We start from the raw sequence: 57,671 nt of genomic DNA, 5'->3' as shown, positions 1-57,671 counted from the left end.
AATCTTTTAATATCTTCAATCTCAAACTTATATCCATACTTAATATTATCTACTCCCCTACCACTAAAAGCAGATTTAGATCTGTCTCCTGCAATAATTATTGGAGAAATAAATTCATAAATCCTATCTACAAGATTTTCTTTTAAGAAACTATAATTTATAGTAGAACCTCCCTCTACCAAAATTGATCCTAAATTCATCGCATATAATTTATTAACAAGATCGTTTAAATCTATCCTATTATTTTTTGATTCACACCTAATAATATTTAAATTCTTATTTGTAGAATATTTACAAGTTGCTATAAATGTTTTTTTATCACTTTCTAAATCAAATATTTTAAAATCTTTGATTTTTTTTTCAATACTTAAATTAGAATCAAGAATAACTCTTACAGGATCAATTCCTCCGTCAATTCTTGAATTAAGCGAAGGATTATCTTTTAAAATAGTTTCCTTACCTACAATAATTGCATCATAATCATTTCTAAGTTTGTGGACATATTCTCTTGAAAACTTATTGCTAATCCATTTAGAATCTCCTGTGTTTGATGAGATCTTTCCATCAAGAGTTTGAGCATATTTTAAAGCTATAAGAGGTCTATTATATTTAATATTAAAGAAAAACTTTTCATTTAATTTAAGACCCTCATCTTCTAAAATTCCAGTTACAACATCTATACCATTATCTAGAAGTTCTTTTATTCCTGAAACCTTAGGATTTGTATCAAGGTTTGAAATAACAACTTTTTTTATACCTCTTTTTATAATCTCTTTTGTACATGGTCCTTGCTTTCCATAGTGAGAACATGGTTCAAGATTTACATAAAGACTTGCACCTTTAGGATCTTCTTTTAAATTGTTAAAACAATCTATCTCAGCATGTATCATACCGTAGCCATGATGGTAGCCTTCTGATATGATTTTTCCATCTTTAATTAAAACCGCTCCTACTAATGGATTTCTCAATACTCTTCCTTTTGCTTTTAAAGCTAAATCAAAACATTTTTTCATATAATATTTATCATTCATTTTGCCTCCTCCACAATTCTAGGCAATAAAAAAGATCCCTTTTCAGGGACCTTAAAATTAGATTTCAAAATAAAAACATATTGTAATCTTCTACCATCCAGACTATAACTGTCGGTATAGGAATTTCACCTATTCAGCAAAAAGCTCGCGGACTTTACCGCCGGTGGGGACTTACACCCCGCCCTGAAGAATTGTGTTATTTTATTTACACCTCTATTATAATACATTTTTATAACTTGTCAACGTTATCATAAAAACTATAAAGTTTTGATTCTGAGCATATATATGATATAGTATATTTTTTCATATCCATAGAACAAAATTGAAATTTAATTGAACATTTGATATGATATTAAAGAATATAATTAATCGGAGGACTTATGAAGCTCGATTTAAACAATGATAAACAAGTAAAAAAATATAAAAAATTTCTATATAAACATCCTAGAACCAGCATCTTCCAAGACTTTGCTTGGGCTGATGTTAAAGATTCTTGGGATAGTAATTGTTTCTATATAGAAAAAAACGGTGAAATCAAAGCTGCAGCTCAAGTATTATCTATTTATAATAATAAAGCAAATAAGAAATTGTTTTACTGTCCTAGAGGTCCTGTTTGTGACCTAAATGATATTAATACAACAAAAGAAATTATTGATGAAATAAGAGATTTTGCAAGTAATAATGATGGTTTTTTAGTAAAGTTTGATCCTAACTATGAATTTAGTAAGGAACTTGTCGAAAAATATGAAGACAATGGAATAAAATTTTCTTATGAAATGTATACTTATATACAATTTCCTTATTCTATGATGCTTGATATAGATGGAAGAAACTTTGAAGATGTTATTCAATCTTATTCAAAAAACGGAAGAAAACAGGTTAGAAAATCTTATAGACAAGGTTTTGAACTTTATATTGGAAATAGAGAAGATATAGAAATATTTTATAATATTACAAAGGAAATGAGTGAAAGAAAGGGAATAAATCATAGACCAAAAGATTATTATTATAAGCTCTATGATGCATTTAAAGATAATTCTAGAATAAGTTTCGTAAAATATAAAGGTGAATTCTTATCATGTTCTTTCCTTATTACTTTTAGAAATTATTCGATAGCACTATATGGAGCTGATAATTTAAAAGAAGATCTTGGTCAATCATATTTTCTAGATGCTGAAGAAATTAGATACTGCTGTGAAAATAATATAAGATATTATGATTTAGGTGGAGTAAAATCTCTAGATATAAGTGATGGTTTATATAACTTCAAAAGAAAACTAACTAACAATAATATAGTAAAATGGATTGGCAATATTGACTGTATTATAGACAAGAATTGTTATAACAAATTTATAGAAGGCAAAGAAAAAACTAATTTCGATCCAAGACTTAATAACTAAAAATATGGGGCTATTGCAGAATGAATTAATCGTTCCAAAATCATTACAAGCTCATCCTCAACAATTTAGCCTCCCTGAAAGGCAGGCTATTCTCAAATTGTCTATGAATTACTTGTAATGATTCAACGTTAGAAATTCATAATTTTCTGTAATAGCTCCATTTTTTATATTTCTTAATTAATAATAAAAAAAGACCCATATGGGCCTTAAATTACTATTTTTTTCTTTTTTTTCTTTTTGCAGCCTCAGATTTCTTTTTTCTCTTGAGGCTTGGCTTTTCGTAGTGTTCTCTTTTTCTATATTCTGTAAGAACACCGGATCTTGCGCATTGTCTTTTGAATCTTTTAATTGCACTGTCAATTGATTCATTTTCTCCAACTCTGATCTCTGTCATCTCTATCCCCCCTCTCGTAGAACACATTTTAATTATCAACCTGGTGGCCATTGTAGGGATCTTTGAGCTAGTACATGAAAATGCATGTGTTTAACTGTTTGTCCCCCATCAACTCCTGTGTTATTGACTATTCTATAGCCATCTTCTGCTAAGTTTAAATCTTCAGTTATTTTTTTTATAACCATGAAGATATATGATATCAAATCTTTATCTTCGTATTCAAGCTTAGCCAAACTTTCAATGTGTTTTTTTGGTATAACAAGAAAATGGATAGGTGCCTGTGGATCTTGATCATTAAATGCAATTACTTTTTCATCCTCGTAGATTATATCTGATGGAATTTGACCATCAGCAATCTTACAAAATACACAGTCCATACTTCACCCCCATTAATAAATATAATATCATATTTTTATTAAAAGGTAAAATTTTTTTATAATTTCTACATATTATTACTTCTAATATTTTCTCTATTTAATCTTAGTAAAATAATTCCTACAATAAATCCAATAATAGCAGGTACTAGCCAACCAAATCCTATACTAAATCCAGGTAAGATTCCATAAATAAAAGATAAAATGTTTATAACTATATTTGAACCTGATATTGGCTTTGGAAGAGCCTTTAAAAAGTCAAATATAGAAAAAACAGCTGTAAAAAGTATTGTAGTTTTAAATATTTTTTTATTTTTACCTATGATTGGAGTCATCAACGATAATACAATAAGTACTATAGCCAAAGGATATAGGTACATTAAAACTGGTATGGATAAACTAATTATATTTGCAAGTCCTAAATTTGCTATTAAAAATGATACTACTGTAAATAATATTGCATAAGTTTTATAAGACAGAGAATTTGGATACATTTCTACAAACATCTCAGAACATGATATTATTAAACCTATAGCAGTTTTTATACAAGCTATAATTACCATGGCTGCTAGCAGATACTTTCCAAGATCTCCTAAATAATGTTTTGAAATTTTCGATAAAATTCTTCCACCATTATTTCCTAAATCCATTATGCCAACTGATGAAGATGCCATAAATGAAAGTGATACATAGACCAAGCTCATGGCTATCAAGCAAATCACACCACTTTTAAGAGTTTCAATAGCAATTCTATTAGGATTATTAACTCCCAATTTTCTAATGCTAGATATAATTATTATGGCAAAAGCTAATGATGCTAATGCATCCATTGTATTATATCCATCTAATATTCCTTTTAATAAAGGATTATCTTGATATGTATCAATTGGCTTGTTTGTTCCTAATTCACCCATAGGCTTAACTATAGCAAATATAACCAATATAGAAAGTAATACCAAAAAAGCTGGTGTTAATATTTTTCCTATATTATCCATAACCTTTCCAGGTTTTAAAGAAAAAATAAGTACTATTGTAAAAAATATTAATGAAAATATGAGTAAATACATTCTTATTTTTTCTTTAGCTACAGATGATGCTATACCAACTTCAAAAGCTACTGTTGAAGTTCTAGGAATTGCAAAAAATGGACCTATAGTTAAATAAAGAGCTGATGTAAAAACATAGGCAAATTTATTACCCGCAGTTTGCCCCATTTCAAATAAAGAATCACTTTTTGATATGGCGCTAGCAACAACTCCTAACAAAGGAATTCCAACACCGCTTATTATAAATCCAAGTGTAACTAAATATAAGTTAGAACCCGAATTTTGTCCTATCTCGATAGGAAATATAAGATTTCCTGCTCCAAAATATAGACCAAAAAGTAAAGATCCAATCAAGAGAGTTTGGCTAAAATTTAATTTCTTTTTCATTATACTCCTCTAAATATTTATATTTATATAATTGTTATGAAAATTATACATATATATTCAATATTAAAATTATAACATATTATAAAGTTTTATTAAAGGTGATTTTAGTAAATAGCTTTTATAAGAACTTATAATTATTTTGCATATTTTTATAGATATAAAAAGGTAGTTTAACTATCAATAAATTTTAATTTTACTTAATAAAAGACAAACTTAAAGATTATTGTTGATTTAAACTTAAATTTTGATATATCATTATATGTCATTCAAATAGAAAAGATGCCTAATAATTTCAACTAAGCATCTTTCTTTTTATTATTATATCTAATAGTGATTCATATATAGGTTCATTTTTTGTAAGTTCTGAAACTATATATGCCATAAGGGTAACTATAACTATAGGTAATAGAAAATCTATCTTACCACCCGTCATCTCCAATATGAGAAAGATTCCTGTTAAAGGTGCCCTAACAATAGAGCCAAAGTGTGCAGCCATAGAGAGCATTGAAAATATAATTATTTCATTTTCTCCTACAAACCCCATTTTAAAAAGTATAGAACCATAAATATTTCCAACTAAAGCTCCCAATGCTAAGAGTGGAAAAAAAATCCCTCCTGGTATACCAGAACAAAAAGCTACAAATAATAATAAAAGCTTACCTACATAAAAATATATCAGTACTTTTATATCTTCATTTCCATTTTGAGCAAGTCCAATAAAATTTTCTCCTGAGCCTAGCATTCTCTTATCTAAAAGTAAGACTATAGATGTAATAAAAAAAGGAATTATATATTTTATTTTTTGACTAATGGCTAATTTATTATATAGATATTTTCCATATAATATTCCCTTATTAAATATCAAAGATGATAAGCCTACAAGAATAGCTAAAAATAAAAGATATGACCAATACTTACTTGATAAATCCAATGAATTATTTATTTTTATTACTGGACTATTGCCAATAAGAAAACTAGTAACAAGACTTGCTGAAATCACAGTCAAAGTAATATATATAAAGCCTATTCTTTTACTTTTTTTCATAAGTTCTTCTATGGAAAAAGCAATGGCTGATATGGGTGCAGTAAATGCAGATGTAATTCCTGAAGACGATGATGCTACAATCATTATATCCTTATCATTTTGAGAAAGTTTAAATATATCGGAAATTATTTCACCGATAGAACCTGCTATTTGAACAGATGGACCTTCTCTTCCAAGACTTAAACCTGAACCAATTGATAATGTTCCACCAATTAATTTATATATTAAACAAGTTAGGGGATTATAAGATAATTTCTTATTAAGCTTTCCAGATATTTGTGGAATACCAGAGCCTCCTATCATAGGTTCCTTATCAACACATATTGCCACTATATAGCCAATTAACAAAAACATAGCTATAAAGATTAAAGATTCTAATAAACCTTTTTGTCCAAATTCTATAAGTATGGCAATCAAATAAATTAGTTTTGGGATAACTATTCTAAATAAAGACACTACTAGACCTGAAATAAACCCTATAATAATTGATATAAATATTAATTTGTACGATATTTTTTCTTCCATCATTTCTCCTAATATAATAACCATATATTTGCAATTTCATCTTTTAACTGATTAAAAGTCCAAGTTTTTTCAGAATTTTTTATGGAATTTGGATCATTTACTATAAACTTACCATTTTTATAAGAATCAATGACTAATATATGACCACTTAAAGTAAAATAACCCTTATTTACTGATATTAAAAGTGGATATTGCTTTAATATTTCAATCATCTTATCTTCATCAAGATCTATAGTTTTTATATTAAAACCATATTTATTAGCGGCAAAAGTAAAAAATGACCAGTCTATACCATTATCTGTCATATAATTTTCTGCATCTGAAGATAATATGGCTGGATTTAAATCTAAATTCGGATTTAGCCTATTCAAAATCATGGATATAGATGTTGGACCACAACCAGCATAACCTATTACACTAGAACCTAGCCTATTATATGCCCATCTATTGTCCCACTGTATATAATATGGGGTTAACCTATTAAATGATACAGATTCACCATCATGATTTTCAAAATCATATATTCCGTTGTTATAATTATACACAAATTCACTTAAGTCCAAGTCATTCCCAACTAGATTTATATCTGTTTCACTAAGATTATCAAAGTTATTATAAATCCAGTTTATTTTATCATTCTTATCTTTGTTTTTCTCTATATTTTTATATAAGATATCTCTATCATCAGTCTTCTTTTTCCTAAAGATAGATTCCATATCTTCAAAAAAATAAGTAACTTTTTCAAAGATGCTTATATTTGAATCATCACTTTTAAATGAACAGGATGAAAAGATAAATAAAAATATTATTATCAATAAATTAAATTTTGTTTTCATATAATCACCAAAACTATTATATCATAGAAAAAAGATATAAAAAGGGTTGTTGCAAAATGAATTAATTGTTCCAAAATCATTACAAGTTCCTCCACAACAATTTGGCTTCCATAAGTCAGCAGGATATTCTCAAATTATCTATGAGTAACTTGTAATGATAAAACATTAGAAATTCATAATTTTGCAACAACCCCTTTAAAACATTAAAAATCTTTTAACTCTTCTATTGAATCTATATCAATATAAGCTGGTACTACAAAACCAATCCTAGCATTCACTAAATTTGATCCTAAATCATCTATCAAATCTCCATACTTATCCATATAATTTTTATGTGTTTGTGGAAGCCAAGCTGAAGGTGTAACATCTGCAGACCCATAAGCAATCGCCGCAAATAAAGGTCCTATCTCAACAGCCATCATTCTTACCTCAAAACCATAATCTTCAAGTATATACTTTAATACATTTGCAGACGCAAGTTCACTATCCCATGTTGCATGAGCAAGATTTATAAGCTCTCCATTAGATACCTTTACTCCTTCATACATCTTTTGGACCCTATCATGGTTATTATTTACCCATTTTCTAGATGCCTCTTTTATATCCATGCCATCATTTAAATCTATTAAAACTTCTTGCATATCATCTACAGTCCATTCAAAATTATCAAGAAGTTTATAGGCATTTGGCTTATCTTTTTTTAAATCTTTTCTTGCAAGTGTATGAATTTCTTCTGGCTTGCCAAATGATTCCTTTGGATCATTAAGAAATTTTAGGTCATATTTTGCAAATTTCCAGTGAGGAGTCCATCCGGTAACTACAATAGGAGCTTTTTTTCTTATGGCATCTCCTAACATTTGAGTCATTACAGCAGATGAACCCGTAGTAAGTGTTTGATGGAGTCCATAATCATCCATGGCTCTTTTTGCTGCTTGCATAGTACCTGAACCAGGTTCTATGCCGATAATATATTCATTAGGTGCATAATCAAAATTTACTTTTTCACCATCTTTATTAGTATCACTGCATCCTGTAAGAATAATTATAATAGCTAAGGTTGAAAATATTTTTTTAATGTGCATATTATAACCTACTTTAACCTATTATTCTTTTTACTAAAAGCTTGAGTAAGTCTATCAAGTATTACAGCAAGTATTACTACAGCTATACCTGATGCGAAACCTACACCAACATCATTTCTTGAAACCGAAGTATAAATTACATTTCCAAGTCCTGGTGCGCCTATCATTGATGCAACTACTACCATAGATAAGGTTAGCATAAGTGTTTGATTAATTCCAGCCATAATTGATGGCTTTGCCATTGGTAATTCTAACTCAAATAATTTTTGCCTAGGAGTTGATCCAAAAGAATCAGCTGCCTCTACCAAATCATTTGGCACTTCTCTAATACCTAAATTAGTCATCCTAACAGCTGGAGGCATAGCAAAAATTACTGAAGATATAACTCCAGGAGCCATGCCTATACCAAAAAATGATACAGCTGGTATAAGGTATACAAAAGCTGGCATTGTCTGCATAAAATCAAGAAGTGGCATAATAATTTTTTCTGCAACTTTTGACTTTGATACAAGAATACCTAAAGGTATACCTATTATTATTGCAATTAAGGCTGATGTTATTACAATAGATAATGTAATTATCATATCTTCCCAATATCCCAAATTCCATATTAGGGTAAGTGAAATAGGTGCAAAGATAGTAACTCCTTTAACCTTCTTAGTTAAAAAAAAGGCTAATACAATAATTAATAAAATAAATACTAGTGGTGGAAATATGTTAAATACCCTAATAAAAAGTTCGACAATAAAATTTATAAAATCTCTAATTGGATTGAAAACAAAAGAAACATTAATTCTTAACCAATTAACAAGATTATCTATCCAATCAACTAAGGGTAATGTTGGTATATTATTCATCATTTCCCACCTCATCTTTTGATAAAGCCGCAAGTACTGTCCCTTTAATTATAATTCCTTTAAGAACTTTCCCATCTATAACAGATATTGGTATCTTAGCATCTTGGATATCTGCTACTATATCTTCTAATGGGTAATCCATGTCAATAGTCATCATGTCTTTTTTTATTATACAATCAAGACTTTTTTGACCATTTGCATAAGCATTTGATGCATCTTCTGCAAGTACATAACCTAGAAGTTCTCTTTTATTATTTACAACAAAAATACTTGAATTTCCACTTCTTAGCATTTTTGAAAGAGCTGCTTTTGGCCCATGTCTGTTAATATTAATAGTATCTGGTCTAATCATAATATTTGATGCAGTAAGAACTTTTGTTCTATCAACATCTTGAACAAACTCTCTAATAAAATCATTTTTAGGATTTGATAGAAGTTGTTCAGGACTATCGATTTGAAGTATTGAACCATCCTTCATTACAGCAATTTTATCGCCTATTTTTAAAGCCTCATTTAAGTCATGAGTTATAAATAAGACTGTTTTTTTCATCTCACTTTGTAGATAAACAAGTTCATCTTGCATTTCTTTTCTTATAAGAGGGTCAAGTGCTGAGAAAGCTTCATCCATAATAAGAATATCTGTATCTGTTGCTAGTGCCCTTGCAAGTCCAACTCTTTGTTGCATACCCCCTGATAATTGGTCAGGATATTGGTTTTCATATCCTTCAAGACCAACAAGCTTTAACGCTTCCTTGGCCTTTTTATTAACATTCTTGTTTTTTCCATTTTTTATAGAAAGACCATATGCTGCATTTTCTAAGATTGTATAGTGAGGAAATAGGGCAAAGTTTTGAAAAACCATGCTCATTTTTTCACGCCTTGCTTTTCTTAAGCCAACTTCATCAAGTTCTGATATATTTTCATTATCTATAAATATATCACCATAAGTAGGTTCAATCATTCTATTTATCAGTCTAATAAGTGTTGACTTTCCAGAACCTGAAAGACCCATTATTACAAATAGTTCCCCATCTTCTACATCAAAAGAACACCTATTTACACCTACAGTAAGTCCTGTCTTATCTAACATTTCTTTTTTAGACAAACCATCTTTTAGCAAAGGAATTGCTTTTTTGGGATTTTGTCCAAAAATTTTTGTTAATTCTCTAACTCTTATTTTTTCTGACAAATTACCTCCTAACATTTTTAATTTGCTCAAATTTAAAGTACAAAATTTGTTATACTTGATATAATTAAATATTTCAAGATATATATCTTATATTAATATTATTGAATACTTGTATTTGGCAGATATATTTCTATATGTTTTTCTAAAATTTCAATATCACATGGAAGTTTACCATTTATATCTCCATCCATATCAAGTTCAACTTCTTTGCCGTCAAGTTCTTTAATTGATAATTTTTTACAAGTAAAAGATTCTATATTATCATTTTCATCTAACTTTCCAAATAACATATCCTTTGCAGCATCAATTTTTGATAATAATCCTTCTTCAGTCATTATAAAAACTATAAGAAGTCCATCGTTTATGTCACTGTTTTCTTTAGAAAATTCTAAGTTTCCAATTTTATTAATTGTCATAACATAAAGTAAAGATGCCTTTGTTTTAAAAGTTTTAAAATCTGATTTTATTTCAATATTTACACTTTCATCATTTGGTATGGTTTTTAATACATTTTTAACGTAAGCAAAACTTCCTAATTTTTCTTTCTCTTCAGAACTTGTTGAGGTAGTGGCATCTATAAGTTTTCCAAAGCAAACATAATATGAAAAATACTTATCATTACACTTTCCAATATCAACTTTTTTAGTTTTTTCGAAAGAAACTTGTTCAATTGCTTTATCTAGCTCATTCGAACCTCCAATTAATTGCATATAGGTATTGTTAGTTCCTCCTGGAAGAAGTCCTAATTTTGGTCTGTATTCCATCATAGATATACCATTAACGGCCTCATTAAATGTACCATCACCACCAACAACAAATATAGAATCATATTTATTTTCACATGCATTAATGACAAATTTTTTAGCATCATCTTCTTTTTCTGTCCTTTTATGGATAACTTCATCAAATCCTTCTTCTAATTTTTCTATTATCCTATCAATATATTGATTATTATTTTGCTTACCAGAATTAGGATTTTCAATTAATAAGCATTTTTTCATATTCTTCTCCTTGAATTTAAAAAAGGAGCTGTTGCAGAATGAATTAATCGTTCAAAAATCATTACAAGCTCCTCAAGACAATTTATCCTTCATAAGCCAGCAGGCTGTTTTCAAATTGTCTATGAGTAAATTGTAATGATTGAACTTTGGAAATTCATAATTTTGCAACAGCGCCCTTTTATAATTAATATCTTAAACCATGTCCTAGTTTATATATATTTCCATCACTATCTTCATAAGCATAAGTTAGCCCATCAGGCATATACTTGTCCTTGTCATAACCTGGTACATCATTTGGTGATATGCATCTTCCATTTTCATCAACAGCTATAACATCTTCTGACTTAGGAAATGTAAATGGAAGTTTTCCACAAGGTTCTACCCTTCCTACTAAAACATCTAATTGTGCTTTTATAAAAGTTTCAAAATGTGATAATAATGCATCAGATAAAGGCTCTACAGAATCAAGCAACCATGGCATAGTTGAATTAACACTAACTATCAATTTCTTATTATTCTTATTCATTATATCTCTAAGCTCTTTTACTCTCTTGATGTTTGCTACTGTAGTTTCCTTATATTCAGTATTATCCATAGACTTATTTATTTTGTCTTCACATAAAGAAAGTTCTAGAAGCCCTGGAGTTGCAGAAAAATAATTACCTGATTTAGGAGTTATAAAACAAATTGCATAATCTGCTTCATTAGGATTATCTACTATGCTAATTTCTTCAAATCCTTTTGCATCTTCTATAGCCTCTTTTTTGTATTCCTCTGCCTTATCAAGCTCCTTGTGTAGGTATTCTATATAAACTTTTGAACCACTCTTAATAGGAAGTGTTTTTTCAGAATTCTTAAGTAATACCAAAGATTTTTGATGAGCTCTATAGGCCTTTTTCTTGTTTTCTTCGTTTTCTACAATTTCTTTTGCCTTATTTTCATCTACATATGTTTTATCATCAAATAAGCCCAGTTTAAACATTTCTGTAAGTAGTCTTTCATTAGCCTCGTTGATTCTTTCTTCTTTTATTAATCCTTCTTCACAAGCTTTTATTATCCATTTAACTTCGTTAGTATCAGAGATTAAATCTACTCCGTTATTTATGGCAAAGGCCGCTCTTTCTTCTTTTGGAAGATGAAGAACTCCCCAAGCCATATTGTCTAAAATACCAGAATCAGAATTTATATATCCCTTGAATCCTAACTTATCTCTTAAGATATTTTGAATAAAATATTCGTTAAAAGCAAATCCGACAGGTTCAAAAGGTATTCTTTTTCCTTCAAAATATTGAACTGCACTTTTTTCGTGACTAGGTATAGAATAATAAGGCATTATTGATGATGCTTTTTCTTCACATGCAACCTTAAATGGTGGAAGATGATATTTTTCTAAAGAACCCTTTGTTTTATAAACATTGAATTTACCCTCTTCATAGTGAGGATCAAAACCGTTTTCTCTTGCCCCACCTCCTGGGAAATGTTTCATGGTTAAAGCTACGCTATCTTTTCCTAAATCTTCACCTTGGAATGAATTTAAAAGTCTCTTGCAAGCATTTGATATAAGGTCTGTATCTTCTCCAAATGTACCATAAAATCTTTGCCATCTTGGATCAGTTGCAGTATCAATCATATACATATAACCTTTTCTAAGACCAGAGTATCTCCATTCATCCCTAGCAATTTCTCCAAATTCAGAAAATATAGAATAATCTCCTCCGTTTGCCTTATCTCCTAAAGCAATAGCAGCAAGACCCAGAGTTGAAGGATATGTCGTAAATACACCTACTGCATCATTCATACCAAATGTTCTCTCAGCATTTTCATTTCTTGAGTTTGATGCTATTATTGCAGGAATACCTAATCTTGTTGATTCACATACTTCATTAATTGTATTGACCCATTTAGCTATTTCAACTTCATTGAAATTATCTCTAAGTATAAAATGTCTTAGATGAAGGTCTTTAATGTGTCCTGTTGTACCATAGTTTTTTTGACCTATAAATATAGTTTGGTCATAAAAAACCTCTTCATCTAAGATACCATCATGACTTGTTTTTGATTTATCTTCTTGACTTAGGCCCATTTTTTGAGATTTAATCATCATATTTCCACACTTCTCTTCAAGTGTCATTCTCTTAACTAAATCTTTTGCTCTTTCTTCTGGACTTAGTCTCCAATCTTCATAGGGATCAAGTCTACCATTGTCATTTAGGTCCTTAAACTCTAGACCTTCTTCTTTGATAATATTTTTGACTTTTGTTATTAGTTTTGGTTGGCTCATATAATCCTCCTTCTTTGTAATTAAATATACCCAAATATAGATTTTTAAATAAAAAAACTGTTAAAGAAAATATTTCCTTTAACAGTTTATCCTAAATATTATTTTTTAATTCCTCTATTGTACACCTTAACTCTTCTAATTTATCTATAGAAGATTTAATCTTGTTCTGGATATATATATCAGAGAAAATATTATCAAAACCTATATCCAAAAATTTATCCAAGTTTGAAATTTCATCTAACTTAAAATCCTCTAGATATTTTATTTCACTTTTTAAGAGCTTCAAATCTTCATTTAGTTTAGAAAACATACTATTAGCCTTATTAATTTTATTGTGCTTAACTAAAGATGCAATAAGTCCTCCTCCGATCATATCAAAAATACCCCAGTTTTTAGAAGATTTATATTCTTTAAGCATAAAATCAATGTTCTCTATAATCTTATCGCATAAATTTTTTAATTCAAACTTTTCCATTTTTTGTGTCTAAAATAAGGTATATAGGTGTATGATCTTGCCTATCTCCAGAATCTATCATATCCGACTCTACTACCAAATCTTTTATCCTTTCTGAAACTAAGAAATAATCTATTCTCCAACCTGAATTATTTATTTTACTTGTCTTAACTCTTTGAGCCCACCATGTATATTTCCCCTCTACATCTCCATGTATATACCTAAATGTATCTACAAACCCTTTATTTAATATATTTGTAAAACCATTTCTTTCTTCATCTGTAAAACCTGCAGACTTATGATTATTTTCAGGATGTTTTAGGTCTATTTCTTTATGAGCTACATTAAAATCTCCACAAGCTATGACAGGTTTTTCTTTATCTAAACGCTCTAAATAATTTGCATATTTTATATCCCAAACTTCTCTTAGATCAAGTCTATTTAGGTTATTTCCAGCATTTGGAGTATAAACTTGTGTTATATAAAAGTCTTCAAATTCTAATGTAATAATTCTAGCTTCAAAATCCATAGTATCTGGTGCTTCCAGTTTAGGATATGAAACTATAGGTTCATAATTATTTTTATAAAAAGTTAAGACGCCAGCATATGATTTTCTTGCTGGTTCTTGGCTTGTAATATATGCATATTTATAATCCGGAAAATATTTTTCTAATAATTCTTTATGTTTTTTACTTGGACCTATTCTGGGTAACTTAGTTTCTTGAATAGCAATTATATCTGCTTCTTCATTTGCAATTTTTTTTAAAACATCCCTACTCAAGATAGCCCTATTTGAATCACTTATTAAGGCTGCATTAAGTGAATCTATATTCCACGAAATAAATTTCATTAAATCTCCTTTTTAATCTTATTTTACTTAGATTTTATCAAATATTAGGAATAAATTCCACTTTTAATATTCTTTAAGTAAAAATATATAAATTTAGGAAAATTTTTCTAAAATCTTATATGAAATAATCTAAATCTTTTTTATGATGATTATTTATCTTAATTTTAATAATTATATTACTCTCTTTTTAAGACTCTTTGCTAATTTATGGTATAAAAACAAATTAAAGACAAGATGATATTAGACATAAAAATAATACCTATAATAGGATATGAAGAATAAAAATTTTAATTAAGCAAAATTTGATTATTCTTCAATATTTTTCGAAAAACAAAATCAACTTATAATAGTTCAATAAAAATATTTTTTATAATAAAATTTTGTTATTTTATCACAAAGCTAGAGTCCAGAACAAGAATTTTTAAAATATTATTTTAATTACAATCATATCTAGGTAAAGCTGTATTATGATTATTTTGTTTAAACCCATACCTAATTCTAAAAATAATTTCTTGTTGTTAATTAAGGAAAAATATCCTATTTGATTGGACTAAATATTAAGTATAAAACATTTCTCAATATCTTTGATAATTTTAAATATAGATATTAAACCTTAGTTAAAAATAAGGTTCTCACTTATTCAGTTTTATAAATTTATAGCATTCTTAGTTGTTTCTAGCAGAAATTTACTTAATTTATTATCCTTAGCCTTATAAAACATCTCCTTACCCATTCTTTTAGACTCAATAAGATTTGCAAGTTTTAAAATTCTTAAATGATGACTTACAGCAGGAGATGACATATCCATAATAGCTGCAATATTTAATACACATTCCTCTCTATGACATAAAAACCAAAATATTTGAAGTCTTTTGGGATCTCCTAACTGCTTCATAGCTTTGGATATTTTTTCTGCTTGATTTTCATCCAATAAGTCAACTTTATTTTTATATGATCCATGTTCATGTGGTAATTTCATTTAATATCTCCTTTTTTATTAATTTTACCTTAATTTTTAAAAAAACAATTAAATATATGTTTAATTGTTGACAAAGTAAAATAAATAGTGTACTATAAACCTATAAAGACAAAATAAATATTATTTAACAAGTTTAAAGGAGAAAATTATGAAAAAAACATATAAAATTAAAGTAGACTGTGCTGCATGTGCAAATAAAATGGAAGAAGCTTGTAAAAAAACAGAAGGTGTAAAAGACTGCAATATTAACTTTATGATGCTTAAAATGAAAATTGAATTTGAAGATGGAGTTGATAAGGATGAAGTCATGAAAGAAGTCCTTAAAAATTGCAAAAAGGTAGAAAATGATTGTGAGATATACATATAATAAGAGGCAATTATGAATAGTAAACAAAGAAAAATTTTGACAAGAATAATAATATCTGCCCTACTTCTTATTATTCTTCATTTTATACCTGTGGAAGGAATTTTGAAGTTTACTCTCTATATGATAATTTATCTTATAGTCGGATATGACATATTAATCAAAGCCTTTAATGGAATTAAAAATAAACAAGCCTTTGACGAATCATTACTCATGACAATAGCTACAATAGGAGCAATAATTCTTGCCATATATAGCGGCTCTTACGATTATATTGAAGCCATTGCTGTTATGCTATTTTATCAGATAGGTGAATTTTTCCAATCATATGCAGTTGATAAAAGTAGAAAATCAATTGCTGAGTTAATGGATATAGCACCAGAATATGCAAATATTGAAGATGAAAATGGAAATCTTATAAAAGTTGATCCGGATGATGTTGAAATAGGTAAAACTATTATAGTAAAAGCAGGAGAGAAAATCCCTATAGATGGAGTGGTTATTGAAGGAAACTCATCATTAGATACTAAGGCTTTAACAGGGGAATCTCTGCCAATAGATATAGGTGTAAATAGTAAGGTATTTTCAGGTTCTATTAATCTTCAAGGTCTTATAAAAGTAAAAACTAAAAAGGAGTTTGGAGAATCTACTGCAACTAAGGTCTTAGAACTTATTGAGGAAGCTTCAAGTAGAAAGTCTAAGTCAGAAAACTTTATTTCAAAATTTGCAAGGGTTTATACACCTATAGTAGTTTATCTTGCTCTAGCCTTAGCAATCATACCACCTATTTTTTCAATTATAATAGGTAATAATCCCTTATGGTCACAGTGGATATATAGATCACTAACTTTTCTTATAATATCCTGCCCTTGCGCTTTAGTTATTTCAATTCCTCTATCTTTTTTTGCAGGAATTGGTGGTGCTAGTAAAGAGGGTATACTTATCAAAGGTTCAAACTTTATGGAAGTTTTATCTAAAACAGACCAAGTAGTATTTGATAAAACTGGAACCCTAACACAAGGATCTTTTGATGTAAGTTGTGTCCATCCTGAATATAAAAGTGAAACAGAACTTCTTCATATAGCAAGTCATGTTGAAAGATATTCAAATCACCCTATAGCAGATTCATTGAGAAAGGCTTATCCTGATGAAAATGATGGCTGTGAAGTGAAAGATATTACAGAAATTCCAGGCTGTGGAATAAAGGCCTTAGTTAATGGTAACTTAGTATATGTTGGAAATACCAAAATGATGGATAAGTTCAATATAAAATGGAAGGAATGTGAAAAAGTGGGGACAACTGTTCACATAGCTATTAACGGAGTTTATGAGGGACATATTGTAATAAGCGATAGTTTAAAGGAAAATTCTAAAGCGAGCATAAAATCACTTAAAAAAAATAAGATAAGTAAGACAATAATGCTTACAGGTGATAGCAAAGAAGTTGCTCAAGATGTAGCTAGAAAACTTAACTTAGATGAATATTACGCAGAACTTTTACCACAAGATAAGGTAAGTAAACTTGAAGAGATTTTAAATAATAATAAAAATGAAAATAAAAAAATTGCTTTTGTAGGAGATGGCATAAATGATGCACCAGTTCTTACTCGTTCTGATATTGGAATAGCTATGGGTGCTATGGGATCAGATGCAGCCATAGAAGCAGCAGATGTAATATTAATGGATGACGATCCATTCAAGATATCAACTGCTATTAGCTTATCAAAAAAATGTTTAAGAATAGTAAAAGAAAATATATATTTCTCGATTGGTGTTAAAGTTCTAGTCTTAATTCTTGGTGTTTTTGGTTTTGCATCAATGTGGGCCGCAATATTTGCTGATGTAGGTGTTACAATTATAGCGATATTAAATGCTATAAGATGTATGTATATGAAACATGAAAATCCAAAAGATTATATATAAAGTAGTTGTTTAGAATTAATTAGGCATTGTATCATTTCAAGTTATTTAAAAATAATTTGAAATGATACAATGCTAAAACACATATATAATACTTTTTTCTTAATTTCTCAATACTATAATAAGTTTCATATGTAATAAAATCTATTGTTTCTAATTTTTACACTCAATTTATCTATATATTATTCTTTTTGAAAAGTAACTACAAAATGATTAATTAATAATTTAAAAGTTTTATTTTTATATTTATAATAAAGTTTTGTTTTTCTTATACTAAACTTACTTCTTGTATAATCTTAAATTTCTAAAGAAATACATACTATTTGACAGTATTTGTTAAAGTTCTTATAATTTATATTAAATAGAAAGGTAATATATGAAAATGGTAATACTAATTGATATAGATGATACTATTTTTGATTTTTCAAGATGCTCATTTGAAGCATTTTCTAATTCTTTAATTGACTTAAATGTAAAGTTTGAAAAATCTCTTTATGAGTATTTTATGTATAGATAATAAATTGCGGAAACTTCAAAAAGAAGGGCTTTTAGATGTAGAAAGTGTTTTATATAAAAGATCTGAACTTATTACAAAACACTTAAATTTAAATCAATCTCCAGAAATTTTTATGAATTATTTCTCGAATAATTTTGGAAAAACTGCTATAGAAATTAATGGAGCTAGAAATCTTATAAAATATTTAAGTCAAAAATATTTACTTTGTGCTACAAGTAATGGAATCTTTTCTATACAAAAAATAGACTTAAAATTGCAAAACTAGATGAATTTTTTTTTCGTTTCTACATATCAGATAAAATAGGTTATGAAAAGCCTAATCAGAGATTTTTTACCTACATCTTAAATGATTTAAATCTTAATAAACAAGATATAATTATGCTAGGAGACAGCCTACAATCTGACATAAAAGGTGCTTTTAATTTTGGAATTGATTCAATTTACTTTAACAAAAACAATCTAAAGACAAACAAAAAATTTTTCACTTTTGAAGTTAATAAACTAAATGATATTTTTAATATATTATAATTACAAGGAGGATAAATGAAAAAATTTATTAATGCAAACATCTATAAAAGTAATGCAAAAGAAATAATTGTTGCTGATGGAAAATTTCTAGAAATAGGAAACAATCTAAGAGTTTGTGATAATACTATAGACTTGAAAAACAAATTAGTACTTCCACCATATGTAGATCCTCATCTTCATCTTGACTATGTCTATTCCCTATCAGAAGGATTGGGAGCAAAAACTGGAACATTGTTTGAAGCCATAGCTCTTTGGCCAAAGTTTAAGAAGAATCTAAAAGCTAGCGAAGTAAGAGAAAGAGCTATAAAAGGTATTTATGATGAAGTAAGTCAAGGTGTTCAATATATTAGAACTCACATTGATGTGACAGACCCAAACTTTACTGCTCTTAAGGTTATGCTCGACTTAAAAGAAGAGTTAAAGGATAAACTTGATATTCAAATAATAGCCTTTCCTCAAGAAGGAATGTATACATATAAGGGTGGACGCGATTTAGTAGAAGAAGCATTAAAAATGGGTGCTGATGTAGTTGGAGGTATTCCTCATTTTGAACTAGCAAGAGAATTTGGAGAAAAATCTATACACGATATAGTAAATCTTTCCATTAAATATAATAAGCTCATTGATGTACACTGTGACGAGACAGATGATCCCAATTCAAGATTTTTAGAACTTCTAAATGCTCTTGTTCTTATGGAAGGTATAGGAGAGATGACTACTGCTTCTCACACCTGCTCTTTTGGTTCAGCTGATAATTCTTATGCTTATAGGATGTTCGATTTATTTAAAAGATCTAAAATGAATTTTATATCATGCCCTACTGAAAATATATATCTTCAAGGAAGACAAGATTCATATCCTAAAAGACGTGGACTTACTAGGGTTAAAGAATTTTTAGAAGAAGGCATAAATATTGCCTTTGCTCAAGACTCAATAAATGATCCATGGTATCCTTTAGGTAATGGGAATATGATGAATATTTTGGATAATGGAATACACCTTGCACAAATAATGAGTCCTAATGAAATTGAAAATGACTTTGATTTAATAACTTATAATGGAGCAAAATGCATGATGCTAGACCAATATGGATTTAAGATTGGTAACCCTGCAAACTTTATAGTATTAGATGAGAATAATGTTTTTGATGCAATAAGAAAAAGAGTAAATGTAATTGCTTCAATTAGAAATGGTGAATATCTATTTAAAAGAGAAACAAAATATGATATAAAACTTGATTTATAAAAATGATTTTAGTTAATATCATTATTTTAAAGCTAAATATTTTGTATATCAGCTCTACTGAATTAGGTTGAGCTGATATTTTTATTATTGAAATTATTGTTTATTTATATGTAAATCCTTGTAATATATCACTATATTTCTTGTAATTTAAATACTTCCATCTATCTCTTCTTACATTAATTTTTACTTTTTCATAAAAAGAACTTGCTGTTCTTCTCTAATTATATTTCTTTGTATTGTAATCTAATTTTACTTTAATATTTCTTTTAAAATATCAGTTATAGAACAAAAACTTACTAGATAAAAATTATAGATATGAGAAATATCATTTACTTTATTTTAGATTTTTATAGAATTTATATTTACAATAAGAAATATAGCTTCCTAATAAAAAAGCATCGATAATACCAATAATTGGTGATTAGTCGACGCTAAAAAGCACTATATATATTCTAATTCCAATAGTCTAAATTTTCTGTCATCCCTATATTTTTAGATTTAAACTTAGGATCTTTTCCTTCCGTTTTTTGTTTTTCATAGTCTTTTAAGCAAGCTATGGCTTTCTTTGATAAAAATAATATAGAAGGCAAGTTTATAAGAGCCATTATTCCCATAAGTAAATCTGATATATCCCATGCAAGTTTTACCTCACTCATAGCTCCAAGTAATATTACAAAAACTGCAAAAATCCTAAAAATTAACATAAATTTATCTGATGGTTTCTTTTTATTATTTATATAGAAAAGATTACTATCTACATAAAATAAGTTACCTATAAGTGTAGTAAAAGTAAATAAAACCAAGGAAAGTGAAATAAAATAATTTCCAAAAGAACCAAAAAATGTAGATAAAGATTCTTGGACATAAGGTGCACCACTTAAAGCTTCTGTAGGTTCTATTCCTGATGAAAGACACATAAAGGCAGTTGCAGTACAAATGATGAGAGTATCAATAAATACTGAAAGCATTTGAACTAAACCTTGTTTAACAGGATGAGAAATATTAGCACTTGCTGCAGCATTTGGTGCAGATCCGATACCTGCTTCATTTGAATAAAGTCCCCTTTTTATTCCATACATCATTGATGATGATGCTAAAGCTCCAAATATTGCTCTAAAATTAAATGCATCTTCAAAAATGTTTTTAAATACAGTTGGTATATAAGAAATATTTACAACTATCATTATTAAGGCTACTATTATATAAATTACCCCCATAAAAGGCACAAGAGTTGATGTAAACTTTATTATTCTTTTACCACCACCAAATATACAAATAGAAGTAACTAAAGCTAAAGTTAATCCAATAATAAATGGTGTTTTTTTAGGGTTATAGAAATCATAAGTCATAAAGCTTGTTTGGAGGTTGAAAGATGCAAGCATATTAAAACCTATAGCATAAGTTAAAATTAAGCTAACAGCAAAGATTACACCAAGCTTTCTAGACTTTAAACCTTCTTCAATGTAGTAAGCGGGACCACCATAGGAAGTTCCATCTTTATCTTTTTTCTTATATATTTGAGCTAAAGTTGACTCAATAAATGCAGATGCTCCGCCTATAATAGCTACAATCCACATCCAAAAAACTGCACCATAACCTCCAAGACATATAGCCGTAGAAATACCAACTATATTACCAGAGCCTACTCTTGAAGCAGTTGAAACCATTAATGCTTCAAATGATGAAACTGCACCTTCTTCTTGAGGTTTTTCTAAAACTACTGATATAGATTCTTTAAGAAATCTTATTTGTATAAATTTAGTCTTAAATGTAAAATATAAGCCTATACATAATAATAAAATTATTAGCAAGGGATAATATAATACAGTATTAATAGACTCTAAAAATTCTGTTAATTTTTCAAACATATTTACTCCTTCTAATTCATCACTTTAATACTAAACCATAATAATGTTTAGCTATACATTAAAATTATATCATAAAGATTATATACAATAAAACTTAATCGTTAATTAAGTGTATGAATTCTAGTATGTAAATATATATTAATAAATATTTTTGCCACTTTAAAACACCATACTATATTTAGTTAACATTTTTATTTTAATCATGATTTTTATAACAAAGCTTCTGACTATTGAATATAAACTTTATCTACAATCAATATTATATAATAATTTATAAATTTTTTATTTTATCCTTTAAATTTTTTATTTGAACTTTTACAGCCTTTTTAGCTGGTCCTCCATATACATCTCTCTTATTAAGAGAATTTTCGAGGTCTATAAAGTCATATAAGCTATCATCAAAAATATCAGAAAACTTCTTATAGATTTCTAAGTCTAGCTCATCTAAAGCTTTGTCCACTTTTATTGCGTAATTTACAACATCTCCTACTATCTTATAAGCTTCCCTAAAAGGAATATTTTTATTGACAAGGTAATCTGCAAGATCTGTTGCGTTCAAATATCCCTTATGGGCAGATTTCAACATATTTTTTTTATTGATTTTTAAACTTAATAACATTGGTTTCATAATCTTCAAACAATTATATACCGTATTAATAGAATCAAATAATGGCTCTTTGTCTTCTTGAAAGTCCTTATTATATGAAAGTGGTGATGCTTTCATAATTACGAGTAAGGTGTTTAAATCTCCATAAACCCTACCAGTTTTTCCTCTTATTAGCTCTGCCATATCCGGATTTTTCTTTTGTGGCATTATACTTGAACCAGTTGAGAATTTGTCAGAAAACTTCACATAAGAGTATTCACTACTCGAATAATAAATAAGCTCCTCACAAAGTCTTGACAAATGCATCATAATTAAAGAATTATTAAATAATATTTCTAATACATAATCTCTATCTGATACTGAATCCATAGAATTTTCTGTAGGCTTTGAAAATCCTAATTCTTGACTTGTCATGAATCTATCAATATTAAAACTTGTTGTAGCAAGTGCACAAGAACCTAATGGATTTTCATTAAGTCTTTCAAAAGTAGATTCCAATCTTAATAAGTCCCTATAAAACATTTGACCATATGCCATTATATAGTGAGAAAAAGTAGTAACTTGGGCATGTTGCATATGGGTAAAGCCAGGCATTAATACATCTAGATTATCTTCAGAAATTTCTATTATAGCTTTAATTAAATCTAATAATTTATCTTTTATTTGATTTAAGGATTTTTTAGAATAAAGCCTTAAATCTAGAGCACACTGGTCATTTCTTGACCTTGCTGTATGAAGTTTTTTTCCAAGTTTTCCTATCCTTTTTGTAAGTTCATTTTCTATAAAAGAATGGATGTCTTCTTCATTTAAATCTATATCTAATTTTTTATCCTTTATATCTAAAAGTATTTGTCTAAGGTTCTCTCTTATAATCTTTCCTTCCTCTTCACTTAAGATATTGACCTTGGCCAACATATTAACATGTGCTATAGAACCTCTTATATCTTCTTGAAAAAGAACCTTATCAAAGTCTATTGACTTATTAAACTCATGTGTAAATTCAGATAATCCTCCTAAGTGACCTCCCCATAAATACATACTAATCTCCTTCTTTTACTTTTGCTTCTACAAGGGTTGATAAGGAATATAACTTAATAAAACCTTCTGCATCTTTATGTGAATATAGGTCTTTTCCTTCATCACCAAATGAAGCGAGTTTTTTACTATATAAAGAATTATTTGAACTTACACCTGCTGGAATTATATTTCCCTTATAAAGCAATAATTTAACCTTACCACTTACATTTTCTGTAATCTTATCCATAAATTTAAGAAGTGCTTGTAAAGAATTTGAATACCACTTGCCATCATAAACTAACTCACCAAATTTTATTGCCAAATGTTCTTTTAGATGTGATGAGTCCTTATCCATAGTAATTGACTCTAGGATTTCTAAAGCCTTATATAAAATTGCTCCACCTGCATTTTCATAAACTCCACGACTTTTCATCCCAACTAGACGATTTTCGACTATATCATCAATTCCTATTCCTGCTTGTCCACCAATCTTATTAAGGTATGAAAGAATCTCGCTTGCCTTCATTTTTTTACCATTAATAGCAATTGCTTTAGCTTTTTCAAAATCAATTTCTATCTCGATTTTTTCATCTTTTGCCTTAAAAGGTGAAACAGATAGTTCTAAAATTTTATCATAGTCTGGCATATTTTGAGGATCTTCTAAGTCAAGTCCTTCATGTGATAAATGCATGATATTTAAGTCTTTTGAGTAATTTGTTTCCCTACTTATTTTTAGTGGAATATTATGACTTTCTGCATAATCTATTTCTTCTTCCCTAGATTCAATATCCCATATCCTCCAAGGTGCTATAATTGGCATATATGGTGCAAAATGTTTAATGGCCATTTCAAATCTTATTTGATCATTGCCCTTACCAGTGCAACCATGACAAATTGCATCACAATTTTCTTTTATTGCAATATCAACCAAAGCTTTAGCAATTAAAGGTCTAGCAGTAGCAGTACCTAGAAGATAATTTTTTTCATATTTTGCACCAGCTTTAAGAGTTGGAAATACGAAATCTTCCACATATTCATCTACTAAATCCTCGATATATATCTTAGATGCTCCTGTCTTTATTGCTTTTTCCTTTAAACCTTCAAGTTCTTTAGTTTGTCCAACATTTCCAACAACCGCTATAACTTCACAGCCATAATTTTCCTTAAGCCAAGGAATAATTATAGATGTATCTAGACCACCTGAATAAGCAAGAGCTACTTTCTTAAATTTATTATTTTTCATCTTTATCTCCTTTTTTAATATATTACTTAGGTTTAAAAATAAATAAAAAAATCGTCCCTAAAAGGGACGAAAGCCGTGGTACCACCCAAATTCATATATTTCTATACCTCTTACTATAACGCATAACCGTACAAATCTAAATATCGAAATGTAAGCTCCAAGTTCCTTTTCTACCTATCCTCCCTGTCTTCTTACACCACACGAAGACTCTCTTAAAGTATCAGATAAGTATACTCACTTTTCATAGCCTTTATTTTAATGTATTCTACCAAGTATGAAAATTTTTGTCAAGATAAAATTAATTGATTTTTTTATATATTATATTTTTATCATATATTTCAATACTTTAATAAAATTTATATTAGTAAATCCACTCTATTTCGTATATTATTTTTTTCTGATAAAATTAATATGGAAAGGATGGACTATGTATATTTTAAGAAATATAAAAATTCCATATGATGGCAATGAATTAGATTTGAAAAATGCTATAGAAAATAAGATTGATAGAAAAATTAATTCTTATAAAATATATAAAAAATCTATTGATGCTAGACGTGGTATTTTTTATGTGTATCAAGTTTTAATTGATACAGTAATAGATAAAAAAACTATAAAAAGATTAAGAAATGATATTGCAGAATTTAGTGAGGAAGAACTTAATATAGAAAATAAAAATAAAGTTAAGAATGCTGTAGTTGTCGGGTCGGGACCTGCAGGCTTGTTTTGTTCCTATACTTTAGCCAAACATGGAGTAAAGGTTCATTTAATTGAAAGAGGAGAAAAAATAGAAGATAGGGTTAAATCAATAGATAAGTTTATAAAAACACAAACTCTTAATCCAGAATCAAATATTCAATTTGGAGAAGGTGGAGCCGGAACTTTTTCTGATGGTAAACTTACATCAAGGTCTAAAGATAAGAGATCTGTTGAAATTTTTAGAATTTTGGTAGAAAATGGAGCACCCGAAGATATCATCTATACACAAATGCCCCATATTGGAACAGATCTTTTAAGGAAAGTTATAATTAATATTAGAAAAAAAATAATAGAGATGGGTGGAGAGTTTCATTTTAATGAAAAATTCGTTGACTTAAATATTCATAATAAAAAAATAAAATCTTTACTTACTGATAAAAATGAATATAAGGCAGATGAATATATACTTGCTCTAGGAAACTCATCAAGAGATACTTTCATAATGCTGGATAAGTATATAGATATAAGTCAAAAAAACTTTGCTGTAGGTTTCAGAATAGAGCACTTACAAGAGGATATAAATCTTAGTCAATATAAAATTAAGGATAAAAGACTTCCTCAAGCATCCTATGCACTAAAATTTTTCGATAAAAAAAATAATATATCTGTCTATACATTTTGTATGTGCCCAGGAGGTTTCGTAGTAGCCGCATCTAGTGAGGAAAATAAACTTTGTGTAAATGGAATGAGCTATCATGATAGAAGTAATTCAAATGCAAATTCTGCCATAGTTTGTACTATAGGAGAAGATATTTTGGGTAATGGTAATCTTTCTGGAATTAAATTTCAAAGAGAAATTGAAGAGAAAGCATATAGGCTTGGTGGAGGAAATTATTCTGCTCCAGTTCAAAGAGTAGATGATTATCTCAATGGAAAAGTTACTAGTAAAATAGGAAAAATCAAACCATCTTATAGTCCAAGTTTCAAGTTTTCTGACCTAAATAAAATCTACCCTAAAAAAATAAATGATTCTATAAAACTTGCCTTAAAAAACTTTTCTAAAAAGATTGATGCCTTTTCCCAAGCTGATGCAATTCTTACTGGGGTTGAAACAAGAACTTCATCTCCTATAAGAATAGAAAGAAAAAACGACTACAGAACTTTAAAATATAATAATTTAAGACCAATTGGAGAAGGAGCAGGATATGCTGGTGGGATAATATCATCTGCTCTTGATGGACTTAAGTGTGCTATAGCAATACTTGAGGATTGATTTAAAGGTACTGTTGCAAATAGATTAATAATTGAAAAATAATTACAAGTTCCTCCACGACAATTTGACATCCCAAAGCAGCAGGCTATTCTCAATTTGTAAATAAGTAACTTGTAATTATAGAGCATTAGAAATTCACAATTTTGTAACATTACCTTTTTTAATTGACCAAATACAATTAAATTGATATTATTATAATTAACAAACAATGAAAGGAGAAAAAAATGAATTATTATAATACACACAGATTGAGGTTTGCTACTAAAAAAATGTAAGTAAGGAAAATCTCCTTGACTTACTAATACAAGGAGGATGCCAGTTATTGGCTTTATATGAAAGAGATTAAGTATTTATTTAAAAAAATGGCCCAGTTTGAGCCATCTATGTTTGTTTTAACATTAATTTATGCCATATTTATAGGTCTAAAACCTTTCTTATGGATTATTTCACCTGCCTATATAATAAAAAATTACAAGTCTAATCCAAAGTTTTTAGCAATTTTCTTTATAGGTTTAATTTTTATTTCAACTTTAGTTTCATTTTTTGATTCATTTGTTATGGGTAACTACCGTATGAAAATGAATAATGTTCGCTATAAGTTAATGAACATGGTTACTGAATATTCCCTATACCTGCCTTATGCTTTAAAAAAAGATAAAGAAGAATCTGAAAAAATAAATAACGCTACAAAGGCTGTAGAAAGTCCATTTAATGGTGCTGGTGGCCTTATGATGACCCTTCCTGAGTTCTTAGCTCAAATGATTTCTTTGACAGGTTTTATATGGATATTTCTAAGAATGGATTTTTTAGTTGTAATGACAACTTTAATCTTGACCATTATTACAAGTTTTATCCTAAGTAAGGTTCCAAAAATATATGACTCATATTGGACTTCTAATTCAGCAAATTGGAACAGATTTGCAAAAGTTAATAATGAGATGAGATCTCCCCTATCTAAACAGGATATATTAATTTTTGATATTACAAAATTATTTAGCTCATATTATATGAATACACACTATAATAGGATAGATGATTATGCACGAACCAATAAAAAGGCTACAACAGTTTTTTCTTTAGCTAAATTTATAAACCTTATTAGAGATGCTATTATCATATATTGGCTTTCTACAAGTTTAATTAAGGGAACAATTGATATAGGTGATTTCTATGTATATTTTACAGCAGTATTTGCCTTTATAAATTTTAACACAATGTCTATGTGGATTTTCTCAGATCTTTCTTATAGCTATAGTATCTTTAAACCATTCTTTGAAATAATAAAGGTTGAGAAGGAAAAGGGAGAAGAATTTTACCCAGAAAAATTAGAGATAAGATTTGATAGTGTATATTTTAAGTATCCCGAATCTGATGATTACATACTTAAAAATTTAAATCTTACAATAAAAAACAATGAATCCATAGCTCTTGTAGGAGAAAATGGCGCTGGAAAATCAACTCTTGCTATGCTTTTGGCAGGATTTTATAAACCAAGTAAAGGTAGAATTTTATTTAATGGTAAAAATTTGCAAGATCTTGATATTAACTATAACAAACTAATATCATCAGTTTTTCAAGACTCTAGTCTTTTTCCTTTTTCCATAAGAGAAAATATTTTACTCAAAGATTCAAATAAAAATCTAGATGCAATTTATAAAATGACTCATCTAGATGAAATCATTGATACTTATAAGCAAGGAGAAAATCAAACACTTTTAAGAATACTAGATGACAATGGAGTAGATTTATCTGGTGGTCAAAAGCAAAGATTGTTTCTGGCAAGAGCTATAGCAAAGGAGAAAACAAAAATCTTAATATTAGATGAACCTACAGCCCAACTTGATGCCTTAAATGAAAGAGAATTGTATCAGCTCTACCATACTTTAGTAAAAAATAAATCTTCTATTTTTATATCTCATAGACTAGCTTCTACAAAGTTTTGTGACAGAATAATCTATATGAAAGATGGAGAAATACTTGCAAGTGGAAGTCATGAAGAACTTATGCAAAAAAATGACGAATATAGAGATTTATATAATCTTCAAGCAAAAAATTATAAGGAGGTCTTATAATGAAAAATATTATAAAATTATTTAAAGAAATAGATAAGATATATCCTCATTTTAGCTTAAGGATTATGTTACTGAATATAATTTTGGGTTTAATCCCACTCTTATATATTATCGCACCAAAACTTATTATAGAAGAATTAATGGGAAATAAAAGATTATCCTATATACTCTTTATAGGTGGACTAGTCTTAGTATCTGACTTTTTTAAACAAATTATATCAAGGATATTAACAAATACAGTCTCACTAATTTTTGAAGGTACTATTGATGTATTGCTATTTAAGTTAAGTGAAAAGTCACTTAGACTACCTATAGAAAAGTCCGATTCTAAAAATGTTCAAGACATGATGGAGAAGGCTCACTATGCTATATTTGAGATGTATGAATTTTATGACTTTTTAGTAATAATCTTATCTACTACTATAACTGGTATATTTTCTTTATTTGTTTTGCTAAGCCTAAATCCATTTGTAGCTTTAATAATTGTATTTTTGTATTTTATTAATAAAAATATAGTAGAAAAAATAAAGGCAAATGAATTGAAATATCAAGAAAATAACGCTCCTCAAATAAGAGCATATAGATTTTTTCTAAATTTTTCATCTGATCATAGGTACTTTAAAGATGTAGAAACATACGAAGCACAAGAATTAGTTTTGAAAAAAGCAGGTAAATTCCAAGATGGAATGGTAAGAACATCAACTGAATACTTTAATAAAAATGGTATATATACAGGGATTATGAATATCTTCTCTAACCTTTCTATAGTATCTACTTTAATTTATATGACTTATAAATTAGTATCAGATGCTATTAGTCTTGCTAATTTCACCCTTTATTTCAACTCTCTTGTTCAAATGATAAATGCAGTCAACTTAATATTACAAAAATATGCTAAAATTATATCTTTAAATAGCCAACTTAAAACTTACTTTGATTTTTTAGACTTAGAAGAAGGACTCCTTGATAAGGGAGATGTTAAAGATATAGACTTATCTCAAGTCAAAATAAGCTTTGATGATGTTTCTTTCAAATATCCAAAAAGTGAAAATTATGTTCTAAGACATACATCGTTTGAAATTGATAATGGTGAGACTGTTGCCTTAGTTGGAAAAAATGGAGCAGGTAAGTCTACCATTGTAAAACTTCTATGTAAGTTTTATGAACCCACAGATGGTGCTATATACCTAAATGATATCAATATTAAGGATATAGATACACAAACCTACTATAAGATATTATCCCCTACATTTCAAGATTTTAGGCTATTTCCTTTTAGGATTAGTGAAAATATAAACTCTAAACTCTTAGATAATATTGACAAAAACGAAAGAGCTAAGATGGATAAATCTTTTAAATTAATAAATATTGATAAGTGGATAGATAAACAAGTTGAAGGTTCAGACACCTACCTTACCTACCTTTTTTCAGATAAGTCAGTGGAACCATCTGGAGGTATAGGACAAAAACTTGCTTTATCTAGGTCAATGGTTCATGAAGGAAAATTTTTTATAATGGATGAGCCAACGAGTGCCTTAGATCCAAGAAGCGAAGAGGAAATTTTTAAAAAAATGCTTCAAATATCAAAGGGTCAAACTTCACTTTTTATATCTCATAGGCTATCTTCAACCAAGTATGCTGATAGAATAATAGTATGTGATGATAAAAAAATAGTTGAAAGTGGAAGCCATAAAGATCTTATTAATAACAAGGGTCTTTATGAAAAAATGTTTAAAACTCAAGCTGATTTATATAAATAGAAAAAGCTGTCAAATTTTTAATGGACAATAATAGCAGACTTAGTTTATTACTATCTTTGCTACTATTGTCCGTTTTGCTTATAGTAAAAATAATCCTAGGATATACTCTCTTTTTTAAATTTACTACTCTTTTTAAATATTAAAAAACTGACCTTATTAGTTTGATTTTTAAGTCCAACTTCTATGGTCAGTTCGTTTATAATCTAGTATTCTTTTTATATCTTTTTTAAGATATTTGTGGCACCTTGCCTTCACTTCTTTGTTTATTTAATTGACTTATTGCATATTCTTCTACTTCTTTTGGAGCTTGTGCCTTCTTTTTCATCTTAGTCTTTCCAAATATATTAGTATAAGATCCATCAGCCCAAAATATATTTCTTTTAAAATAAGCTGTTAATAATGCATATATTGGTGATAGAAGATTTACAAAGGCAAATGGGAAAAAGTATATTGGATTAATTCCTAGTGTTTTCATTTGATAAGCTCCACATGCAGTCCAAGGAAACATTACAGCCCATAAGGTACCAGCATCTTCAAGAGTTCTAGACATCATATTCCTTCCTAGTCCTAGCTCGTCATATTTGTCTTCATAAAGTGGTGCAGGTATTCCTATTCCTAAAAATTGATCACACATTGTAGCATCACAAAATATTGATGTTGCCATAGTAGTAAATACAAGACCTGCTACAGAATTTATCTTCTCTTTTAAGTGAGCAAATAATTTTTCAATTATTCCTGCCTTTTCTAAAGCTCCACCAAATGATACTGCTAGTAAAATTAAGTTTATAGTCCACATTTGATTATCCATTCCACCTTTTGAAAGAGCTGCATCAACATATTCATTACCTGTAGCAATATCAGGACCATAGTGGAGTATAGCAAATATTTCTGCTAAAGATCTTTGTTGTTGAAAAATCTGAGCAAATACAAGTCCCACAAAAACTGTAATCATAACCCCTGCAAGTCCTTCTATTCTTAACACACATACTAAAATAATTATAAGAATCGGTAATAAAACTAAAGGATTTAAATTAAAATTATTTTGAAGTGATATCTTTATACCATCAGCTATACTAGGATCATAATTTTCTAAATTAGCGTTAAATCCTAAGAAAGTATAAAGAATAAGGGATATAACGAATACAGGACCTGTTGTTGACACCATTGCACTAACATGATCAAACAAGCCTGTCTTACTTACTCCAGCAGCAAGATTTGTAGTATCTGATAAAGGAGAGAATTTATCTCCGATATAAGCACCTGATATAACCATTCCAGCTGTTATAGCAGGATTTATTCCAAGTCCCCTTCCTATAGTCATAAAGGCTATACCAATAGTTGCTGTAGCTGTCCATGAAGATCCACAACATAAACTTACAATAGCTGTAATAATACAACCTATAGGTAAAAACAATACAGGATTTAAAAGCTCAAGTCCATAATAAATAAGGGCTGGTATAGTTCCTGATATCATAAATGATGAAATCAATAAACCTACTGTAAGTAAAATCAATATAGCATCAAGAGTAGTGTTAATTCTTGCAATCATTCCTGAAAGCATATCTTTAAATGAATTACCACAAAATATGCCCACAAAACAAGCAACTATAATTCCACATATTAGAGGCATATGAGCACCATCATAAATTTGCTTTAAATCTCCATCTACATTCTCTTTAGCAAAAACAAAAACATAAATCATAAGTCCTACCATTGTTATGATAGGTAATAGTGCTTCAAAAAAATTTGGTAATCTTTTTTCATTCGTTTTAATATTTTCCATTTATTTCTCCTTTTATCTTAATAAAGTAATAAATTAATATGATGTTTTTAATTTTAGCTTATTATTTTATCTTTGTCAAATATATTTTTATTTATTTTATTATATTATCTAGATAAATCAATATATCAATTTAAAACTCAACTAAGACTAGCTTAATTGAGTTTTATAAATTAATTATTCTCATTTAAAAATTCGATAGCATATTGAGCATACATTCCTGCTCCATTAGCTAGAACATTTTCATCTACATTAAATCTCTCATTATGGTGTGGATAATCTGCTCCTATTTCAGGATTTCTACATCCTATAAATCCAAAACAACCTGGTTTATCTTGGAGGTAAAAACAAAAATCTTCTCCACCTGTTGTCTTTTGCATTTTTTGATTTGCCTCTTCTCCTACCACTTTCTTTAACGCTCTTTCAGCAATCCTTGAAGATATTTCATCATTTATTGTAGGACCTAGGATATAATCATATTTAAGCTCATAATCTGCACCATAAGCATCACAAATTCCTTTTATTACCCTGTTCATATCATTTTCAATATTTTTCCCAATTTCTTTAGAAAAATACCTATTTGTCCCTTCCATTTCTGCTTCGCCTGCAATAATATTGAATCTATTACCGCTATGAAATGAGCCTATTGTTACCGTTACAGAATCCAGAGGTGAATAATTCCTTGATACAAGTTGTTGAAGGTTTTGTACTACAGCTGAACCAACTAATACAGCATCTACTGTTTCATTAGGTAATGAGCCATGACCTGACTTACCTTTGATTTTGATTTTGAATTTATCAGCAGCTGCCATCCTATCTCCAGCTTCTACTGAAATCTTCCCAGCATCAAGTCCAACCCATATATGTGATCCATAAATAGAATCAATTTCGTCAAACCATGTTCCTTGCCTTATCATGTATTTTGCACCAAGTCCAAGTTCTTCTGCTGGTTGAAATATTAAATATACTCTACCACAAATTTCATCTTTTATTTCACTTAATATTTTTGCAGCACCTAAAAGCATAGAAATATGTGTATCATGACCACAAGCATGCATTTTACCTTCATTTTGAGACTTATAATCTATTTCATTTTTTTCACAAACATTTAATGCGTCTATATCTGCCCTTAAAGCTACTGTCTTACCAGGTTTACCACCTTCTATTAATCCAATAACCCCAGTTTTCGGTTCTTCATTAGGTATTTCATAAGAAATCCCCATTTTTTCAAGTTCATTAGCTATTTTTTTTGTAGTCTCATGCTCTTCAAATGACAACTCTGGATTTTTATGAAAATACCTTCTCATCTCTACTATATAATCTTTGTTTTTATTTATTAATTTTCTTATATCCATTTTATTCTCCTTATTATGCTGATGTAAGCATTGGTCCTAATATGCCTGCAAGTATTACTGAACCTATAGATACAGTTATAAAACCAGCTACTAACATCTTTGGTAACACTTGATTAAGTATAAACTCTTTTTCTTCTTTTGTATTTGACATAGCTTCCGCAACTTCGTTTGAAACAATAAACGTTCCAGGAAAGCCAAATAAAGCTGTAGAACCTATAGCAAATGCCATCCAAGGTCCAACTTTTAAAACTTTTGCTATAACTACTGACATTATACCTATTCCTATTGTTCCTATAAATAAACATATTGCTATAGGTATAAGTATATTTATAATATCTTGAGGTTTTGCTCCAGCAAGACCTCCGTAAATTACAGCCATAAGAGCTGCCATAACAAGCCCAGATGCATTAGCTTTATCTAAAGGTTCTCTTTCTAAGAATCCAGTCTCCGCTGTTATAATTCCAAATAGAAGTGCCATAACATTCTTATCTATTCTTAAAAGAGCATCTAATGTAAAAATACCTGTATTTATATTTTTTAATAAATTTGAGAGAAGTGTTGCTATAAAAGCTACAAATACTGTTTTTGCTAAGTAGTAATTAGCAGATCTATACTTATCATCTAATTTAAATATAGAAGGTTTTTCTGATATTTCTTTTTCCTTTTCTTCTTCTACAAAAACTACACCCTCTGATTTTTTCTTTAAAATTGACTTTGCTTCTTTTCTTAAACAAAATGATGCTAAAGGATATCCAATGAAACCTTGCAATACTACTAGTAAGGTAGCCATTAACTTAAGGTCCATCCTTCCTATTGCTTCAGCTTTTTCGCCCATTTGTAAACCTGCAATTAAACCTCCAGAAATTGGTGGTGCTGCTACAATAGCTGTTTCTTTTCCAACAATCGGTGAAGCTATTATAAGCAAAAGAACAACTATACCTATTATTGCTCCAACTGATATTAGAACAGTCTTCCACTGTGCCTTTAGCTGATTTATATTTAACATTGAGCCCATATGTACAAGAAGTGATGTAATTAAAAATGAACCTAATGAATATAGTAAGGAATCTTGAAATAACGTTTCAGGGACTCCTATCCAAAATCCTACCAAAAATATAACCGAACATACAAATAGCGACGGAACTATACTGATAGTTTTAACAGCCACTATATCTCCTATTGTATATACTATAAGTATAAACAATAATGCATATAAAGCATCCATAACTTATCCTCCAATATGTAAAATTAAATATTATAAAATATTTATTCAAAATTATATCACTCCAAAATTCGCTTGTCAATTATTTTTCTTTATTTATTTATTTTTATGTAATAATATAAATTAGATACTTATTGTATAGGTATATTAAGGTTTAGAATTAATATTAATTAATATAAAGTCATAAATCAAATTCATATTGATAAATGTATAATTATTTGTAAGTGCATAAATATGTTATAAAATAATCAAAATTTTTAATATAAATAATTAATTTAAAAATGGGATGTTGCAGAATGAATTATCGTTCCAAACTCATTACAAGCTCCTTCACGACAATTTGAACTCCTTAATTGGAAGCTTATTCAACTTGTCTATGAAGAACTTATAATAATACAACGTTAGAAATTCATAATTTTTCAACACCCCATAAAAATATAGTCCCAATATTGATTGTTTTAAGTTGAAAATTTTACATATTATCCTTAACTTTTACAGCAATAATCTTAGCTTTTGCTCTTATCTCATCCTTTGCTTTAAGTTCCATACTTACTATTGCCTTTCTATCGCCTAATTCTTCAAGCCTTGATATAACTTCTATTTCTTCATTCATTGGTGTTGGTTTTTTATAATCTATTTCAAGTCTTGCAGTAATGTATCTTTCTATTACTGTATCTTTAGTTAAGCTTAATCCCTTGTTCTTATGGTTAAAAAAAGCTGCTGAGGCAGTTCCATGACAGTCAAAAATCATAGCAATCATTCCACCAAATAAATTTTGTGGAACTCCTCCTGTATATTTTTCATCAGGTTTTATCCTAGTATAGCAAATATTTCCCTCATCTTTAGGATAAGATTTTATATGCAATCCTTTTTCATTTTTACTACCACATCCCCAACAATATTGAAATCGTTCCCCATAAGTATCTTGTATAGCAACTAATTCACCACTCATAATATTTCTCCTTTTGATTTCTATTTTTTATATTATTACCCAAAAAATTAGGGATGACAAACTACTTATCAACCCTAAAATATTCTTTATAATGTTTTATGCTAGCATATTTTTTTCTCAGATAAATAAGCTTTCTTTTAATTGAAAAATCATATTTATTATCTAAAGTAAATTCATAACCATTTTTTAGTAGCTTATTTATTGTTTTTCTATATTTCTTGTCAGTATATTTCTTAAGTAAACTAGGATGAGCATTTAACCAAATTTTATTTGTATCTTTGTGATAGTAAACATCTTCCTCAAATCCTAAATCAAGTAAATCTCTTATGTAGAAATCAAGAACATTTACACCACCTGCTTCCATAAAGTAATGACTTTGTGGTAATCTTAAATTCATTTCGAAAGCTTTATATAAATTATCCCTACTATCATACTTAAGATCAATATTTACAAATCCAGTATAAGAAAGTTCTTCTAATATTTTCTTATAAAATTTATATAATTCATTAGATTCTTTAGTATATATAGCATCATTATTACCAATTCTTAATGGCAAAGGATCTGATATTAAAATTTGACCATAAACCATCACTCTGACCTTTCCATTTTTGTCGCAATACGCATTTAAGGATGCCTGTTGTGAATTATCTCCTGGAATATACTCTTGAACTATCATGTCGTTGTCATAACCATTATCATAGATTATCTTTACTGTCTCTTTTAAATCACTTAAATTATTTATAGTATATACCTTATATTTGTTTGGAAAAGATAATTTGACATAAGATATGGAATTATTAGGCTTTAAAATAAGTGGAAACTTCATATCAAGCTTATCTAAATTATTACTAGCATTGATTATCTTATAATTTGGATATGGTATTCCCATTTTTTCACAAGTTTTATAAAAATCCAACTTATTTTCAAGTTTTTCATTTAAATATGTTGATGGGGTATTAAATTTATAATATTTAATTAGGACATTTTTATTATTTGATAATAACTTAGAATACTCATCTCCACATGCTATAAGAAAAAGACTCTTATCTTTATTCTTTTTTGCATATTCTATTAAAGATTTGACAAATATATCTTCATTAGAAAAATCATTAATTATCTTTCTATCTAAAATCTTAGAATTATTCGTCGCTTCTAAAGGCTCTTGACAAAATAAAGTTGATATCAACCCATAATTATCATTGAGAATACGAGCAATACCATAGGCATTTTCATCTGAACCTAGTATCACAAAACTAACTTTAAACTTTTGTATTATTTCTCTACTTATATTTTTCAAAAATCCTCCCTTTATATTATTTATTTATAAATTTCTTAATCTTATTTAAAGCTTTTTCAAGTATTTTCTTATTAAATTTATATTGTTTTATCCATATTAGATGAGAATAATAGCAAATATTGGTAGCTAATTCTAACTTAATACTTCATATATTTATCATAATATACTTTTATTATATTGATTTTTTATAGCTCTATATTTTTGGTATTAATTAAACACTATCCTGATAATATATATTTGCCTAATCTTTATAAATATCAATGATTTTTCATTACATAAAGTTATCCAAAAACTAAGATAAAAATTTTAATTTTATAAAATTTTCAATAATCAAACAAAACTTATTATATACTATTAAAATTAATATATATAAATAAAAGGAGCTGTTACAAAATTATGAATTTCAATCGTTTCATCATTACAAGTTACTCATAGACATTTGAGAATAGCCTACCACTTGAGGAGGCCAACTTGTCATGAAAGATCTTGTAATGATTTTGAACGATTAATTCATTATGCGACAGTCCCCTTATAATAATACTATTTATTATCTTTTTTATTCATAGAACAACAATCTAGCCTTTCATTTCCAAAAGACTTTTTGTTCTCCTTTGCTAATTTTTTTAAATAATTTTCCCATTTCTTCCTTAAGTTATTAAATAATTTCATTATTCATTACCTCCTTAGTAAAGATAAATAATTACCTTATATTATAATATATACTTGAAGTTTCAATTAATTCAATTAGAAGAAGATATTTATGAAAATACTTAAAATTTACCTGATATATTGTCTCAATTCTTTATAATGCTTAATTAACTTTAAAAGGTATAAATAATTTTTTATTAAAGTGAAATCATGTCTTATCAAATTTCATCTTCTTACCTATACATGCAAAGATTTCAATAATATACTCTCACATCTTTGTTTGATTTTAATAAATTTTATTTACTAATATTATCCAACCTTTATTAAGGTAATTTCGATATTACTGGAATATTAACTACAATCAATATTAACAAATCTCCTTAAATGCTTTGCTGTATAAGACTTATTACAATTTATAAAATCAAGAGGATATCCTTGAAATATTAGCTTTCCTCCTAGTTTTCCACCCTTAGGTCCAAGATCAATAATCCAATCAGCGAGATTTATTACAGATAAGTTATGTTCTATGATTATTAATGTATTTCCTTCTTTTACCAATTCATGGATAAGTTTCATTAAATTATTTATGTCTGATTCATGAAGTCCTGTGGTAGGTTCGTCCAAGATTATAATTTCCGATGTCTTATTTAGCAACATTTGAGCTATTTTCAATCGTTGAAGTTCTCCTCCCGAGTAGGTATCTAATGTCTGACCGAGTTTAATATATGATAAGTTTGCTTTTATTAATGATTCTATGGTTCGGTTTATCTTAGGGTTGTCATAAAAAATTTTCCCTGCCTCTATAACAGTTAAATTAAAAATTTCACTAATATTTTTGTTTCTATACAAATATGAGAGAGCCTTATCATTAAATCTTTTGCCCTGACATTTTTCACAAGTGTATTCCGTATCTCCTAAATATGCTAAGTCAAGTTTTATAGTTCCTTTCCCCTTGCATTCAGGGCAAGCTCCTTTTCCTGTGACGGAAAAGAAAGTTTTATCTACACCGTTTTCTTTACTGAAGATTTTTCTGATCTCATCATATATTCCCAAGTAGGTTACAATACTCGAACGACAGCTTGCTTGCGGTAACCTTTGATCCAATATTGTAGATTCCGGATATTTGCTTTTAAAAATTCCTCTTACTAATGTGCTTTTGCCCGATCCTGCTACTCCTGTTATGAGAGTGATGGCATTCTTAGGAATTTTTATCGACAGATTTTTTATATTATGCTTTGAAACATTATTTAATTCGTAATAACTTGAAAATTCTTTTTTATTTTCATTTATATAATGTTCTTTTAATAAAGCCTTGGCTGTTATAGTATTTGATTTTAATAACTCCGGGTAGCTTCCTTGGAAAGTTATATTGCCACCACAAGTACCTGCACCTTCTCCAAAATTTATAATCTGATCGCATTCTTTCATCATGTCCGGATCATGATCTACAAATAGTACAGAGTTCCCCTTATTTTTAAGTCCTTTAAAAATATTTGTTATTCCTCTAATATCCTGTGGGTGTAATCCTACACTAGGCTCATCAAAGATATAAAGAATGTCTGACAAAGAGCTGTTTAAATATTTAACCATCTTAATTCTTTGGGATTCTCCCCCTGACAAAGTGTTGGTTCCTTGATTCAGTTTCAAATAGTCCAATCCGACAAGAAAAAGACTTTTTAATTTCATTTTTATTTCATGAGTAATGGCTTGAACAGACTCATCTTTAATCGCATCTATAAAATCATATAAATCATTTACCTCCATATCTGTCAAATCTGCTATCGACTTGTTTTTTATTTTTGCACTTAAAACTTCTTCATTAAGCCTTGTTCCATGACAAGACGGGCAAGTTTCTGTTATTAAGATTTTATCTAAGTCCTTTTTGTATTGAGGGTTCTCTACATTAACAAAACTTTCCATAATTCGTGGAATTACGCCAAAATATTTGGCCGTCTTATGCCACTTTGAGCTTGGATTGGTTGGTTTGATTTTAGGTGAGTACAAGAGTAAATCGAACTCATCCTTACTATAACCAGATATTTTTTTGTCATTATTAAAATATCCGGATTCCGTGTATCGGCTAAGTCTCCATCCTCCGTTTTGAAATGTTGGAAAATTGATTGCATTATCATTTAAAGATTTATCAAAATCAATTAATTTATCAATATCAATTAATTTAATTTCTCCTAACCCTTGACACCTTTTACACATTCCTTCCGGATTATTAAAAGAATATTTCATAGAATAACCAATAAATGGTTTAGCTATTCTTGAATATAATAGTCTTAGATCCGAATATATATCTGTAATTGTACTAACCGTTGATCTGGAATTTCCATGAATTCTTTTTTGATTTATCACCAAAGAAACCAAGAGATTTGAAATAGAATCTACTAATGATTTCTTATATTTAGGAAGCAGGTTTTGGATGTATGAAGAGTAAGTTTCCTTTAATAGCCTTTGAGATTCACTTGCAATCGTATCAAAGACAAAGGATGATTTCCCGGAGCCAGAAACTCCTGTCACCGCAATAATCTTATGTTTTGGAATTTTTACTGATATATTTTTTAAATTATTCGTTCTAGCATTTTTTACAACTATATCATCATTCATCCTTATCTATCCTTTCCTTTCTCAAGTTATTTGATAATATTTCGGATAAACGAACAAACTCTTTCTGCTCTTCTTCTGTAAAAAATTCTAAAGCTATTTTATAAAGTGAATGATGCTTTTCTGATATACTCTCTAAAAGAGACTTGCCTTCATCAGTTAAACTTGTGTATAACTCTCTTCCATCGGATTTGTTGGGAAACTGCTCTATATACCCCATAGATTTTAGACCTTTAAGAGCCTTTGACAACTTAGTACGTGAAACACCAAGAATAATACTTAAATCTGAAGGCAGAGATTCTCCTTCTTTATTCACTTGATACAAGATATCATATTGTAACCATGTAATATCTTTTGGGTTTACAAGGTTTCTCTCAGCAACCATCTCACATTGTAAATCTATAAGCGCTTTCTTTAAATCCATAACTTAACTCCCCCGAATATAATTTCTTTATAGAAATTATATCATAATTGAAATTATTTTTAAAATTTATTTTCAAACTTATGACTATATCTTAAAAAATACCATCCTTATTGCTTGTCCAGAAAAGAGGGTACATATCAGATTAGAACAAGATTAATTATATATTTCAATGAAAATTACATTTAATCTTACCTAAGCATATGATAACTCATCAATAACTTAACTTATATTCCCTAATTTATACTTTATTATCTTAATCTCCTAGTATAACTTATTTGTTAATCTATATTTTTTATTATGATAATTTATATAAAATACTTTATATGAAAAATATTAACATTTATTTACATTATCATAATGATTCATTCTCTAATATAGAAATAAATCTTAATTTCATATCAAAATACACCAATTATTAATAATCTTATTTTAGAGATTTCTTATAAAAGTAATCTTTACCATGCTTATCTCCATAGATTACTTCTTGAAGTTTATAGCCATATTTTTCATAAAGGTCCTTATGTTGTGTCATGATATAAGCCTTATCATATCCTAACTCTTTAGCCTTATCCTCCAAAAATAAAGTCATTTTTTCTGATAATCTTTTTCCTCGAGCTTTAGGATCAATATAAATCATGGCAATCCAAGGTTTAAGTCCTGGTTTTCTTATATAATCTTCTTTTACTAGAGAACCAAAAGCTAGAGGCTTGTCATTTTCTAAATAAAAGAAAAGACCACCATCTTTGCCAAATTTTTCTTCATTCTTTCCATCTTTAATCTTCTTAGCAGTTAAAGGACCTGGTTTCCACTCTGCGTTTTCTAAAAATTGTAATAATTTTTCTTTATCTTTGCTATCTTTGTATTCTATAAATTCCATAATATCTTCCCTTCTTAAATTTCAGATAATTTATCCTTCTGAATATAATTCACTATTATAAATATCAATCATTCCCATAATATAAAATCAATTTATTATAAAATAAAATATTTTGTTGTATATAAATTAGCATGATATAATAACATCTATCTTTACTAGACAATACAAAGTTTGAAACTATAGAATAATACTATTTCTTTATATTACCTATCCTAATTTTTATAAAAATTTTCATCTATTATTTTTAATTAAAAAATATTCAATTATTAAAATATTAAGTACCTAGTTAAAATAACACCTCTTAGAGTTTAATTTTTATCTCAATAATTTATTTCTAATATCTATATACGAGATTTTTTAATCAAATTTTACCATTTATGATTTTTTATTTTATATTTATAAAAACATTAGCTTTAAATAAGTTATGCTTAAAGAAACTTATCTAAGATTACCTATTCTTGTATTTCACTTTCTTCCAACTCTTTCAAAGTTATGCCTTCTTTAATTTTCCAGTCCGTTTTTCCATTAGTATTCATCCCAAGTAAGAAAGCTGATGCATATGAAGGACTATTAAATAGATAATCTTTAGATATTGTCCCATTTATTATTCTTCATTTAATTTATATTTTCTTCTTAAGTCTGCTATTGATTTTGGTATTGCTTTAGAGTCTTTTTCTTCAATTTAACTTCCTGATAAAACTACAAATCCCTCACTAGTTCTCTTGCACTTTGCTTCTATAATCTTATTAGATTTTCTGCTAGTCCTTGATAAATATAAAACTTCATCTTCTTTAAAGCTTTCTACTATACTAGGCTTATCCTTTTATCTAATATAGGAACAAAAAGTTTATACCCTAATACACCAAGAACTATCTTAGAATATTCTAAAAAATCAAAAAATTCAGATTCCTTTTCTTCAGTCACATTTCCTGGATTAGAATCATTTCCATTTCTTACTTTGTACCTATCTATTTCCATAGCCATATTAGTGAAATTATTTTCTAAATGTGAAATCTCTGTTTGTCCAAAAGAATTATTCTGAGTTGTGAGCATGAAAACCTCAGAAAAATAGAATTTGTCCTTTAAATGTTAACCTATTCTATATAAAACTCCTTCTCCATTTTTCCTTATTCCTGCTTGACCAATGTAAACCTCATCTTCATCATTTTCTTTTTTTCCATAGAGAAAATATATACCACTCTGCTTTAAATCTGACCTGTCTTTACACTTATCTAAATAAGATCTTGGAATTTTATAAGCTAAACCAGTCCAATTGCCCATAGTACATTTTATTCTTCCAGTAACTTCTCCATCAATTAAGAAAAGATTAAAATTTTTACTATTTTTATATCTAAAACTTCACTTAATATTATTATATTATACAAAATTTGATTCACATATATAGAAAGAAAAATCCAATCCCATTAATGTTATACAATATAATTTAAAGTATTTCATAAAATATGATTATTTTAGTAATTTAAAAATGATAAATTACCTTGGGATTCTAAAGCTAAAACTATAAAGAGATAATAAATGAAATAAACTGACATATTAAATAGTTTGATTAAGACAAAATTAAACGGAACATATTCTATAATATATATGATACATTCCGATTAAAATATTATAAAGTCATTCCATATCTAAATACATATGCGACTTTTAAAATTTTATGCATAAACCCAAATCATAATAAAGAATAATGATTGACACAAAATTATTTATGGACTCTCATAGACCAATTATTGACTTACACATTTCTTTCTTTTGAACCTCTCCCCTTTGCAATAATTTCTCCCTTTATTTCAAATTCTTTAACTTCGCCGCCATCAATATTAAAACTTATAACCCCATCGCCATTTGTTTCAATGTTTTCTCCAACAACTAAATTTTCTATTACTGCGCCTTCAAGCACACTTATGCCGTCTGCTTTTAAAGTTTTTATAACACCTTTTACAAGTGTTTCCCCTTCTCCACCAAAGGTTTCAACTGATTTAGTGATAGTGATCTTCCCTACTGGTTTTGAAAATTGCATACCAATAGATCCATCACCAAGAGTTTTTATTGAATAAAATGTGGCATCATTTATAGTACCGTCGTATTGGTTGAATCCTCTGGCACCTTTACCATAAGTTTCAATTGAACTGTTTGCAAGGAATTTTTTAACTGTTCCAAAATTTACAAATCCGATACCACTTGAGCCATAGCTAATTACTTTTTCATTTGTTGTCCAATCATCGACAACTCCCCAAACATCAAGAACCATATCGTTGTTTCCATATGTTTTAACAACTCCATTTGAAACAATTTTCTTTGCATGAGCACCATATACAATAAATATAGCACCTGTAATTAAATTAGGTTGACCTGTTGGAATCATTCCGTTAGAGTAGATGTCTTTTGTTTCAAGTTCATTTACTGTAACTTTTCCTCCTTCGTCATTAAATCCTGATACAAATACTCCACTTCCAAGGACAGGCGCAAGTTCTCTTCCTATTTTTAATCCCTTAATATTTGCTATTATTTCGCTATCCTTAGATGGATTAAAGTTATAAATTGTAAACGCTCCTTGATATACAATTACGCCGTATTTCATAGGCCTTTCCGTAAATCCCCTTGCATCTGCAGAAACAATATCAAGATTTTCAATGTCTAAATTTAAAAATTTATTATTTCCTCTTGTAAGAATTTGAACTACACCTGTAACTGTAAGATCTTTTAGGTATATATCTTTTAAATCTTCTAGTTCTGAATTTATAAAGATAGCCCTTTCTTTATGTGATGTTTGAATTGCAAGATTCTTAATCTCATTATCGCCTTCAAGTCCAATTCCTCCACCATTCATAAAACTTATAAGCACATTTTTATTTTTACCAATAAGTTTCTTTCCTTTTTTCAATGTGATTGAATTTGGAATTGTAAATGAATTATAAATTTCAATTAAATCGTCATTTGAATTTAAAGCCTTTTGTAATTCTATATAGTTTTTTACCTTCATCATCCAACCTCCTATTTAAAAAGCACATCATCATATTCAGAATGTTTTTCAAACTCTCTTTTTGCATATGGGCATAAGGGAATAATCTTTATATTTTTTTCTCTCGCTCTTTCAATTATCTTTTCCACAAGTTTTGAAGCATATCCCTTACCTCTTAAACTTTCATCCACATATGTGTGATCTATAATCCATTTCATATCGGAAAGTGAAAACGTAGACTCTCCAACAAGTTTATTTTTCTCATCGTAAAGTACCACTCTATTTCTGTCTTTTTTAAATTCTACTCTCATTATTTCTCCTTTTTTCTAACAAAATAAAATCATCTTTAATTTTTAAAAGTGATTTTAAAAATTCGCTTTTCTAATTTAATCAGCATTAAATTCAATTTTTTCCTTTATAAATGTTCCATTTCTAAGATCTTCATAAGCTTGTCGGATTTCTTTCGAAGTATTCATTACAATAGGTCCTGCCCATGCAACATCTTCATTAAGCTTGTTGGAACTGATAAATAATACTTGTGCATTATTGTCTCCATTTTTAATTGTTAGTTTATCACCTTCTGATAGCTTTGCAGCTGTTTTTTCTTCAATATGCTCATCTCCAACATAAACATCTCCTACTAGTGTAAAAATCATGACGGATTTATCGTTATCTGTTTCAATTGTAAATTCTCTATTTGGCTCCAAATGAATATCATAATAATCAAGTGGCAAGTGTTCTCCTTTAAAACCATTATGATCCTTGTAGCTTCCAGAAATCAAACGAATCTTACCGCCCTCAATATCAATTTCTTCTATCTCATCCTTATGAATTTTAGTGTAAGTTGGTTTACTCATCTTTTCCTTTTGTGGAAGATTTAACCAAAGTTGAACACCAAGAAGTCTATCAGCTGCTGGAACCATTTCCTCATGTTCAATTCCAGATCCAGAGTTCATCCATTGAACCTCTCCATCGCTAATTCCATCTTCATTTCCAAGAGTATCTTTATGAACCATCTTTCCCTTAGAAAGATAGCTAACTGTTTCAATTCCTCTATGTGGATGCATTGGAAAACCTGCAGTATATTCATCTGGATTTATACTATCAAATGAGTCAAGCATCAAAATCGGATCGAAATCCTCCACAGTTTGATTACCTAAAACTCTTACCAAGCTTACTCCAGCACCATCTTTCGTTCTAAAACCTTGTACTTTTTTAATTACTTCTCTATCCATAAATACCTCAAATTTTCTTTAAAATTATTAACAAATTTTCTTTTTCTTCTTCTGTTAACATCGAGAAAGATTCTTCTAGCATTTCTGTATTTTTAACAATAACCCTTTCAATAATATCTCTTCCCTTATCCTTTAGGTGTAAAATACAAACTCTTTTATCATTTTTGCAAGAAAGTTTTTCGATATAACCAAGTTTTACCAAGTTGTTTACAATAACAGAAATAGTTCCTACGCTACTCAAAATCTTCTTCATTACATTCCCGATACTCATATCTCCCTTGCTATAAAGAACTTCTAAAACTTCAAACTGACCAAAGGTTAAACCTTCTTCTTGAGCAAGTTTCATTGTTCTTTTATCGATTTTATCGATGCTCCTATGAAGTGCTATTATTAATTTTAATGAAATATTCATATATTCCCTCAACGATCTAACTCTTATATTGAAAAACGAAATAATTTAAAATAAATACCCATTCTTACAAGGTAATCCTTATTAAATTAGCCTCTATTAACTAAACAAAATTTTTGCAAATTCTTCTTTTGTTTCTTCCCTGTTCCAATCTCTTTGAAGTTCACAAGCAAGTTGTGTAAAACTAATAAGTTTTGCTCCAGCTTGTTCCATACGTCTAAGAGCAACTTTGTGTGCTAATTTACTTGTACCTCCAACAGCATCTACTACAACATAAACCTCATATCCTTCCTTTAGAGCATCAAGTGCTGGAAAACTAAGACATGCCTCAGTCCAAAGTGCTGTTATAATAAGCTTCTTTCTTCCAATTTTCTTTACAGCCTCATAAAATTCCTCATCTTCCCAAGAATTTATTGTAGTTCTATCAACTGGTTCAATATTTGGAAAAATTTCTTCGATTTCTTTTATTTGTGGTTCATTTTCACCACTTTTTACATTAACTGTGCTTAAAACTGTTGGAAGCTTAAAAATTTTTGCAAGTTTTGCTGTCTTTGTTATATTATTTACAAGTTCTTTTTGATCCATACTTTTTATGGAGCTAACTTGAATAGGTTGATAATCAATTGCTATAAATGCTGCGTTTTCTGGTGTTAATAAATGATCGAATTTTTGATCTCTAATCTTTTTTGAATTCATAATATTCTCCTTAAATTATATCTAATTAGATATAATTTCTTTTTAAAAAAATAGCATAAATTTAAGTTTAATTTTTACAAAAATCATGCTAAATCTACTCTAAAGGTCTCTTAAAATCTATTGAATTTTTTTGTAGAAAGCTCTATAATCTTTTGAACTTCCTCATCATTTTCCATAGTTTCCATAAACTTCTTTAAATTTGGATATTCTGTCCAAGACTTTGGAGTCTTTGAAAGCCAACGACTTAAAATATAAGCATATGCATCAAGAACTGTCTTTTTATTCTTATAGATATGAGTCTTTCCTTCAAGCATGTTATCCAAAATCATCGCAACACTATTAATCTTTTTATATGCAGCTTCAATAACCTTCTCTAAATCTTTCTCATCTCTGCTTGATGTATAATCTTCTGGACCAAACATTGGCCAAAAAGCTGGATGATAATCTGCAGATAAAAATGCTGAAATCTGATTGAACAAAAATTCATTTTCAAGTCCTTCATCTGGCCCTAAATCTTTTTCTTTATACTTACTTGCAATATATGATAATATTGCACCTGCTTGAGTTTTTATGTTTCCATCTTTTGTATCAAGAGCTGGAACTGCTCCTGATGGATTGATCTTCTTATATTCATCAGAACCTAACTCAACTCTTTCTACCTCAAAATCTGCTCCCGCCCATTGAAGAGAAATCCAAACGGATACAGCACATGTACCCGGTGCGTAGTAAAGTTTCATAAAATCCTCCTTTTATAATTTATAAATAACTTATAAGAATTCGTTCTAAATTCTTATATTTATTTTATACCCATTATTTAGACAAATATTCGTCTATTAATTTTTTCAATTCAATAATAAAATATTTTCACAATTTACTATTAAAAAATAACAAATGAAACAATCAAATTAAAAGATAGAGTCCGTATAATTGTGTAAAAAGAAAAAGGTCATTTAAAACCCAAACTAGTACAATGTTTTTAACAAACCAAAACTAAACTAGGAGGAACAAATGACCCAATTACATTTTACATTAAACATAGAAGATATTCAAAACTTAATTAACTAAGAAGTTAAAAATGATATGGCAAGAACTATTCTAAGTAAAATATTTAACGAGCTTATGGAAAAAGAAATAGATGAATATTTAGAAAATACAGCCTATCAAAGAGATCCTAACAGAATCACCTACCGTAATGGATACTATGAACGTGACTATACAACCAAAATAGGAATATTAACTTTAAGAGTACCTATTGCAACCATGCTAGAAATGTATGTTCAAGGAGTATCAACAAGAAAAGTATCCAAGGTGATAGAAAATATATGTGGCAAAACATATTCTAAATCCTTTGTATCATCTTTAACTAAAGAGCTTGACGAAGAAGTAAAGCTATGGAGAAATAGTGACTTAAGTTCAGTGAAATACCCTTATTTAATCGTAGATGTGGTCTACATAAAAGTAAGGGAAAACAATCGTGTAGTATCAAAAGCTTGTCATATTGCAATAGGAATAACTGAAAAAGGAAATAGAGAAATCATAGGCTTAGACCTAAGTTCTAGTGAAAGTGAATATTCATGGTCAAACTTCTTTGAATATTTAAAAGCTAGAGGACTATCTGGACTTAAAATGGTAATATCAGATGCTCACAAAGCTCTAGTAAAAGCAATAAAAGAAACATTCTTAAATGTAATATGGCAAAGATGTCAGGTACATTTCTTAAGAAATATCCTATCAAAAGCACCAAAGAAAAACACTGAAGACTTTAGAACAGACATCAAAGCCCTATTTAAAATCCAAGATATAAACTTAGCAAGAAAAATGAAAGAAGAAATCTTCTCAAAATATGAAACAGAAAAGAAATATCAAACCTCTTTAAACACCTTAGATGAAGGCTTTGAAGATGCTTTTTCCTATTTATCTAATGGAGTAATTCATAGTAGACTTAAATCAACCAATTGCTTAGAAAGACTAAACGAAGAAGTTAGAAGGAGAGAGAAAGTCGTTAGAATATTTCCAAATGAAGACTCAGCTATTAGACTAATAGGCGCAATCCTCATTGATATCAATGAGGATTGGATAACATCTTCTAAATTGTATATTAAAATGAAATAGTAAATATTGGACTAGGATAATTTACACAATATTATGGACTTGACTATTTTAAAACTTATAGTCTCATATTTTTCTTCTTAATTGCTTTAATAAAAAATATATGATAGCAAAAATCTCTCCTCCAATTACTAATAATAGTACTATTGGCATAAAATCTATTGTAGATAGACCATTAGACAATATAATAAAATTCCACATCCAATGAAATAATATTGGTAGAAAAATATTTTTACTTTCTAAATATAGGGCCCCTAAAAACATTCCCATTATAAAAGTTGAACCCATCTGGTTTATAACCTCATTAATTGACAAACCAGCTAAAAGATTTAATAAATGCAAGAGGGAAAATAAAACTGCACTGCATAACAAGGCTGAAATTGTTGATATTTTTTTTACTAATCCGCCCAATACAATACCCCTATAAATCGTCTCCTCTGCAATAGCTGTCAAGGCTGTATCAACTAACAGAATAAAAAAAGCTATATTCAAAGCAAAATTATTTATCAGAAAAAAAATTCCAAAAGCTACAATTGTAATAAAAGCAATAGCAAATGGTAGATAATTCTTTTTTCCTTCATTGTCTAAAGCAAGCTCTTTTCTATGCTTTAGTCCATAGGATAGTGCAAACAAGGCTAATAAAAATGTAAATGGTAAAAATGTCTTACTGAAATTTGATGAATTATAATCAACTCCTAAAACTTTATAACTAATATAAAGTCCCATTGCCATAAAAAGCATATAAATAACTAATACAATACTATTTTTTTTGAGCATAATACTTTCTCCTAATTATTCTTTATTTTTATAGCAAATCTACCTCTTTTAAAAAAGTTCTATATATGGTTAAACTTGCTTAATTATAGTATAAATATATAAATACTCCTTTTTATATGTTATTTCAAGACTACATTTCTTTTTAGCTAATTCCATACCTTTGTAGACATTAGAATAAAACACCTAATATACAAAGGATTTGTAAAAATTCTTATCATCGACTAATATTATATTGTATTAAAAAAAGAACTGTCACAAATCTATGAATTTTTATGAATTTTATTCTTCTATCATCCTTCACTCTCTTAGGAATTCTTTTCATAGAATACTTGTCAAGATAAAATTTTAATAGAGAAATGTGGATACTTAAAACGATAAATTCATTTTGCAACAGCTTCTTTATTCTAGCTTTTAGAATTTACTATACTATAGATTACAAATCCAATTCCTTTTTTATTGAGTCAATAATCTTTTTATACTCATCTTCATCAAGATATATCCTTTCTGGATTCATGGCAAAGACTCCTCCCCATTCAAATTCATCATCCTCATATTTTGGAACTAAATGGAAATGAAGATGACAACCTGTATCGCCATAAGCACCATAGTTAATTTTCTTTGGCTTAAAAATTTTGTGGATTGCCTTAGCAACTTTTGCTATATCAGAAAAGTAAGCATCTCTTTCATCATCGCTAATATCTACTATTTCACTTACGTGTTTCTTATAAGCTACAATAACTCTTCCTAGATGACTTTGTTCTTTAAAAAGATATAGCTGACTATTTTCTAAATCACCAATCTTAATTCCAAATGCATCTACTAATTCATTATTCATACAATAAGCACAATTTTTATCTTTCATGATTTTCTCCTTTAATGATATCATTAGATTTATACCCTATTAAAATTAATAATATTTATTTTCTTTAGTTTTTGTCTTTAAAAATATTGTTCTAGTTAAGCTTCAAATAATTACTTATTTTCATAATTATACGGATATTTTTATTGTAGCTACAAAAATATACTAAAAACCTCTTAACAACCATTAAATTTGGGTATAAATAATTAGAATAAAATTTCATCTGTTAATAATTCTAACTAAGCTTATAGATAATTATTATCTTATTTAAGCTGTGAAATTTATATTATATTATTTAAGGAGTGATTATATGAATAGAGAAGAAAAAATTGAAGCCCTCAAGGATATTATAAAAATCAAATCAGTAAATGGTGATGAACTTTTAGTTGCACAATATTTGATGAATATGCTTAAGGGTGAAAATATAAAAACCGAGCTTATTCAATATGATAAGAATCGTGCGTCTCTTGTAGTAGAATTTTCCAATGGAGGTAAAAAAATTGGACTTACAGGTCACATGGATGTGGTAAGTGAGGGCAAGAGTTCTGATTGGCAACACGATCCATATGGTGCAGAAATAGTTGGCAACAAACTATATGGACGTGGCACATCTGATATGAAGGCGGGTCTTATGGCGATGACTATCGCTTTTATGGAACTAGCAGAGGAGAATTTTGAGGGTACGATTAGGCTTTTATTTACTGTAGGTGAAGAAATTGGTCAATATGGTTCTGAAGATTTAAGTAATAGAGGATATGCAGATGATTTAGATGCTCTTATAGTAGGAGAGCCTGCTTATCTAGGAAATATTTCACAAATAACTTATGCACATATGGGTTCATTCAACTATAAAATTTCTTCAAAAGGCCTTGCTTCACACTCTTCAATGCCAGAAATGGGAGTAAACGCCATAGACAATTTACTTGATTTTAGAAATATTCTAAAAAATAAGATGGAAGAAATCTGCAAAAATTATGAAAATGAAATTTTCGGACATACTATATTTAACATCACTCAAATAGAAGGTGGCACTCAAATCAATTCTATACCTGACAGTGCAAGCTTTAGCGGCAATATAAGGACTATACCAGAATTTGATAACAACAAGATGAAAGACTTTATAGAAAAATTAGTAAATGAATTTAATGGAGATAATAGAAATTTAAAATTCGAAGTTACTCAATCTTCAATGCCAGTACAATCAAATCCTAATTCAAAATTAATAAAGATAATTAGAGAGTGTGCTGATCCTAATAAAGCAGAAAATCTTTGCAACACAAGTACCTTAAATGAAGATTTCGTAAATGAGCTCAAAGAAAAAAAAGAAATGCCAATTTCTGCAACATTTTCAAGAGGTACAACAGATGGTGCAAATTTCTTTAACAGAAATAAAAAAATGGACTTTGCAATTTATGGACCTGGTGGTATAGAGGTAAGTCACAAAGTAGATGAATTTGTTTATATAGATAGATATTTGAAATTTATAGATCTATATAAAGAAGTTTTGAAAAAATACATCAAGTAATGAAGAAACTAAAATATCTATTGGGACTAAAATCTCAATAGATATTTTTATAAATTACAAAATAAAATCTAAAAACATTAAAATATTTTAAAGTGTAAGATATATCCTGGTATTTAAGGTAATCTTACTTTAATATTGTTGAATATATTATTATATGCTATAATCTAGCCGTAAGAATTAGGAGGAACTTTTATGAAAAAAGAAAATAAAATCCTATCAATATTGATAGGTATGGGTATCACTCTATTTGGTATGTTTATTTTAAGCAAGCCCATATCAACACTTTTAGCTATTATTTCACTTATGGCATGGGCTGTTTTGCTAAGAGGCTGCTTCTTTCTATATGATTCATATGCAAATTATAAAAGAGAGAATGACATTAATAAAGTAGAATTATTATATGGAATAATTTTATTGCTTCTTGGTATTATATTCTTAACTAATCCTTCATTTACAAGTTCACTTGTCTTCTATATGGTTGCACTTTGGTTCATAATTGATGGAGTTGCAGGAATATATTCCGCCTTAAATCAAAGCAATATAATGAAGTATTTTAATCTAGTATTAGGAATATTGTTGGTGTTTTTCGGATTTTCTATAGCAATAGAACCAATAAGAGCACTGTTTACACTTAATATACTTATAGGTATATCAATTATGACAAATGGAATTCAAATGATATCATCACAATTTCTTAAAAAATAGACCACTAGCTAATATTAGCTTTAACCTCTTTACTATATAAAACAGTAAGGAGGTATTTTTGTGAAATATAGTCAAACACTTTAATCAATTAAACCTTTCTAGTTTTAATTTAAAATATTTATATTATCACCTATTAAAGCTAACAAAATAAAACACCTTCTCTTAATAAATTCTAATATTCATTTTTTGGATATAAAAGCCAATTGATTTTTCTTATCCAAATGATATTAACAAATAAAGCCAAGATTAAACAACATTTTTGTTAAATCTGTTGGAGAATACACTTTAAAATTTAACATATCTGCCCATTTTTTGATATTTTTTTGTTCTCTAAATGCACCTTCGTTGCAAATTAAAATTGTCCATTATTTTTTTATACACGATAAACTTCTTTAAAGCAATCCTCTATATTATTCCAAAAGTATATGGTTTCAAAAGCAGTAACAATATCTATAGATTTTTCTTTAAAAGGAATTCTTTGTGCATTTCCTTCTATAATTTGACATCTTCCATTTTTTATTTGCATCTTTATTTAATAAGCTTGCTATCTCTACACTTGTTTTTGAATAATCTATTCCATATACTTTACGAACTTTTGTCAAAAAATACTCTATATTGCACCACCACATCCTAGATCTAAGATGATATCTTCTTTATCAATTTTCAAAAAATTTCTTCCTCAAATTGCTAATTTCTCATGACCTTATTCATACTTTTTAACATTAATCTTCCGCCAAAAATATCTTTTGGTTTTATAACATTTTCAAAGAAAATTTTAAACATAGCCCCCTCCAATTGATATTCTTTATCATTTTATTATATCGTGTTTTGATCTTTACAATTTAAATTTTTATTTAATAATTAACATCTTCTCTTTCTTGCCAGTATACTTTATTATCTATTTGTTTACCTTGATTTTTTATCCACCTACATAGAGCTAATATTCTTTTGACATTTAAGTTTCATCCATTTTTTTATCTTTGTTTTTAGACAAAAAAGAAGGACTCCTGAACTTAGGCATGAGAAGCCCTCTAAAATGAAAGAAAACTGTTTTTTCTTTACTTATGTTATTTGTTTAAATGAATATATAGAAAAACAAACACTTATATGGATTTTTAAAAAAGCTATTTCTACTATGATTTACAATCTAAATTCAATACATAGATTTTTTTAGTTTTTGTTCTTTTGCTTTATAGCTAAATATTTAACATAAATTAAGGCATTCTAATTTTTCAACCTCCGATTAGATTAAATAATAAAAAATTTTACGCTTATGCTTTTTATTTGCTTACCTTATTTAATTTTCCAAGCATCATGAAGATACCTACAACAATAATAATTGATTCTACAAAGGTTTATATAAATCAGACTACTTCTCCTTAAAATATTCCATCGAGCAGTGGATATAAATTAATAACTATCCTTCAAACAATCGCTTGAATAGATAATTGAAATTCAATAATATTATTTTTATGTTAGCATTTTTATACCTTTTCTAATCTAAGATATTCCTACATAATTAATATATATATATTAATTTCTTGTTTTAAAATTTAGTTATGTTTTATTATTAGTATACTCACAATTATACGGACTCTATCTATTTTATGGCAATCAAGCTTTAAATTATATTTGTTTGTCAATTAATAATTCTATTGATCAAATATAAATATTCATTCTATAGTGTAATGATTAGCATATTAACAAATGATAATTTATCAATAAAAAATAGGCTGTTGCAAATTATAAATTTGTATCGTTCCATCATTACAAGTTACTCATAGACAATTTGAGAATGGACTGACAGCTCATGGAGGCAAAATTGTCATATAAGAGATTTAATGATTTTGAAACGATTAATTCATTTTGCAATAGCCCTTAGAATTTATCAATTATTTTAATTCTTAATCATATTTAAATAATATTTGAATATCTAAAATCAAGTTATATTTTAGATTTTTTAAGAATCAATTTTCTTAATTAAGTTGTTTATTATAGATAAATTAATTATAGAGTATATCATCACAGCTATACCTAATATAATCCATATAGCAATAACATTGTTTAAAGTTCTAAAACTTAAAAGTGTTTTATTAAATAAATAAGTACTAATTCCAAATGTTTTCATTAGTCCTATGGAAATAAGTATCATTAATAGAACTAATAGACAAATATATGGATTCTTTCTTTTCGATAGGTCTTCTATTTTACTATTCTTATCAGAGTATACTTCTATTTTTTTATCAGTATCATTTTCTAAAATCATAATTTCTCTATTTATCATACCATGACTTGTAGCTATACTACTTTTAATTGGATTAAAAAGTCTAAATTTAATATTTCCAAAAGATCTTTTACCTAAATTTAAAGGTGAATATAGTACTTTCATATCCATATTTTCAACAAATTTCATATATTCTCTTCGCTCTCTATTACTCATATATCCAATATATTGCACAATGTAGCTTTTGTTTTTGTCAGTCTTTTTAAATTTATGAATAAGTCCTCCACTTGAAACCAATTCATATCCTTGTTTTGCCATTTTATTTAAATAATTTTCCCTATCTTCAATAGGATTTAGAAAAATTTTGAAAACAGTATACATTTTACTCTCCTTCCAATAAACAATTACTCTCTTTCACTAATCTATCCATTCTTTCTATTTCTAAGTACAAAATCTCTTTACCAAGCTTTGTTGTCTTATAAATTTTTTTCTATTCTTTTTATCATTAAAATCAAGTTCAATCCATCCTTTTCTTTCTAAATTATTTATTGCTCCATATAAGGTTCCTGGACCAAATATTACTCTTCCACCAGTAATTTTTTCTACATCTTGCATAACCCCATATCCGTGATTTGGTTCTACCATTGCTAGTAATATTAAAAATGCCGTTTCTGTAAGTGGAATTTCACCAATTATATTTTTATCATTTTTCAACTTTCCACCTCTGCTATCTAGTATATTATATGTATATCGTGTTACGTAGTATAAGTCAATTTTTTTATTTCTTATTCTTTATTATTTAGGAAAATAGAATTTTTTGAGCAATCTTACCTTAATATAGACTAAAAAAATGAGATTAAGATAAAGTAAGTAAAATTCAAAATAGCTTTTAAGATTTCATTAAAAATCCTAAAAGCTATTAGTTTCAATATTTTTAAAAACTATTATTCTATTTTCTTTACATTAATTTTATATACTCTCATAGCTTTTATCAGCATGGATAAGATTTTAATTTTTCGAAAGACTCATATGCATAAAAAATCTATTCATTATTTTAACAATTATAGATTTTTGCTTAAATAAATTTGTTTTAAATAAAATTATATTATGGTTTAATTAAAGAGCAAACCCTCGCCATACTTGATATGGTATTTTGTGAAATTGTTATATAAATTAACCATTTAAAAATTATGACAAGAAATTTGATACTATTGTCTAGAGCTTTGACAACTAATAATTTAAGAAATACTAAAACTATTCTCTCACAAGTTAATTATTATAATTTAGTCAACTCTATAAAACTTTATTTTATAGTTAGTATATCTATCAATACATAAAAATACCTCTTTAATGGTTTGTCCAATAAAGAGGTACATATCATTTCAGAATTTAGGTTGATACACAAATTAATTACTAACCTAAGGAAGTATTATACTCATTCTAGTGTTAATGTTTAGTCACCTTATTTATAGATTTACTTAATAATATTCTTTTAAAATTTATGGTAAAAACACGCTGAATCTATCAAATCCAAAGCGCCTTGTTTTACATAAAAATTATAAGCTGAGCTATTCCTCAAAGTCGTAAAGAAAGCACCACTAATCCCAAGTTCATTTAATTCATCGATAGTATTCTTATATAAATTTGTTGCTACGCCTTTTCTCCTATATTTATCAGAAACAAAAAACTCATAGATATAATATGTGGTTTCAGTAGCGTATCTTCTATTATGACCCATTATCGCTCCAATTATTTTATCTCCATCAACTATTACATTTCCATAAAACTTAGGAAATTCTAATATAGTATATAATGATTCTAAAGCTGTTTCTTCAGTCCATTTATCATTCCATGGTGGAGCATTGTATATAGATACCATTAACTTTGCTAAATCTTTAAGGTCTGATTTTAAAATTTTTCTAATTTTCAAATTATGTAATCTCCTTCTTATACATTTTCTTTTCAACCATACCAAGTATTATAATAATTTTAAATTTATTATAATTATTTTGTGCGGATAGAGTCCGTATAATTGTGTAAAAAGAAAAAGGTCATTTGAAACCCAAACTAGTACAATGTTTTTAACAAGCCAAAACTAAACTAGGAGGTATCAAATGACCCAATTACATTTTACAATTAATCA

52 protein-coding genes, 2 pseudogenes, 1 riboswitch and 1 other annotated feature (1 of these 56 running past the window's edge) are annotated in these 57,671 nt (G+C 28.1%); of the genes and pseudogenes, 13 read left to right on the top strand and 41 right to left on the bottom strand.

What is annotated here, in order from left to right; genetic code table 11:
- Nucleotides 1-1,031, bottom strand: partial view of a bifunctional diaminohydroxyphosphoribosylaminopyrimidine deaminase/5-amino-6-(5-phosphoribosylamino)uracil reductase RibD gene (ribD, locus tag FYJ26_RS08245; RefSeq protein ID WP_154541422.1) — the 5' portion only. Its footprint begins 49 nt before the window's first position; 1,031 of the gene's 1,080 nt are visible here — the first part of the coding sequence; it begins with the start codon at nt 1,029-1,031; the stop codon falls past the left edge of the window.
- A gap of 81 nt (nt 1,032-1,112) precedes the next feature.
- Nucleotides 1,113-1,226: riboswitch (FMN riboswitch) on the bottom strand.
- Between the two features lie 185 nt (nt 1,227-1,411).
- Between ribD and FYJ26_RS08240 the strand changes: the two genes are divergently transcribed.
- Entirely contained in the window at nt 1,412-2,431 is a 1,020-nt protein-coding gene (locus tag FYJ26_RS08240) for a lipid II:glycine glycyltransferase FemX (protein ID WP_154541420.1), read from the top strand.
- Nucleotides 2,432-2,645: 214 nt separating this feature from the next.
- On the opposite strand, the gene rpsU is transcribed toward FYJ26_RS08240, so the two are convergent.
- The 13 genes from rpsU to FYJ26_RS08175 form a co-directional block, all read right to left on the bottom strand.
- Nucleotides 2,646-2,825, bottom strand: coding sequence for a 30S ribosomal protein S21 (gene rpsU, locus FYJ26_RS08235; RefSeq protein WP_154541418.1), 180 nt, complete (start codon nt 2,823-2,825; stop codon nt 2,646-2,648).
- Between the two features lie 35 nt (nt 2,826-2,860).
- A complete protein-coding gene (locus FYJ26_RS08230; RefSeq protein ID WP_154541416.1) occupies nt 2,861-3,202 on the bottom strand; it encodes a histidine triad nucleotide-binding protein in 342 nt (113 codons plus the stop codon).
- 65 nt (nt 3,203-3,267) lie between these two features.
- Nucleotides 3,268-4,632, bottom strand: coding sequence for a branched-chain amino acid transport system II carrier protein (gene brnQ / locus FYJ26_RS08225; RefSeq protein WP_154541414.1), 1,365 nt, complete (start codon nt 4,630-4,632; stop codon nt 3,268-3,270).
- Nucleotides 4,633-4,924: 292 nt separating this feature from the next.
- Nucleotides 4,925-6,202, bottom strand: a complete 1,278-nt coding sequence (locus tag FYJ26_RS08220) for a ClC family H(+)/Cl(-) exchange transporter (protein ID WP_154541412.1) — start codon at nt 6,200-6,202, stop codon at nt 4,925-4,927.
- An 8-nt stretch (nt 6,203-6,210) separates the two neighbouring features.
- A complete protein-coding gene (locus tag FYJ26_RS08215; protein ID WP_154541410.1) occupies nt 6,211-7,038 on the bottom strand; it encodes a C39 family peptidase in 828 nt (275 codons plus the stop codon).
- A gap of 203 nt (nt 7,039-7,241) precedes the next feature.
- Nucleotides 7,242-8,120: a glycine betaine ABC transporter substrate-binding protein gene (locus FYJ26_RS08210; protein WP_154541408.1), complete on the bottom strand. Its 879-nt coding sequence runs from the start codon at nt 8,118-8,120 to the stop codon at nt 7,242-7,244.
- 8 nt (nt 8,121-8,128) lie between these two features.
- A complete protein-coding gene (locus tag FYJ26_RS08205) occupies nt 8,129-8,977 on the bottom strand; it encodes an ABC transporter permease (protein WP_154541406.1) in 849 nt (282 codons plus the stop codon).
- Nucleotides 8,970-10,166: a quaternary amine ABC transporter ATP-binding protein gene (locus FYJ26_RS08200; protein ID WP_229771235.1), complete on the bottom strand. Its 1,197-nt coding sequence runs from the start codon at nt 10,164-10,166 to the stop codon at nt 8,970-8,972. The genes FYJ26_RS08205 and FYJ26_RS08200 overlap by 8 nt, the downstream gene beginning before the upstream one ends.
- A 98-nt stretch (nt 10,167-10,264) precedes the next feature.
- A complete protein-coding gene (locus FYJ26_RS08195) occupies nt 10,265-11,167 on the bottom strand; it encodes a diacylglycerol/lipid kinase family protein (protein WP_154541402.1) in 903 nt (300 codons plus the stop codon).
- Nucleotides 11,168-11,351: 184 nt separating this feature from the next.
- The gene (locus FYJ26_RS08190) at nt 11,352-13,448 is read right to left on the bottom strand and encodes a glycoside hydrolase family 3 protein (protein ID WP_154541400.1); all 2,097 of its coding nucleotides are present in this window, start codon (nt 13,446-13,448) and stop codon (nt 11,352-11,354) included.
- A 91-nt stretch (nt 13,449-13,539) separates the two neighbouring features.
- Nucleotides 13,540-13,923, bottom strand: coding sequence for a hypothetical protein (locus tag FYJ26_RS08185; protein WP_154541398.1), 384 nt, complete (start codon nt 13,921-13,923; stop codon nt 13,540-13,542).
- Complete coding sequence (locus FYJ26_RS08180) at nt 13,910-14,752, bottom strand: exodeoxyribonuclease III (RefSeq protein ID WP_154541396.1); 843 nt, start codon at nt 14,750-14,752, stop codon at nt 13,910-13,912. Before FYJ26_RS08180 ends, FYJ26_RS08185 begins: the two co-directional genes overlap by 14 nt.
- Before the next feature lie 646 nt (nt 14,753-15,398).
- Nucleotides 15,399-15,731, bottom strand: a complete 333-nt coding sequence (locus FYJ26_RS08175; RefSeq protein WP_154541394.1) for an ArsR/SmtB family transcription factor — start codon at nt 15,729-15,731, stop codon at nt 15,399-15,401.
- A gap of 148 nt (nt 15,732-15,879) precedes the next feature.
- Here FYJ26_RS08175 and FYJ26_RS08170 point away from each other — a divergent pair, with 148 nt between their 5' ends.
- From FYJ26_RS08170 to FYJ26_RS08145, 6 genes are all read left to right on the top strand, one after another.
- Nucleotides 15,880-16,098 carry a cation transporter gene (locus FYJ26_RS08170; protein ID WP_154541392.1) on the top strand — a complete coding sequence of 73 codons (219 nt, stop codon included), beginning with the start codon at nt 15,880-15,882 and terminating at the stop codon, nt 16,096-16,098.
- Nucleotides 16,099-16,110: 12 nt separating this feature from the next.
- Complete coding sequence (locus tag FYJ26_RS08165) at nt 16,111-18,018, top strand: heavy metal translocating P-type ATPase (protein WP_154541390.1); 1,908 nt, start codon at nt 16,111-16,113, stop codon at nt 18,016-18,018.
- A 373-nt stretch (nt 18,019-18,391) separates the two neighbouring features.
- Nucleotides 18,392-18,532, top strand: coding sequence for a hypothetical protein (locus tag FYJ26_RS08160; protein WP_154541388.1), 141 nt, complete (start codon nt 18,392-18,394; stop codon nt 18,530-18,532).
- Entirely contained in the window at nt 18,510-18,797 is a 288-nt protein-coding gene (locus tag FYJ26_RS08155; RefSeq protein WP_195837854.1) for a hypothetical protein, read from the top strand. The genes FYJ26_RS08160 and FYJ26_RS08155 overlap by 23 nt, the downstream gene beginning before the upstream one ends.
- Nucleotides 18,785-19,060, top strand: a complete 276-nt coding sequence (locus FYJ26_RS11455) for an HAD-IA family hydrolase (protein ID WP_412030669.1) — start codon at nt 18,785-18,787, stop codon at nt 19,058-19,060. The genes FYJ26_RS08155 and FYJ26_RS11455 overlap by 13 nt, the downstream gene beginning before the upstream one ends.
- A 15-nt stretch (nt 19,061-19,075) precedes the next feature.
- Nucleotides 19,076-20,305 (top strand): amidohydrolase family protein, encoded by a 1,230-nt coding sequence (locus tag FYJ26_RS08145; protein ID WP_154541384.1) that lies wholly within the window; start codon nt 19,076-19,078, stop codon nt 20,303-20,305.
- Nucleotides 20,306-20,757: 452 nt separating this feature from the next.
- Here the strand turns inward: FYJ26_RS08145 and FYJ26_RS08140 are convergent, their stop codons facing one another.
- The 3 genes from FYJ26_RS08140 to FYJ26_RS08130 form a co-directional block, all read right to left on the bottom strand.
- The gene (locus FYJ26_RS08140; RefSeq protein WP_154541382.1) at nt 20,758-22,173 is read right to left on the bottom strand and encodes an alanine/glycine:cation symporter family protein; all 1,416 of its coding nucleotides are present in this window, start codon (nt 22,171-22,173) and stop codon (nt 20,758-20,760) included.
- A 271-nt stretch (nt 22,174-22,444) separates the two neighbouring features.
- Nucleotides 22,445-23,818 (bottom strand): argininosuccinate lyase, encoded by a 1,374-nt coding sequence (gene argH / locus FYJ26_RS08135; RefSeq protein WP_154541380.1) that lies wholly within the window; start codon nt 23,816-23,818, stop codon nt 22,445-22,447.
- A gap of 1 nt (nt 23,819) precedes the next feature.
- Nucleotides 23,820-25,040 carry an argininosuccinate synthase gene (locus FYJ26_RS08130; protein WP_154541378.1) on the bottom strand — a complete coding sequence of 407 codons (1,221 nt, stop codon included), beginning with the start codon at nt 25,038-25,040 and terminating at the stop codon, nt 23,820-23,822.
- A 59-nt stretch (nt 25,041-25,099) separates the two neighbouring features.
- Nucleotides 25,100-25,294 (bottom strand) — a binding site (T-box leader).
- A 173-nt stretch (nt 25,295-25,467) separates the two neighbouring features.
- On the opposite strand from FYJ26_RS08130, the gene FYJ26_RS08125 reads away from it, so the two are divergent.
- From FYJ26_RS08125 to FYJ26_RS08115, 3 genes are all read left to right on the top strand, one after another.
- Complete coding sequence (locus FYJ26_RS08125; protein ID WP_154541376.1) at nt 25,468-27,012, top strand: NAD(P)/FAD-dependent oxidoreductase; 1,545 nt, start codon at nt 25,468-25,470, stop codon at nt 27,010-27,012.
- A gap of 332 nt (nt 27,013-27,344) precedes the next feature.
- Nucleotides 27,345-29,084 carry an ABC transporter ATP-binding protein gene (locus FYJ26_RS08120; protein ID WP_154541374.1) on the top strand — a complete coding sequence of 580 codons (1,740 nt, stop codon included), beginning with the start codon at nt 27,345-27,347 and terminating at the stop codon, nt 29,082-29,084.
- Nucleotides 29,084-30,844 carry an ABC transporter ATP-binding protein gene (locus FYJ26_RS08115; RefSeq protein ID WP_154541372.1) on the top strand — a complete coding sequence of 587 codons (1,761 nt, stop codon included), beginning with the start codon at nt 29,084-29,086 and terminating at the stop codon, nt 30,842-30,844. The genes FYJ26_RS08120 and FYJ26_RS08115 overlap by 1 nt, the downstream gene beginning before the upstream one ends.
- 226 nt (nt 30,845-31,070) lie before the next feature.
- On the opposite strand, the gene nhaC is transcribed toward FYJ26_RS08115, so the two are convergent.
- The 18 genes from nhaC to FYJ26_RS08040 all read right to left on the bottom strand — a co-directional run bounded on the left by nhaC (nt 31,071) and on the right by FYJ26_RS08040 (nt 48,066).
- On the bottom strand, nt 31,071-32,627 hold the full coding sequence (nhaC, locus tag FYJ26_RS08110; RefSeq protein ID WP_154541370.1) for a Na+/H+ antiporter NhaC: 1,557 nt from the start codon (nt 32,625-32,627) through the stop codon (nt 31,071-31,073).
- A gap of 170 nt (nt 32,628-32,797) precedes the next feature.
- Nucleotides 32,798-33,979 (bottom strand): M20 metallopeptidase family protein, encoded by a 1,182-nt coding sequence (locus FYJ26_RS08105; protein ID WP_154541368.1) that lies wholly within the window; start codon nt 33,977-33,979, stop codon nt 32,798-32,800.
- Between the two features lie 13 nt (nt 33,980-33,992).
- Nucleotides 33,993-35,204, bottom strand: coding sequence for a hypothetical protein (locus tag FYJ26_RS08100; RefSeq protein WP_154541366.1), 1,212 nt, complete (start codon nt 35,202-35,204; stop codon nt 33,993-33,995).
- Nucleotides 35,205-35,673: 469 nt separating this feature from the next.
- On the bottom strand, nt 35,674-36,153 hold the full coding sequence (locus FYJ26_RS08095; RefSeq protein ID WP_154541365.1) for a hotdog domain-containing protein: 480 nt from the start codon (nt 36,151-36,153) through the stop codon (nt 35,674-35,676).
- Between the two features lie 61 nt (nt 36,154-36,214).
- The gene (locus FYJ26_RS08090; protein WP_154541363.1) at nt 36,215-37,450 is read right to left on the bottom strand and encodes a carboxylate--amine ligase; all 1,236 of its coding nucleotides are present in this window, start codon (nt 37,448-37,450) and stop codon (nt 36,215-36,217) included.
- 540 nt (nt 37,451-37,990) lie between these two features.
- A complete protein-coding gene (locus FYJ26_RS11250; RefSeq protein ID WP_268234523.1) occupies nt 37,991-38,119 on the bottom strand; it encodes an LDCC motif putative metal-binding protein in 129 nt (42 codons plus the stop codon).
- Nucleotides 38,120-38,449: 330 nt separating this feature from the next.
- Nucleotides 38,450-40,711 (bottom strand): ATP-binding cassette domain-containing protein, encoded by a 2,262-nt coding sequence (locus FYJ26_RS11350; protein ID WP_154541361.1) that lies wholly within the window; start codon nt 40,709-40,711, stop codon nt 38,450-38,452.
- Nucleotides 40,704-41,132: a MarR family winged helix-turn-helix transcriptional regulator gene (locus FYJ26_RS08080; RefSeq protein WP_154541359.1), complete on the bottom strand. Its 429-nt coding sequence runs from the start codon at nt 41,130-41,132 to the stop codon at nt 40,704-40,706. Before FYJ26_RS08080 ends, FYJ26_RS11350 begins: the two co-directional genes overlap by 8 nt.
- 424 nt (nt 41,133-41,556) lie before the next feature.
- Complete coding sequence (locus FYJ26_RS08075; RefSeq protein WP_154541357.1) at nt 41,557-42,009, bottom strand: GNAT family N-acetyltransferase; 453 nt, start codon at nt 42,007-42,009, stop codon at nt 41,557-41,559.
- Nucleotides 42,010-42,461: 452 nt separating this feature from the next.
- Nucleotides 42,462-42,602 (bottom strand): DUF4357 domain-containing protein, encoded by a 141-nt coding sequence (locus FYJ26_RS11345; protein ID WP_320595157.1) that lies wholly within the window; start codon nt 42,600-42,602, stop codon nt 42,462-42,464.
- 211 nt (nt 42,603-42,813) lie between these two features.
- Nucleotides 42,814-43,062, bottom strand: coding sequence for a GIY-YIG nuclease family protein (locus FYJ26_RS11070; protein ID WP_229771234.1), 249 nt, complete (start codon nt 43,060-43,062; stop codon nt 42,814-42,816).
- A gap of 36 nt (nt 43,063-43,098) precedes the next feature.
- Nucleotides 43,099-43,290 carry a GIY-YIG nuclease family protein gene (locus FYJ26_RS11065; protein WP_229771233.1) on the bottom strand — a complete coding sequence of 64 codons (192 nt, stop codon included), beginning with the start codon at nt 43,288-43,290 and terminating at the stop codon, nt 43,099-43,101.
- 472 nt (nt 43,291-43,762) lie between these two features.
- Nucleotides 43,763-45,013 carry a hypothetical protein gene (locus FYJ26_RS08065; RefSeq protein WP_154541355.1) on the bottom strand — a complete coding sequence of 417 codons (1,251 nt, stop codon included), beginning with the start codon at nt 45,011-45,013 and terminating at the stop codon, nt 43,763-43,765.
- 8 nt (nt 45,014-45,021) lie between these two features.
- Nucleotides 45,022-45,300 carry a GNAT family N-acetyltransferase gene (locus tag FYJ26_RS08060; RefSeq protein ID WP_154541353.1) on the bottom strand — a complete coding sequence of 93 codons (279 nt, stop codon included), beginning with the start codon at nt 45,298-45,300 and terminating at the stop codon, nt 45,022-45,024.
- A gap of 75 nt (nt 45,301-45,375) precedes the next feature.
- A complete protein-coding gene (locus FYJ26_RS08055; RefSeq protein ID WP_154541351.1) occupies nt 45,376-46,224 on the bottom strand; it encodes a pirin family protein in 849 nt (282 codons plus the stop codon).
- Nucleotides 46,225-46,231: 7 nt separating this feature from the next.
- A complete protein-coding gene (locus FYJ26_RS08050) occupies nt 46,232-46,636 on the bottom strand; it encodes a MarR family winged helix-turn-helix transcriptional regulator (protein ID WP_154541349.1) in 405 nt (134 codons plus the stop codon).
- 96 nt (nt 46,637-46,732) lie between these two features.
- Entirely contained in the window at nt 46,733-47,329 is a 597-nt protein-coding gene (locus tag FYJ26_RS08045; protein WP_154541347.1) for a hydrolase, read from the bottom strand.
- Between the two features lie 110 nt (nt 47,330-47,439).
- Entirely contained in the window at nt 47,440-48,066 is a 627-nt protein-coding gene (locus tag FYJ26_RS08040) for a glutathione S-transferase family protein (RefSeq protein ID WP_154541345.1), read from the bottom strand.
- 271 nt (nt 48,067-48,337) lie between these two features.
- Between FYJ26_RS08040 and FYJ26_RS08035 the strand changes: the two are divergent.
- Nucleotides 48,338-49,441, top strand: a pseudogene (locus FYJ26_RS08035) (IS256 family transposase).
- A gap of 63 nt (nt 49,442-49,504) precedes the next feature.
- On the opposite strand, the gene FYJ26_RS08030 reads toward FYJ26_RS08035, so the two are convergent.
- Entirely contained in the window at nt 49,505-50,215 is a 711-nt protein-coding gene (locus tag FYJ26_RS08030; RefSeq protein WP_154541343.1) for a CPBP family intramembrane glutamic endopeptidase, read from the bottom strand.
- Nucleotides 50,216-50,648: 433 nt separating this feature from the next.
- Complete coding sequence (locus FYJ26_RS08025; protein ID WP_154541341.1) at nt 50,649-51,077, bottom strand: HIT family protein; 429 nt, start codon at nt 51,075-51,077, stop codon at nt 50,649-50,651.
- A gap of 307 nt (nt 51,078-51,384) precedes the next feature.
- On the opposite strand from FYJ26_RS08025, the gene FYJ26_RS08020 reads away from it, so the two are divergent.
- Nucleotides 51,385-52,599 carry an ArgE/DapE family deacylase gene (locus FYJ26_RS08020; protein ID WP_154541339.1) on the top strand — a complete coding sequence of 405 codons (1,215 nt, stop codon included), beginning with the start codon at nt 51,385-51,387 and terminating at the stop codon, nt 52,597-52,599.
- 192 nt (nt 52,600-52,791) lie between these two features.
- Nucleotides 52,792-53,304 carry a DUF308 domain-containing protein gene (locus tag FYJ26_RS08015; RefSeq protein ID WP_154541337.1) on the top strand — a complete coding sequence of 171 codons (513 nt, stop codon included), beginning with the start codon at nt 52,792-52,794 and terminating at the stop codon, nt 53,302-53,304.
- Between the two features lie 227 nt (nt 53,305-53,531).
- Here the strand turns inward: FYJ26_RS08015 and FYJ26_RS08010 are convergent.
- The 4 genes and pseudogenes from FYJ26_RS08010 to FYJ26_RS07995 form a co-directional block, all read right to left on the bottom strand.
- A pseudogene (locus FYJ26_RS08010) lies at nt 53,532-54,087 on the bottom strand (class I SAM-dependent methyltransferase).
- Nucleotides 54,088-55,264: 1,177 nt separating this feature from the next.
- Nucleotides 55,265-55,909, bottom strand: a complete 645-nt coding sequence (locus FYJ26_RS08005) for a DUF2812 domain-containing protein (RefSeq protein WP_154541335.1) — start codon at nt 55,907-55,909, stop codon at nt 55,265-55,267.
- 60 nt (nt 55,910-55,969) lie between these two features.
- On the bottom strand, nt 55,970-56,242 hold the full coding sequence (locus FYJ26_RS08000) for a PadR family transcriptional regulator (protein WP_229771232.1): 273 nt from the start codon (nt 56,240-56,242) through the stop codon (nt 55,970-55,972).
- A 778-nt stretch (nt 56,243-57,020) separates the two neighbouring features.
- Nucleotides 57,021-57,458, bottom strand: a complete 438-nt coding sequence (locus tag FYJ26_RS07995) for a GNAT family N-acetyltransferase (RefSeq protein ID WP_229771231.1) — start codon at nt 57,456-57,458, stop codon at nt 57,021-57,023.
- Between the last annotated feature and the right edge of the window lie 213 nt (nt 57,459-57,671).

Origin of the sequence: Anaerococcus porci (genome assembly GCF_009696575.1) — a bacterium.
GTDB classification, from domain to species: Bacteria; Bacillota; Clostridia; order Tissierellales; family Peptoniphilaceae; genus Anaerococcus; species Anaerococcus porci.
The sequence above is the reverse complement of the archived record's forward strand: the minus strand, read 5'-3'. Positions and strand labels throughout refer to the sequence as shown.

Coding starts and splice junctions, on each gene's coding strand:
- FYJ26_RS08095 (WP_154541365.1), bottom strand. CDS start 36,153: ATGAGTGGTGAATTAGTTGCTATACAAGATACTTATGGGGAACGATTT.
- argH (WP_154541380.1), bottom strand. CDS start 23,818: ATGTATTTATGGGGAGGTCACTTAGGAGGATTATCTGAATTTACACAT.
- FYJ26_RS08025 (WP_154541341.1), bottom strand. CDS start 51,077: ATGAAAGATAAAAATTGTGCTTATTGTATGAATAATGAATTAGTAGAT.
- FYJ26_RS08185 (WP_154541398.1), bottom strand. CDS start 13,923: ATGGAAAAGTTTGAATTAAAAAATTTATGCGATAAGATTATAGAGAAC.
- FYJ26_RS08125 (WP_154541376.1), top strand. CDS start 25,468: ATGTATATTTTAAGAAATATAAAAATTCCATATGATGGCAATGAATTA.
- FYJ26_RS08060 (WP_154541353.1), bottom strand. CDS start 45,300: ATGAGAGTAGAATTTAAAAAAGACAGAAATAGAGTGGTACTTTACGAT.
- FYJ26_RS08160 (WP_154541388.1), top strand. CDS start 18,392: ATGAAAATGGTAATACTAATTGATATAGATGATACTATTTTTGATTTT.
- FYJ26_RS08140 (WP_154541382.1), bottom strand. CDS start 22,173: ATGTTTGAAAAATTAACAGAATTTTTAGAGTCTATTAATACTGTATTA.
- FYJ26_RS08015 (WP_154541337.1), top strand. CDS start 52,792: ATGAAAAAAGAAAATAAAATCCTATCAATATTGATAGGTATGGGTATC.
- FYJ26_RS11065 (WP_229771233.1), bottom strand. CDS start 43,290: ATGGGCAATTGGACTGGTTTAGCTTATAAAATTCCAAGATCTTATTTA.
- FYJ26_RS11250 (WP_268234523.1), bottom strand. CDS start 38,119: ATGAAATTATTTAATAACTTAAGGAAGAAATGGGAAAATTATTTAAAA.
- FYJ26_RS08230 (WP_154541416.1), bottom strand. CDS start 3,202: ATGGACTGTGTATTTTGTAAGATTGCTGATGGTCAAATTCCATCAGAT.
- FYJ26_RS08065 (WP_154541355.1), bottom strand. CDS start 45,013: ATGATGAAGGTAAAAAACTATATAGAATTACAAAAGGCTTTAAATTCA.
- FYJ26_RS08220 (WP_154541412.1), bottom strand. CDS start 6,202: ATGGAAGAAAAAATATCGTACAAATTAATATTTATATCAATTATTATA.
- FYJ26_RS08170 (WP_154541392.1), top strand. CDS start 15,880: ATGAAAAAAACATATAAAATTAAAGTAGACTGTGCTGCATGTGCAAAT.
- FYJ26_RS08050 (WP_154541349.1), bottom strand. CDS start 46,636: ATGAATATTTCATTAAAATTAATAATAGCACTTCATAGGAGCATCGAT.
- FYJ26_RS08045 (WP_154541347.1), bottom strand. CDS start 47,329: ATGAATTCAAAAAAGATTAGAGATCAAAAATTCGATCATTTATTAACA.
- FYJ26_RS08105 (WP_154541368.1), bottom strand. CDS start 33,979: ATGGATATAAGAAAATTAATAAATAAAAACAAAGATTATATAGTAGAG.
- FYJ26_RS08055 (WP_154541351.1), bottom strand. CDS start 46,224: ATGGATAGAGAAGTAATTAAAAAAGTACAAGGTTTTAGAACGAAAGAT.
- brnQ (WP_154541414.1), bottom strand. CDS start 4,632: ATGAAAAAGAAATTAAATTTTAGCCAAACTCTCTTGATTGGATCTTTA.
- FYJ26_RS08240 (WP_154541420.1), top strand. CDS start 1,412: ATGAAGCTCGATTTAAACAATGATAAACAAGTAAAAAAATATAAAAAA.
- FYJ26_RS08080 (WP_154541359.1), bottom strand. CDS start 41,132: ATGGATTTAAAGAAAGCGCTTATAGATTTACAATGTGAGATGGTTGCT.
- FYJ26_RS08005 (WP_154541335.1), bottom strand. CDS start 55,909: ATGTATACTGTTTTCAAAATTTTTCTAAATCCTATTGAAGATAGGGAA.
- FYJ26_RS08130 (WP_154541378.1), bottom strand. CDS start 25,040: ATGAAAAATAATAAATTTAAGAAAGTAGCTCTTGCTTATTCAGGTGGT.
- FYJ26_RS08100 (WP_154541366.1), bottom strand. CDS start 35,204: ATGGATGCTTTATATGCATTATTGTTTATACTTATAGTATATACAATA.
- FYJ26_RS08020 (WP_154541339.1), top strand. CDS start 51,385: ATGAATAGAGAAGAAAAAATTGAAGCCCTCAAGGATATTATAAAAATC.
- nhaC (WP_154541370.1), bottom strand. CDS start 32,627: ATGGAAAATATTAAAACGAATGAAAAAAGATTACCAAATTTTTTTGAA.
- FYJ26_RS08030 (WP_154541343.1), bottom strand. CDS start 50,215: ATGCTCAAAAAAAATAGTATTGTATTAGTTATTTATATGCTTTTTATG.
- FYJ26_RS08040 (WP_154541345.1), bottom strand. CDS start 48,066: ATGAAACTTTACTACGCACCGGGTACATGTGCTGTATCCGTTTGGATT.
- FYJ26_RS08115 (WP_154541372.1), top strand. CDS start 29,084: ATGAAAAATATTATAAAATTATTTAAAGAAATAGATAAGATATATCCT.
- FYJ26_RS11350 (WP_154541361.1), bottom strand. CDS start 40,711: ATGAATGATGATATAGTTGTAAAAAATGCTAGAACGAATAATTTAAAA.
- FYJ26_RS08155 (WP_195837854.1), top strand. CDS start 18,510: ATGAGTATTTTATGTATAGATAATAAATTGCGGAAACTTCAAAAAGAA.
- rpsU (WP_154541418.1), bottom strand. CDS start 2,825: ATGACAGAGATCAGAGTTGGAGAAAATGAATCAATTGACAGTGCAATT.
- FYJ26_RS08120 (WP_154541374.1), top strand. CDS start 27,345: ATGAAAGAGATTAAGTATTTATTTAAAAAAATGGCCCAGTTTGAGCCA.
- FYJ26_RS08195 (WP_154541402.1), bottom strand. CDS start 11,167: ATGAAAAAATGCTTATTAATTGAAAATCCTAATTCTGGTAAGCAAAAT.
- FYJ26_RS08190 (WP_154541400.1), bottom strand. CDS start 13,448: ATGAGCCAACCAAAACTAATAACAAAAGTCAAAAATATTATCAAAGAA.
- FYJ26_RS08205 (WP_154541406.1), bottom strand. CDS start 8,977: ATGAATAATATACCAACATTACCCTTAGTTGATTGGATAGATAATCTT.
- FYJ26_RS08180 (WP_154541396.1), bottom strand. CDS start 14,752: ATGAAATTTATTTCGTGGAATATAGATTCACTTAATGCAGCCTTAATA.
- FYJ26_RS08215 (WP_154541410.1), bottom strand. CDS start 7,038: ATGAAAACAAAATTTAATTTATTGATAATAATATTTTTATTTATCTTT.
- FYJ26_RS08175 (WP_154541394.1), bottom strand. CDS start 15,731: ATGAAATTACCACATGAACATGGATCATATAAAAATAAAGTTGACTTA.
- FYJ26_RS08145 (WP_154541384.1), top strand. CDS start 19,076: ATGAAAAAATTTATTAATGCAAACATCTATAAAAGTAATGCAAAAGAA.
- FYJ26_RS08075 (WP_154541357.1), bottom strand. CDS start 42,009: ATGGAATTTATAGAATACAAAGATAGCAAAGATAAAGAAAAATTATTA.
- FYJ26_RS11070 (WP_229771234.1), bottom strand. CDS start 43,062: ATGCTCACAACTCAGAATAATTCTTTTGGACAAACAGAGATTTCACAT.
- FYJ26_RS08165 (WP_154541390.1), top strand. CDS start 16,111: ATGAATAGTAAACAAAGAAAAATTTTGACAAGAATAATAATATCTGCC.
- FYJ26_RS08210 (WP_154541408.1), bottom strand. CDS start 8,120: ATGCACATTAAAAAAATATTTTCAACCTTAGCTATTATAATTATTCTT.